Genomic DNA, 57,671 nt, shown 5'->3' with positions numbered 1-57,671 from the left:
TTGATGCAACAGGCAAGCCCATTGAGATCGGTAACTACGGCGGCGTTATCAATCTTACAGGCGCAGGCGGTGGCTGGGGCCTTTCAAGACCTACACTGGAGTCTATTATCAGATATAACACAGATGGATCTTATTATCCCAACGTTATCAAGTCCTTTGAGCACAACGATGACTTCACAGAGTGGGTATTCCACTTAAGAGAAGGCATGAAGTGGTCAGACGGTGAGGACTTTAACGCAGACGATATCACATTCTGGTACTACATGTGCCATCTTACCAACTACGACGGCAAGAAGAGCTGGGCAGCTCTTAAAGAGACCGTTGATGGTGAGGATGCATGGGCTAAGCTTACTAAGAACGATGATTACACAGTAACCTGGACCTTTGTAAATCCTAAATATCCCGCAGACTTCATCGAGAACGGTGACTTCAAGTGGTGCTGGGCTCCCGAGCATTATCTCCATGATCTCATTCCCGACACAGAGGAAATTCCTTATGTAGAGAATGAATATTATGAGTCCACAGGACTTTCCGAGGAAGATGTCCTTGCAAATGCTCAGAAGAAGAACATCGATGCAGCTACAGTTAAGGATCTTGGTAAGGCTGTATCCTATAACTTCTGGAATACATCAGGACTTCCTACACTTAACTCCTTTGTACTTTCAACAGTACCCGGCAACAGCTCCAAGGACGACACACTGTGCATCATGGATCGCAACCCTTACTTCTGGAAGGTTGATGCAATGGGCAATCAGCTTCCTTATGTAGATGCACTTCACTTTAACACAACCTCCGAGGATGGACAGGATCTTCTTATGTTCCGTTCAGGAGAGATCGATATCATCACCATTGCAATGCAGGATATTGCAGCAACCCTTGCTGATCTTGGAGATCAGGCTTCACTTCGTGAGTGGGGAACCACTGACTGGGGTGCTTACCAGATCACCTTTAACTACACAAACACAGACAAGAACTATGCAGAGCTTTTTGCTAACAAGGACTTCAGAGAGGCAATGTCCATCTGCGTAGACAGATCACAGGTATCTGAGCTTCTTACAGACGGATTCCTTGAGCCCGGCCAGGCAGCTCCTGCTGAGGGCAACGTTGGCTACAGCGAAGAGTGGTCTAAGAAGTGGACAGAGTATGATGTAGATAAGGCTAAATCATTGCTTGAGGGCTGCGGCCTTGTAATGGGATCAGATGGCTTCTACGATTTCGCAGACGGCTCAGATCTCATGATCACCTTCCTTGCATACGACGGTGGCGCAGATGATTCTTATCCTGTATTCGAGCAGTACTACAAGGCCGTAGGTATCAACTGTGCACTTAAGGATCTTGAGGTATCAGCATTCGATACACAGATCGATAACAACGACTGGATTGCAGTTATGGGACCTCACACACCAATCGGCGGCGCATCACTTAAGGACAGAGCAGCACCGTTCGTTCCTATCGCACAGGCAGCTGAGTGGTATGGTGAGTACGGCACATATTACAGCACAAACGGCGCACAGGGCGTTGAGCCTACAGGCGATATGGTCAAGCTCGTTGAGCTCTATGACAAGTGGCGTCTGACTCCCGATGAGGCAGAGAGAGATAAGTATCAGGAAGAGATCTTCAAGATCCATGAAGAGAATCTCTGGTCAATCGGTTATCTTAAGGCTGAGAATTCTTACGAGCTTATCAGCAACAAGATTAAGAACTATGCTGACAACCTTGTATGGGCTGACTGCTATCAGTACGCTAACATGGCACATTACGAAGTAATGTTCAAGGCAGAGTAAAATTTTTTCCGGATTCGGATCAATCAAGTAATAAGTTGGGGGCGTGAAGTAAGTTCCACGTCCCCATTTAAATGAGAAGGGAAGATTTCAATGGGAGAGGCGATAAAGAATTTTTTCAAGAAGGACCTTGTTCAGTACATCGTTAAGCGTGTGCTGATGTTTATCCCTACTTTGATACTGATTTCTATATTGGTTTTCTTTGTTATTCAGCTGCCACCCGGGGATTACGTGTCAGCTCACATTGCAGCACTTGCAACTGAAGGAGAACTTGTAGATGCGGATTACGCCGCATCAATGCGTGCGGACTATGGTCTGGATCTGCCTGTCTGGCAGCAGTATCTTAAGTGGGTCAAAGATATCATTTGGACACCTACGGATTCCGCATACTACAGACTGTACCATTCACATCATAACTGGAAATACTCTTTTGCCTATGGTCGTGATGTCTGGAGCGTTGTTAATGACAGGCTCGGACTTACCATAGGAGTAACAGCGATAATCATGCTGTTCCAATATCTTGTTTCTATTCCAATTGCGGTATATGCCAGCACCCATCAGTATTCCGTGGGAGATTACATATCTGCCATCATCGGATTTTTGGGAACGGCCATACCGAACTTTATTCTGGCTATTGTGCTGATGTACATTTCCTATAAATGGACAGGCAATGCCAACGTTGGTCTGTTTACACAGGAAATGCTGCAAAACGGCATTCACTTATACAATTTCGGTGATTTCTTAAAGAGAATGATCATCCCCATCATAGTAATCGGTACCAGCGGAACCTGCGGTATCATCCGTTCCGTTCGTGCCCAGATGCTTGATGAAGTTGCCCAGCAGTACACACTTACAGCAAGAGCTAAGGGCGTATCTGAGGGAAAAATAATTATGAAGTACTGCTTCAGAGCAGCCATCAACCCTACAGTATCAGGTCTTGGCGGAGTTCTCTCAAGCCTGTTCTCAGGTTCAACTGTTACTGCTCTCGTACTTAACATGCAGATTCAGGGCCCTGTTCTGTACAAGGCTCTTCAGTCCCAGGACATGTATCTTGCGGGCGCCATCGTTATGATCCAGGCTGTACTGGTTGTTATCGGTGTTCTTTTCTCCGATATCGCACTGGCATTCCTTGATCCAAGAATCCGTTACTCAGGAGGTGGAAGATAATGGCAAAAAAGAAAAAGACAAAAGAAGATTATTATCTTGCCTCCCAGTGGACACTGATGGCAAGAAAGCTTAGAAGACATAAGCTTGCAAGAGTATCCCTTTTTATACTGGCAATTCTGTATCTTGGAGCGCTGTTTGCAGACTTTTTGGCACCCTATTCTCTGGATGAGTTCGACGGACTCTACAGAAATTCAGCTCCAACCGCTATCTATACAATATTTGAGGGCGAGCATGTAGGTCCTCACGTATACAAGCTTGATAAAGCAATCGACAAAAAGACCTTTGAAGTTCAGCTTGAGCCGGACCTTTCCGAGTATTACAAGATCGAATGGTTCGTTCACGGCTGCGAATACAAAATCCTGGGACTTATCCCCTGTGACCTGCATCTCTTCGGAGTGGGGCAGGGATCCAACGGAGGTACGGGAGCCAAAGTATTCCTCTTTGGTGCGGACTCCCTTGGGCGAGACATATTCTCAAGAGTCCTGCTGGGAGCAAGGATATCACTGTCGATTCCCTTCGCCAGCGCCATCATCAGTTTTTTCCTTGGCGTAGCGATCGGATCCATATCAGGATACTTCGGCGGAGTTATCGATATCGTGATCCAGCGTATCATCGAGGTTATCGGAGCAGTTCCCCAGATTCCTCTCTGGATGGCACTTTCAGCAGCTATCCCTGCGGGAATCTCAACAATTAAGATGTATTTCTACATGACCATTATCCTGTCCTTCATCAACTGGACCGGAATGGCAAGAGTAGTTCGTGGCAAAATGCTTTCCTTAAAAAATGAGGACTATGTTATGGCGGCAAGGCTGTCAGGTGTATCCACCTGGAGCATTATCTGGAAGCACCTGGTACCCGGCTTTATGAGTTACCTTATCGTATCTCTTACACTGGGAATTCCCGGATCCATCGTAGGTGAGACATCAATGTCCTACCTTGGCCTGGGTATCAAGTCACCTGCCACCAGCTGGGGCGTACTTCTTCAGGAAGCAAGCTCAGTTACTGACGTAGCGGCTAACCCCCACAAACTGATTCCAATTATTTTCGTAACAATTACGGTTCTTGCGTTTAACTTCCTCGGAGACGGAATGAGAGACGCGGCAGATCCTTACAAGTAATCAGGAGGGATTTATGGAAAAAGACAACATTATAGAAGTAAAGGACCTCCATGTTGATATCAAGATGCTGGACGGAACCCTTACTCCCGTAAGAGGAGTTAATTTCGAGATAAAAAGAGGCGAAACACTGGGCCTTGTAGGCGAGTCCGGTTGCGGTAAGTCAATCACCTGTAAGTCAATTCTGGCCATCAACGACCGCAAGTGCATCCCCAGCGGACAGATCATGTTCAGAAACGAGGATGACACCGAGGTGGATATCCTTAAGATGGACCCCAAGGGAAAAGAGATCAGAAACGTCCGCGGCAAGCAGATCTCCATGATCTTCCAGGAGCCCATGGTAGCTTTTTCTCCTATGTACACCATAGGAAACCAGATTAACGAATGTACACTTCTTCATATCACCAAGGATAAGAAGAAGGCAAAAGAGATATCATTAGAGGTTATGAGAAAGGTTGGTATCGCCAATGTTGAAAAGCGTTACAACCAGTATCCTCATGAGTTCTCCGGCGGTATGTTGCAGAGAGCCCTGATCGCTATGGCTCTTGTATGTAACCCCAAGCTTCTGATTGCGGATGAGCCCACAACAGCTCTCGATGTTACAATCCAGGCACAGATCCTGGAGCTTATGAAGGAGCTTCAGAAAGAATTCAACATGGCAATCCTGTTCATCACCCACGACCTGGGCGTTGTTGCAAGAATGTGCGACAGAGTTGCCGTTATGTACCTTGGAAAGGTTGTTGAGACCGGTGATTCCAAGACAATTTATGCCAATCCACAGCATCCTTACACAAGGGGACTTATCGGATCTGTTCACAAGATTGGCGGTAAGAAGGAGGACAGACTCTTCTCAATCGAGGGTACTGTGCCTCTTGCCATGAATCTTCCTGAGCAGTGCGGATTCTATGACAGATGTGATGCCAGAATAGAGGGCCTTTGTGATAAGGCTGAGCCTGAGCTTGTTGAGATCGAGCCCGGACACAAGATTGCCTGCTTTGCCTGCAACAACCCTGCCTGTGCAGCCCACAGAGCTGAGGTAGAGGCAAGAATCAAGGCTAAGGAAGGAGGAAATTAACGTGGAGAATAATGCAATACTTGAAGTAAAAAATGTTCACAAGCGTTTTACCTCCAAGAATGTAGTAGTTAAGGCTGTTACCGATGTCTCTTTTTCCGTTGAGAAAGGACAGACCATCGGTATCGTAGGTGAGTCGGGCTGTGGCAAGACAACCCTGGGCCGCTGCATCGTAAGAGCCTATGAGGCTTCCGAGGGCGAGGTTTACTATAGAACCGAGGCCGGTGAGGAAGTTGACTTTTTAAAGATCGATAAAAAGAAAATGAAGGAGATCCGCAAGGAGATCCAGATGATCTTCCAGGATCCATATTCTTCACTGGATCCCCGAATGACTGTACTTGATATTATCAAGGAACCCCTGAAGGCAAACTATCCCAAGATGTCCAAGGCAGAGATGGATAAAAAGGCAACAGAGATGGCCGTTAAGGTCGGACTTAACCCATCATATCTTATGAGATATCCACATGCTTTCTCCGGTGGTCAGAGACAGCGTATCGGAATCGCAAGGGCGCTGGTTCTTAATCCCAGGATCATTGTGTGTGATGAGGCGGTTTCGGCTCTGGACGTGTCCATTCAGGCCCAGGTAATCAACCTGTTAAAAGACCTTCAGAAGGAATTCGGTCTTACGTATTTGTTCATTTCCCACGATCTGTCGGTGGTTGAGCACATTTCCGACAGAGTTGGTGTTATGTACCTTGGTAAGATGGTGGAATACGGAGAGACAGAGCAGATATTTGCTCATCCCAAGCACCCTTACACTGAGGCGCTGATGTCTGCTGTGCCGGTTGCTGATCCCACCTTCCGGCAGGAGAGAATTCCCCTTAAGGGCGAGATTCCCAATCCCGCCAATCCGCCCAGCGGCTGCTATTTCCACACCCGCTGTAGGTATTGCCGGCAGAAATGTAAAGAAGTCGCACCTGAATATAAGGAGATTGAGCCCGGACACTTCGTGGCTTGCCACTATGCTAAGGAGCTTAATCTGCGCGGATTTGAATACACTGAATAAGACCTTAACCTGAGACTTTATCAAAGCCGCTTTCTATTATGGGAGGCGGCTTCTGTGTATCGGAAGGATCGCAGTTCGTGAAAAATCTGCGTTGGCCCAAATCTACAAGAGATAAGGAAGGGAGATATGGAAGAGAGAGAATATGTACTGCGTCATGCCCCAATTATATATATGGACGAAAAGGAACCTTTCAGTATAAAGAGGGTGGGGTATGAGGTGTATGAAGAGGATGGCGCTGTCAGCAGATCCTTCAATCGCAAGTTTGATTTTTTGAACTACAAAGGGGCGGTTAAGGTTATCGAATACGCTTATTATTTGGACTATGACATTCAGCATCTCTACGACCTTGAGCATATCTGGATATATCTGGATGAAAAGGATAACCTGGTGGGAGCGGAAGGCAGCTACCATGGCAGGTTTCTCAGAGCTACGCTGCCGGAATTTACCAGTGTGTACAAGAAGGATGAGATGGATGAGGAATATCTTGTACATGATGGAACGATGGCGAGGGTGATATATCCTGACGGCAGCAGGCTCATCATGTACTCTCAGCCGGGAAAGCATGCGATGCTGGCTAGTCCCAGGCTCATGCATCTTTATCCGGAACTATTCGAAGCCTGCACAAGGCTTGCGGGAATCAGTGGACTGGATGCGCCTGAGGAATATCTTAAGGACATTCATATCACTGAGGAAGAGAACAGGAAGGTTGTAGAGTATATAAAAGAGAATTTTGTGTTTGAACCCTCAATGAGATTCGAGGAAAACGAGATAAAGCATGAGGATTATATCCCTTTAGCGGAGCTTAAGAGGGAGATCCCGGGGTATATAAAGAAACAGCTGGAGGACATTGAGGTTACGCCAAGAAGCATGAATACAAGACAGTGTATTGTTAGAGAAGACTAAGATCAGAAGACTATAAGCAGGATATCATATTCAGATACTTAGACAGGAGACTAGATGCCGGATTACATTACAAGAATAAGTGGTCTTATAGAGAAAAAGAATGCCCTTGGAAAGCAGATTTTTTCTGATGTTATGCCTATTGATAAGGTCATGACAAAGGAAGGAATAAGGTTTACCGAGATTCCCTACGACAGTAGAGAGACCATATTTGAGGAGCCAAAGGACTGGGAGGAATTTAAGGCGGGAGGCGCTTGGGGTAAGCCTGATACCCACTTTTGCTTTAAGCTTAAGGTCCGGATCCCGGAGATATATCGGGGAAAAGAGGTGCTTTTTTTCCTGTCCACCGGAGCTGATGATATCTGGAATACGGATAACCCTCAGATGCTTCTATACATAGATGGCATAAGGCGCTGCGGCATGGATATGAACCACAACAGCGTTGTCATCTATGAAAAAGAGGATTGGGAAAAGGGTCGTGACAGGGCTGTTGATATTGGAATCTATGCCTATTCCAACCTGGCAGAAAATGAGAATCTCCTGAATATGGAGCTGGCAGCCGGAAATGAGGCGGTGACCAGGGCCTATTTTGACGTACTGGTACTGCTGGAGGCGGCGGAGGCGCTTCTTGGTATCAGGAAAGAAGAGGAACTTCCGGAGGCGTTTTCGGCTGAAGTTCTTGAAGAAAAGATAGATGACCGATTTAGATTTTCCAAGAAGGAAATATTGGATGAGCTGATAGCAGGTCTTGAAGAAGCTTTTCGAATTCTTGGAATGGCCGGGGCTTTTGACGAGGCAGTGATAACAGAGAAGACTGATATCTTAGATGAGCTGGCGATCAAGGCCTCGGAGTATCTAAGGAAGAACCTCTACGGCAGAGATTATCTTCCTGTGACGGTGGCAAGTACCGGTCATACCCATATCGACGTGGCCTGGAAGTGGGAGCTTTGCCAGACCCGTGAAAAGGCCATCAGGAGCTACGCCACAGTGATGGAGCTGATGAAGCGATACCCCGAGTACCGTTTCATGATGAGTACTCCCCAGCTCTATGAATATATCAGAGAGGATGAGCCTGAGCTGTTTGAAGAGATTAAGGAGAAGGTGAAGGAGGGCAGGTTTGAGCCAGAGGGAGCCATGTGGCTTGAGGCGGATTGTAACCTGACTTCAGGGGAATCGCTGGTTCGACAGATACTTTACGGAAAACGGTATTTTAAAGGAGCCTTTGGAATAGACAGCGATATCCTGTGGCTTCCTGATGTTTTCGGATACAGTGCTGCAATGCCTCAGATTCTTAAAAAGAGCGGAGTCAGAGCCTTTGTCACCACCAAGCTTGCCTGGAATGATACAAATAGACTTCCCCATGACTTTTTTTACTGGGAAGGAATTGATGGGACTAAGATTCCCACCTATCTCATAACAACCTGTGACTATCCCCTGGCGGACAAGGCCATGAAGACCGGCGGCCTTCTGGAGTACACCTACAACGGAAGACAGAACCCGTCGCAGATCCTTGGAACTTACAGGGCTTTCAGGGAAAAAGAGCTGACCGATGAGCTTCTTACTGTTTACGGGTTTGGAGACGGCGGAGGCGGCCCCACCTGGGAGATGCTGGAGATGGACAGGCGCCTTGAAATGGGAGTGCCCGGGTGCCCGAGAACAGAGCTCAAAAGTGTTACAGCCTTTTTTGATGATCTTCTGAAAAAGCTTAAGAAGCCTGAGAAAATTCCTAAGATATCCGGAGAGCTTTACCTCGAATACCATCGGGGAACCTACACCTCCATGGCAAAAAACAAGCGCTACAACAGGCAGCTGGAGTATCTGCTTAAGGAGGCTGAGCTTATTTGCAGCTACGGACTTTTGGCAGGAAGGATCAGATATCCTGAGAACGACCTCTATGAGATATGGAAGGTTCTGATGCTCAATCAGTTCCATGACATTCTGCCGGGTTCCTCTATAAAAGGAGTCTATGAGGATTCCTGGGAACAGTATGAGGATGCCATCAGCGATTGCAAGGGAATTATCCGCTTTGCCTACGAGCAGGCGACAGGCTTTGACTGCGAATTTGACGAGGATTTTGACGAGGATTATGAGGCGGACTTTGAGGCTGATGCTGAAGATGGGCCTGTGGAAGCCCTTAAGCAGGGGCAGAAAACTGAACTGGAGACGCCTTTTTATAAAGTTGTTTTTGATGAGAACGGAGAAATCGAGTCTCTGTTTGATAAAGAGCTTGGCAGGGAGATCAGGGATCTGTCCCAGCCGCCCCTCAACAGGCTGATGGCCTTTGAGGATAAGCCCAAGGATTATGATGCCTGGAACATAGATGCGGATTTTGAAAAGACCAGCTGGAACATCACGGATCTTCAGTATATTGAGCTGCCGGAGGTTCCGAAGGAGGACGCTGAGGATTTTGATGTGGCTGCCTATGTAAATATTGAAAGGAACTTCAGAAAATCCGTTATTGGTCAGAACATCATTTTTTACAAGCATTCAAAGCGAATTGATTTCGAGACCGATGTTGACTGGCATGAGCACCAGACCCTTCTCAAGGCCGCATTCCCGGTGGAAGTGGAGGCTTCCAATCTGGACTGCGATATCCAATTTGGCAATCTTCGAAGGAAGATAAAGAGAGATACCAGCATAGAAAAAGCGAAATTTGAGTGCTGTGCCCACCGTTGGATAGATATGACGGCGGACACCGGTGAATATGGAGTCGCCATCCTGAATGACTGCAAGTATGGCTATGATGCAAAAGAGAAGCTCATGAGACTAACCCTTATCAAATCAGGTATCTTCCCTAATCCGGATGCGGACCAGGGAGTGCATCTTTTCACATATTCGCTGCTTCCACACAGAGGCGATTTCAGGGAAGGCCTTGTTATAGAGCAGGCAGAAGAGCTTAACGCAGAGAGTATTGGATTTTTACCTTTCCTGCAGGAGAGTATGGCCAAGGATCTGGCAAAGCTCCGGGAGGGCATCATAGACCTGGGTGATGAGAAAGGTGTCTATGTAAGCGCCATCAAGAAGGCAGAGGATACCGGCGCCATCATCATCCGCCTATACGAAGCCCACGGCCGTAGCCATGAAGTGAAGGCACAGCTCTTTAAGGATTTTGAAAAGGTGGAGATTCGTAACGTCCGGGCCTGCAACCTACTGGAAAAAACAAGCCGGGTAGAGCAGGACTTTGACAGGAACACCGGAATACTATCTTTTGCTATAGCACCCTATGAGATCAAGACCTACAGCATTACCTTCTGGTGACAGGCACTTCACCCCGCGAAAGTGACAGGCACTTTAGCAGATGAAAGTGACAGGCACTAAGCAAAAAATGCAATATTTAGGTGAACATAACATAAAAACCGCGTAGATAATGCCGTAATTTGACCCTAAAATGGGATTAAAAGTGGAGGAATCATGAGTAAGGAAACCAAATTTTTATCCATCGCAATAGGACTTTTGCAGGGACAGCTACGGGAAAAAGGGCAGTCCGATCCTATTGTGGATGGGATGGATGCCGAGAGGCTTGTAAACTTCATAAGATATGCCAAGGTAGTATGCCCCGGCGGCAAGGCAAGGACCAATGAGGTTGACTATCCTGCCCCCAATAAAAGGAACAGATTTCACCGAAACGGAATCCCTGAGAATTGCACAGAGCTTGGAGATGTGTTCATAGAGACCACCTGTAAAGGACTGGGAACACCTGCCCAGGTCAAATTCTTCAAACTTCTTGAGGGAGAAAACTTCGAGAATTTCGACAGGGTTAACGGCAAGATAACCATGATAAGGGATATCACCGGCTTTGACGGAACGCTCCACAGATATCTGCCGGAAGGCTGCTATTTCATCGAAGTATCCAAGGGCAGTGAATATGAGATCATCACAGACTCTATCGAGGTGAAAAAAGAAACCCTTGAGAAGAGATACTATGAGCTAAACCGCTTCATAGACCTTGAAAAAATGGGATGGATAGCCGGAGACAACCATCATCACAGCATATATTCCAGCCCCGCCTTTGGCGGAGATGATGACGTTGTTGAATCCCCGCAGGATATCGCCAATTCCATGATGGCCATGGGCCTTGGCTACGGAGCCCTGTCAGACCACCACAATATCCTTGGTCACAAGGCATGGCAGGCTTTAAAAAGAGAGGACTTCCTTCCCGTAATATCCAAAGAGATCTCCACCTCCAACGGCCACGTAATGGCTATGGGAGTTGACACAGATGTTATCTACAACATACCGGAGCAGAAGGACAGAACCGATGAGTACCTGCGCTCCGAGTTTGTAAGGATTACAAATATCATCAAGGACAAGGGCGGCCTTGCTCAGATCAATCACCCAAGAGATCTGCAGAGAGCAATCTCCTGGAATCCTGCATTTAACGATATGCTGGACATCTTCGAGACCATGGAGATATGGAACGGCTCCAATCCCATGTTACCGGGAAGTACCAACGATCTGGCAAGAAACCTGTGGCATGAGTGCATGAAGAAGGGCCTTTTCCTTCCTGCCACCACCGGAAGCGATACCCACAACATCTGCGCCGATGATTATCATGTTCTGTATGATGAGATCCTTGATACAAGAGACCTGATACAGCTAAACACGCAGGAACTCTCAAGTAAATATCCCGAAGAGGTCAAGGTATACACGCTGATCTGCGAGAGCCTCCTTCCAATATTGGAAAAATGGGCTGAGACCAACCTTACCAGCGGCGGCGTCAGAACCTATGTGAATATAGGAATAGGCAGTGAACATGGCAAAGCACGGACTCCGCAGAAGGTCATGGACGCCCTTCGCTGCGGCCACAGTTTTTTGACCAACGGACCTATTCTTCTTACAACAGTTAATGGTAAGCGCCCCGGAGAAAAACTTGGGGATGAAGATAAAGAAGATAACAAACTTGATATAAGAATTAAGCTATATTCCAACAGACCCTTGAGCAAGCTTCAGATCTGCACCGAGAACGGAGTAGTTAAAGAGATCATTCTCAAGGCAACCGAGGAAAACGGCCATTACGATTACAGCTGCAGTCTTACAGAGAATCCCCTGGAATATCCCCACGACCACTACATTTACTTTGTGGCCATGGATGATTGCACCAATATGGGCATCACCAATCCGGTGTGCGTGTAAAACATAAGCGCCATCAGTTATCACAAAGGATTATTTGTTAAGCACCGCAGACTGGCGATATTCCCTCGGGGACGAGCCGCTGATCCTGTTGAAGATGCGGTTGAACTGAGAAAAGGATGCAAAGCCGCAGTCCGAAGCAATCGCAGAGATCTTGTCATTGGTGGAGACCAGCCTGTACTGGGCATTCTTGATCCTGGTCAGCTGAATGTAGTTGGAAATATTGAAACCCGTAACCTGCTTGAACTCACGAGATAAATAGCTGGGGCTGATAAAAAAGCGCTCAGACAAAGAAGCGAGAGAAATATCATCCTTATAATTGGCATGAATAAAGGAGGAAATCTCGTACATCTTCTGTTCTATGGAGTTGTAGGCCTGATCATTGGTATAGATATTTTTACCCGAGAGCTCGTAGAGCCCGTACAAAAACTCCTGGAACTTGTTGTGGATGTAGAATTCATCCGCTGCATTGCCGTAGTAGTCATGATTTTTGGAAAAACTAAAAAGGTCATTCAGGATATCAATCAGGCGCTGCCTGTCCTCCAGCTCAAGGCGGAGAATCGGAACCTCAGTATGGAAGGGCTTAAGGATCTCCTTGTAGGCCTCGGCGGTTTCCGGCTTGTCCAGCGGATACATGAAATCGATGATGACACGCTTACTTGGCTCACCCTTGTAATATACGGATTTGTGCATAACGGAAGGGGCCAGCAGAACCATATCGCCCATATGAATATTGTAGGGAGTACCCTCAATGAGATGGGTTGCATTTGGGGCAAGAAGCAGCATGACCTCGTAGTAGGGGTGGAGATGCTGGAATTCCATGTTGATGGAATAGTCCCTTTTATCATAATCAATGTAATAAAAAATATTGTTGGCTATGTTGTTGATGATTATATAGTGGTTGTCTTCGTAGTAGACACTGTCATTGATCAGCATTGGTTCACCATAAACGAAATTTGAATAATTAGTTTCACAGTAAAAGTATAAAGGAAATAGAAAGAGGTAGCAAATGAAAGTCGAGAGAGAAAAAATCCTGAAGACCCTGGAGGTACTGGCAGACAGTTTTCAGAAATTCCTGTACGAGGATGATGAGAAATTTCTTGAAAACATGAAGACCAAGAGCCTTGCCGGGGACGATATCTCCAGATATCAGCACTGGGAGTGGACCCAGGGCGTGGGACTTTACGGCCTTTTGCAGATGTATGAGGAGACCGGAAACAGGAGCTATCTTGAGACTCTGGAAAAATATTATGAGAAGGAGGTAGGCCTTGGGCTTCCCGCCAAGAATATCAACACAGTGGCGCCCATGCTGACATTGTCTTTCCTTCTTAAGAATTCTGATAACCCGGTGTACAGGGGCGTATGCCATGAGTGGGCTGTTGCCATAATGAACGACTTTGCCAGAACTCAGGAAGGGGGACTGCAGCATCGTACCTCCGACAGCGAGAACACAGAAGAGCTCTGGGATGACACCCTGTTCATGACGGTAATGTTCCTTGCCAGCATGGCAGAAATTGAGGATAACGACGAATGGAGACAGGAGGCAAGATACCAGTTCCTTCTTCATATCAAATATCTGTGCGACAGAAAGACCGGCCTTTTGTTCCACGGCTGGACCTTCCTTGAGCATTGCAACTTCGCTGAGGCCCTCTGGGGAAGAGGAAACAGCTGGTTCACCATCGCAGTTCCTGAATACTTCTCAGTTACAGAAGTTAAGGGGGCTGACAGACGTTTCATCACTGAGGCCCTTAAGGCCCAGGCGGAGGCCCTCGCCAAATACCAGGATGAGAGCGGAATGTGGCACACCCTTGTGGATGATCCCACTTCCTATGTTGAGACTAGTGCCACCTGCGGATTTGCTTACGGAATACTGAAGGCAGTGAGAATGGGACTTATCGATGAGAAGTATAAGGAAGTCGGATTGAAGGCTTTGGAGCCTGTGCTTAACTACATCGATCCCGACGGAACGGTGAATCAGGTGTCCTATGGAACGCCTATGGGTAGGATTACCAAGGACTTCTATAAAGAGATTGAGATCAAGCCCATGCCCTACGGACAGGCCATGGCGATGCTATTCTTGATGGAAGTGTTGAAGGCGTGAGTTGGTGGGCGGTTGCGAGTCAATGGGGACGGTTGTGAGTCAATGGGGACGGTTCTCTGTGACTCACGAAGCGAGTCACAGAGAACCGTCCCCATTGACTCACAACCGTCCAGGAGCACATAAGAGGTAAGTATGTACAGAATAGGAATAGATGTAGGCGGAACCAACATCGCCATGGGCGTGGTGGACTCCGAATTACACATAATAAAAAAGAATTCCATAAAGACCAAAGAAGCATCTGAACCGGAGGCCATGATCGCCGCCATTGCACAGGGCGTAAAAGACCTCATGGCTAAAGCCCGGATCACCGAATCCGAGATAGAATCCATCGGCGTCGGTGTCCCCGGAACCGCAGAGCTTGACACAGGCCGCATCCTCTATGCCAATAACCTCGGCTTTGAGGAAGTTCCTTTTTTGCCAAAGCTAAGAACAGCTCTTGGAGAGCCCCTGGGCAGCAGGACCTTTTTTGACAACGATGCCAATGCTGCGGCCATCGGCGAGTACGTGGCGGGAAAATACAACGTTCCCGTATTTGTCATGGTTACTCTGGGCACCGGAATCGGCGGCGGAATCATCATTGGTGGCAAGGTTCTACGAGGCCTTAACTATGCGGCAGCAGAATTTGGCCATATGTCCATTAACATTGACGGCTGTGACTGTAACTGCGGAAGAAAAGGTTGTTTTGAGGACTACGCTTCAGCAACAGCCCTCACAGAGATGGCTAAGGAAGCGGGAATGCCTGAATATACCGATGGCGAGAGCTTTTTTGCCGCAGTAAAAGATGGAGATGAAACAGCGAATAAAGTTCTGGATGAGTTTGTCTACTACTTATCCGAAGGACTTACCAATCTTATAAATATTCTTCAGCCCGATGTGCTGGTCCTTAGCGGCGGAATCACAAGGGCAGCGGACCTCTTCCTTGATAAGGTAAGGGAGAGAGTATACAGAGATGTTTATTCAAGGAGCAGTGCCAAGAATACTGAGATCCGCATAGCAAGCGGCATTCCGGATGCAGGGGATGTAGGCATCATCGGAGCTGCACTGATCTCAGAGTAAATATCAGAAGCATGAACAAGCAAGAATTTCTGATACGAGCATACATAATTAACATTAAGTGATGTCAGATAAGACAGGAAGGGTATCGATGAAGAATCATTATCAGATAATCTTAACAGACACAGAGGAGCTGGTGTACGAATCCATGCGGGTTCAGATCATGGATGAGAACGACGAGAACTACGGCGCCTTCATGGATCAGGACCACATCCTTGATGCCAAGTACACAATTTACAGAACCGCATCAATGATAGCAGTGTATTGCAACGAGGACAGCTCTTTTCATGAGGACGAAGCGCTCTTTAAGCGCATAATGGCAGGACTTCGCTTTGCAAGGATGATGCAGCACGACAGCGGACTTTTTGACTATGTGACCTGTAATTTTTCCTCAGCGCCGGACACAGCTTTTTGCATAAAAAAGATAATGCCGCATTTCTTCTATCTGAAGGATATCAAGGCCGCTAAGAGAACGGATAAAGAGGATCAGATATTCACTGCTCTTAACGAGATCATAAGAGACGCCGCAAAAGGCATTATGACAGGGGGATTCCATACTCCCAACCACAGATGGGCCATAGCCTCAACTCTTATGGAGTGCTCCAAGATCTACGACAGCAAGGAAATGGCCGATTGCGCAAACAGATATCTGGCAGAGGGCATCGACTGCAACGAAGACGGAGAGTATGCGGAGAAATCAGCCGGAAACTACAACCGCGTCAACAACGATGCCATGATAACCCTGGCTGAGGCCACAGGCGATAAGTCCTACGAGGATCACGTTATCAGAAACCTCCACATGATGCTGCACTACTGGGAGCCCGACGGATCTATTTTTACCGCCAACTCCACCCGTTTTGACAAGGACAGACTGTCCTATCCTACAGATTATTACACAGAGTATGTGCTGATGGCGCAGCGCCATGACATCCCTGAATTCTATGATATGGCCAACACCATCATAGACATTTGTTTAAAAAAGAATCTTCACACCCCGGACTGCCTCATTTTCTTCATGTGGCATCCTGAGTGGAAAAACATAGAACATGAGGGCCTGTACGGCAATCCCGACTACAAGGTCTTTTACCAAAACTCCGGTATCTCAAGAAACAGAACAGGAAGATACACCTACACAGTGATGAGTGGCAAGTCCAATTTCCTCTATTTCCACAACGGAACCATCAAGGTGGAGATGAAGGTTGCGGGGAGCTTTTGCGAGCACAGAGCCTTCAAGGCTGAGAAGATGGTTCAGGAGGGAGAGACACTGCACCTGTCCCAGACCATGCACGGTTGGTATTACCTGCCCTGGAGCCCTGATAAGATCCCTGAGACCAACGACTGGTGGCAGATGGACAATGCAGCCCGCGATAAGAAGATGGGCCCCGACATGGATATCGACGTCTGGGTTAGGGAGAGCAAGGACAACGACGGAATCGACATAAGAGTTAAGACCAGCGGCGTAGAAGGCGCTCCCTGGAGAATCGAGCTCTCCGTTACAGGTGCAACCTTCCTTGAGAACGGACACCTTGCCACAGCTCTTGTGGGCGGAGAAGCCATCACTGTCAAGGATGAGATGGTTGAACTGTCAAACAGTAAGGACACACTCACCATCGGACCTGCCTTTGGAACCCATAGATTCATGGAGGGCAAGGAGGATTCGGAGCTACGAAACGGCGGAGCTTCAACAATTTATTTTACCGACTACACAGGCTTTGACCATATCATATCTATCAGAAATGAGAGGAGCAGGTTCTAGGGAATGAAACACACAGACGTGCGTGATAAAAGAAAAAACGGAGTAGCTTTGGTCAAGGAGTTTACCACGCCTTCTAAGATTGTCACCGGAAGGGGAGCACTTACCAAGGCGCCCGGATATATGGATGGTTTTGGCCAAAAAGCCCTCATCATCAGCGATCAGATAATGGTCAAAATGGGGAAAGTCAGAATCATCACCGATGCGCTGTCCAAAAAGGGAATAGGCTATACTATATTCCACGATTTTCTTGAAGACCCTACAGAAGCTAAGGCGAAAGCAGCTTATGAGGTCTATAAAAAAGAAGGCTGCGACTTTCTCATCGGTATCGGCACAGGAGCCGCCCTTGATCTGATGAAGGCAGTAGCTGTTCTTGACGGCTGCGGCGGAGAACTTGCGGATCACGTGGGAGAAGAGATAACAGGTATCAGGACCAAAATGGCTGCAATCCCTACTGCTTCGGGGACAGGCGCAGAGGCTACAGCTTTTACATATATTACAGCTGCCGATGCCACAGAGCCGATCTTCCTTAGGGGACAGGAGTTAATGCCGGATGTTGCCATCATAGATCCTGAGCTTACTACCACTTTGCCCGTCAAGGCTACGGCTGTTTTCGGGCTTAACGCACTGATTCTGGCAATAGAGGCTTATATATCTAAGAATTCACAGCCTATTACCGATACACTGGCACTTTCTGCAATCAGGAGGATATTCCGCTATCTTCCGCTTGCTTATCATGACGGAGAAAATGAGGTTGCCAGAAACCAGATGTCAATTGCAGCGCTGGAGGCCGGAGTAGCCTATAACAGCACAGGAGCTGCCCTTATCAGCGCAATGAGTAGACCTGTTACAGGAATCTTTCATGTGCCAATGGGAATGGCTGAAGCGATGCTGGCGCATCTATGCCTTGAATATGTCAAGGACGGAGCTAAGGACAGATTCGCAGAGATGGCAAGAGCCACAGGAGCAGCCACGGAAGGCGATAATGACGATGGGGCAGCAGAGCTCTTTTTGTCCCAGATAAAAAAGATCTGCAGAGTCTGCCAGATTCCAACAGCCGCGGAATCTGGAATTTCGAAGGACGACTTTTTTGCCAAGATAGATGAGATGGCAGAGATTGCAGTAAAAAGCGGAGGGCCTGCCAACACAATACGAGAGCCTGATTCAGAAGTGCTGAAGAATCTATATATGAAATTATATGAGTGAGTGTGGACGGTTGCGAGTCACATCTCAACCATAGAATTTCGGAGGTAACAATGAAAATATATCGAGCGCATGACTACAAGGATATGAGCAGAAAGGCGGCCAACATCATCTCCGCCCAGATCATCATGAAACCCACCTGCGTACTGGGCCTGGCCACAGGCTCATCCCCCATAGGAATCTATGAGCAGCTGGTGGATTGGTACCGCAAGGACGATCTGGACTTCTCCAGAGTTAAGACCGTGAACCTCGACGAATACAGAGGCCTGTCCGCAGACAACGATCAGAGCTATCGCTACTTCATGGACAAATACCTCTTTTCCAAGGTAAATATCAAAAATAAGAATATCCACATCCCCGATGGAAGCAACGAAGATGCGGAGGATGAATGCCGCAAATATGAGGAACTGATTGACAGCATGAACGGCATCGATCTGCAGCTCCTGGGCCTTGGCCCCAACGGCCACATCGGCTTCAACGAGCCCGCAGACTGCTTTACAAGAAGAACGCACCTCGTAGACCTTACAGAGAGCACCATCGAAGCCAACAAGCGCTTTTTCGAGGATGCCTCACAGGTTCCGCGCCAGGCTTACACCATGGGCATCGGCACCATCATGAAGGCCAGGAAGATCCTGATGGTGGTGGAGGGTGAGAAAAAGGCTGAGATACTTAAGAAGGCCCTCACCGAAGAAGTAACACCCTGGGTGCCTGCGTCAATATTGCAGCTCCATCCTGATTTCACGCTGGTTGCTGACGATGCAGCGCTGAGTTTGATGAACATATAGTCGTACAAGCAATTTAAGAAAAACACATAGTCGTATACCAAATTAAGATATGATCATTTGATTGCAATAGCGTGAATATGGTGTTATCATTTCATTAACACATTAAAAATGATCAAGATACTTCAATGGGAGCGGCATGGGGATAAATAACTTATGGTAACTGACCATAGATTTCTAAATTAGGAAGTCTATGGTTTTTTATATACAAAAATAGACAAATGATGGGGGACGTGTATATGAAAAAGAGGTTCTTGACGAGAGAGATGAATACAGCAAGGAATATCTGTTAAGCGATGGCTCAAGAGCTGTATTTTATTATGCTGAACCTGTGCACTATGAAGATGTGGATGGTTCCTGGAAAGAGATTGATAATAGCCTTAGTGTAACCAAAGAGGGCTACGAGATGCAGATAATGCATCTTAGTGTTGATGGAGAAGAAATAGTAACTACACCAACGCATCCGTTCTATGTAAAAGATAAAGGCTTTATTAACGCAGGGAATCTTAAAGTCGGAGAAATCTTGGTTGATTCGGAAGGCAATGAATTGCATCTAAGGATTAAACGATGGGAACAGTTGCAGTATGTGGTGCCGGTTTATAATTTTGCAGTTGAGGATTATCATACATATTTTGTGGGATATGAAAAAGTTTTTGTGCATAATATGTGCTCTTTGGATTCTGCAAAAGTCTATTTCAAGAAAAGCGATATAAAAATGGTTGATGATGCTGCTCGACAGGTTGGAGTGGACAGGGATTTATTCAGAACTTATATTCACGAATTAAAGCATTCTCTTAGTATGAAAGCGAGTCAGAATTTTACATATCAGCAGCTGTTAGAACTAGCAGAAGAAATGTTGGAGAATTAATGAAGGAGGTATTGATGATAAGTGGAGATATTGTATTTAAAATAGTTGACAATGTCGAAATAAAGGTTGATACAATTAATGGCATTGATCCTACAAAATTGGTGAAAAGAGGAGAAATAAAGAAATTTGGACGTGAATCTAAAAATCTGTGGAGTCATGTGGAACATTTCAATAATAATAATGAGTTTGAATTGCATTTTTTAGAAATGTTAACAAAATTATGTGAGAATCCTGAGAATGTTCATCAGCTAATGGAAACGTATGAATATGTAGGGATTACAATTTATATTAGATCAGATTATGGACAAATAGGATGGGAGTTTTCGCCTGAAATGATTTCTATGATAGCAGCCTTGGGGTGTGAAGTGTCTATTGATATATTATCTGGTGGAATGGTATTGGATAATTAGATTATTATTCTCAGCTTAAAAATATAATTGAATTTTGAAGTTGACTTATTCAAAAAATATCAATATTTGACTAATAATGCTAATAAGATAAGTTATGTACCAGGAACCAATGCTTTTCATGGGAAAGACTGTGAACTTCGACGATTACATAGGGCTGTCAAAAGATGATGCGCATTGAGCCTGATTATTGTGCAATTCAAGGAAACGACTTAATGGAATTCAACATAAGAATAGAGCCCGAAGAGACCAGAACCAACTTGCCCGGGGCGCTGGCTTTCAATATGCTAAAAAAGTGGCTCGATAAAAACGGTATTACATACAAAATACTGTCTCTCAGAGATACTCGATGATTGGGAGCATGGTTGCACCTATCTTGGACGAGACATAATTGACTATGTAGTGTGCGTGGATTCCCATATGAACAGCGAAGATCTTACACAGGTAGCGGAAAAGATGCATTACATGACTGAAAAAGAAATTTGAGTGTTATTTTGCCATTTTAGTGGTATTATAGTTCCGAGAATTTGTTTATAATTTCTTTAGATTTTGTTCAGAAATTAATTAGAGGTACATGATGGAAACAATAACACTTTACGAGAATTTATCCGTAGTTCTTGGCGTTCTCGGATTTATATTCCTTTTAGCTGCAGTATTTTTATTCTTTTTCCTGGATGTAGGTCACTACATCGCAGTACTAACCGGTTCAGAAGCCAAAAAGGGTGTCGGAATGATCAGACAGGCCGCTACAGCCGGACAGGTTCAGGCAGATGTACAGATGATGCGATCAACCGGCGCCGTAATTTCCTGGAACAATACTTCAGGATCGCTCAACATGCAGCCCGTAAGAAATACCGGCCGCATGATGCCGGGTATGAACCCGCAAGGCAACAATAACATGACAGTCCTTATGACTGACAGCAGTGACGAGACACAACTTTTGATGGAATAAAGAGAGGTCTTACAGATCTCTCTTTTTTTTTTGGATGTTATTCGTCCGATTTCAAGTGTCATTCGTCAGAAAAGAGGCACAAGCAAAAGTTTTTTTGGTATATATAATTGGTCAATTTTATGAAATGAGGTATTCATAATGCCGGAGGACAATCGCCAGCAACTTATGGCAGTCTCGAAGAGGCTGTTAGAAATATTGGCGGCAATGGAGGCAATTCGGAAGGCATCATAGTAACAGGAGTATCTGATAAGAATGATACCGCTACAGGTGTCGGACATAAGTCAGATGCGGATCCAAGTCTCAATGATCCAAGAAAGTATATAGAATCTAGAATGTGATCATATAAAAGGAATAATACAATGGCAAATAAATTAAAACAGCTTATAATTCTAGCTACAATAATTCCAATGCTACTTATGGTGGGTTGCACTTCGAACGTAGACAGGGAGGCGCAAAATAACGAAGAGGAAACGTATCCTGAGAGAACGCGTGATACTGTCTATGTTAATCAGTTCGGGGTCAATGACGATTCAAGTAACCTTTTTTGCTATGATGTATCGCTTGATGACAGGATGCATATTTCATTGCAGACCTATAATTTAACTACCGGTGAAATAAATGAAGTGTTTAAAGTTGATGATCTGGAAAAAGAACATATTACAAAGATAAAGCGTAGCGGTGAAGTAGTGTCGTTTCAGGTTGATGGCGATAATTTAATGACTTATTATGAGTACAATTTACTGACGGGAACTATTGAGAAAATAAAAGAGGAATCACCGATAATAAACGATAATCCTCTGGTTTCGGAAGCCACTGTGGACGCAGGTGAATACGGCTTAATTACGTTTAAAAAGGCTTTTAAAGATAATGCCTTCAGTTATTCGTTTGATGGAGAAAACTATATCGAAATCCCGGATTTTGCAGATAAGGATTTTCATACTTCGGGAGTGTTCAGCAGTGACCTTACTTATGCCGATGGAAAAGTATATGGGGTTTTCAGAGCAGTACATGGAAAAATTGCTATTTCAGATCCTATTTTTCAAACTTGCGGGGGCGTAATTAAAGAAGTATTTTTCTCCTTTGATCCTTCGACCTGCGAATTTGTGAAGCTCTACGAGACAGCAAATGGTTATTCCAGAATTGTAGGCTACTGCGATGGCGGTATCTATGTCTACAAAAACGGCAATCTTTCCAAAGTTAATCTTGCCTCCAAAGAATTAGAAAGCATCTGTGATATTGATGTTAAAGATGTAACTTTCAGCTGTATCGGAGATAAGCTGATAATACTTGACCAAAAGAAAGAAGAAGTAATAAAAGTTGTAGATATGAAGTAAGGCTGTGTCACATCTATAGTCTCTAATAATAACAGTGATGTTCTCGCAAAATTCGCTGGAAAATGCACTATATGACTGAAGAATTATTGGAATAAAGATTGACATTACACAGCTTAGATTTCCTGAGGGAAGGATGGACCGCGAGGCGGAGGGCACAGGCAGCGTAGGGATAGAAATATTCGCCTGTGATGGAGCGTATAGATTTATGAAATGCCATGTAATCTAAGCGAAGGAGCGGTGAATATTTCTATCCCTACGCTGCCTGTGCCCTCCGCCTCCGGGTCCAACCCCCCGAAATCTAAGCGTCCGGGTATCCAAACATTTACAGCTCTTCAGCGCGGACTATTACGGGGCGGGAGCAGCTTACTTCCAGGTTGCCGTTTCGCTGGCGGATCTCATCCATCATGGCCTTGGTGCTGGCTTTCTGACGAAGTGAGATTTTGTAGGTCAGCTTGTACAGGCTTCCCATGCCGGAAGTTTTTACTTCTTCAAGATCCGCTTTTGTCGTAAATCTTTCAAATATATCATCAAAAACTCCTTCAAAATCAAGGCTTTCGGGGATTGTGATCTTAAGGGTCTTTTCCTCGGAAGCTTTATTATTGAGGGAAAGACTGGAGAGAATCAGATTGGCAACAGTGATGATCACTGCAAATATCGCTGCAATACCAATGTAACCCATTCCTGTAGCAAGACCAACGGCCATAGCAAGGAAGATGCTGGTTATCTCTTTGCCGGAACCGGGGGCGGATCGGAACCTTACCAGCGAGAAGGCTCCCGCTACTGCGATGCCGGCTCCTATGTTGCCGTTTACAAGCATTATTACTACCTGAACAATTGCAGGAAGAAGTGCCAGTGTTACGATGTAGCTCTTGGAGTAATTATTTTTTAGCGTATACATAAATGCTATAAAACAGCCGATGAGAATTGAGCATATAGTTGCTGTTACAAAACCGGCCCCTGTGATCGTGCCGCTTTCCATTATGCTTCCGAAAATAAAATCTGTAGTCATTGTATATTTACCGTATCCTTTCTTTTAACTTAAGTTCACACAGCCCTGGGAAATGCTGCGATCTTGTTCTCAGGTTCAGTGGTGGCAGCAGTGCTGCTATACATGTAGTCCAAGTACCCTCTGCCATATTTGGAAAAACTGGTCTGTCTGATATTAAGTTCATCCAGTATCCTTGCAATTTCCATGGACATCGCCCCTGCGATCTTGAGCTCCATCAGGTGCTGCCCGGGAAGAAGAAGGTCTTTTCCCACGTTTCCTTTAGTCAGTGAGAGGTCTGTGGTTCGCCATCTGATGTTTGTGTCAAAGGTGATGCGAAGTTCAGGATCTTCTATTCCGGCCATTGCTATGCGGTCATAGGAGATTGCCATGGCGGGCCGGATTCCTTTGTAATACTGTAGAAAATAGTCGATCTCCTTAGAAATCTGGCTTTCTTGGGCAGGTTTTTGACCTTCCGTAAGATAAGCCATGGCCTCTTTGTAGGGCATATTGATCCTTCTTTTGTAGACTATGCCTTTGTATTTTTTCTTGATCTCGATAAAAGCGTTGGTATTATCCGATGCAACTTTGTAGGTGCGAAGCCTTAGCTTTTCTTTGTAGACGGGCTTTTCCAGAGAGCGCTCAATGAGCCTATAGTCAGGAGTGTCAAAGTAGATATTGAGGATTGAGGTCTCGCCGTAGCTGTCGATGGCTGCGATGGGCTCTAGCCTCTTCATAAGCTCTCTGTACTGCATCTCGTCCAGAAGATATTTGGTCTCTATTCGTTCAAAAACTTCTTTAAATCCTGTCATGGTTAGTTTCCTTTATTTCCCTTGGTTCCACGGTTTCCTTTATTGTCGGTATTATTTTGCTGATTTTCTGAGTCATTCGATCTTTCGGGCATGTTACTTGGGTCAAAATTCTCAGGCATGTTGCCCTTTTCAAATCCCTCAGGCATATTGCTGGGATCGAAGTTCTCAGGCCTCTGGGATGAATCGTCGTTTCCTGACTGGTCACCATTTGGACCACCCTGTCCGCCTCTGCCGCCAAATCCGCCTTGTCCGCCGGGGCCACCGCCCGGTCCTCCAAAGGTCATGGAGTTGGTGATTTCTGTAACCTCTTCGCCGTTAACTGTGACTGTGCCGCCGTTTATCTGAGCCTCGCCGTCGAAATCAAAGGCAAACTGTGCAGTGATATCCACTGTGCCGCCATTGATGTAGAGATTGCCGTTAGCATCAAGGGCGTCGGTGTCGCCGGAACCCATATTGACCGTAAGCTCTCCGCCGTTTATCTCTATTACGACGTTGTACTGACTGCTCTTATTTGATGCGTTGATACCATCGTCACTGGCTTCAATGCTGATTTTTCCATCGTTTATCTGTACGAAGGTGGCTTCAAGTCCCTCAGAAGCTGATATTTCAAAGGTTCCACCATCCATCATCAGAACAGTGGTTGCCTGGATGCCGTCATCGGAGGCTGTAATATCAAAGGTGCCTCCTGAGATATAGATATAACCAAGGGAATCGTCATCTGAATTTTCACTGTGGAGAGCATCTTTTTTAGCATTTATGGTAAAAGAGCCATCGCTTATCCTTATGGAATCCTTAGCTTCAATGGCATCCTCTTCGGAAGTGATATAGTAGGTGCCTCCGGTGAACTTCACGTCGTCTTTTCCTGAGATGCCGTTGGCTGTTGATGTGATGGTAAGTGTTCCTGTTCCGTTAAATACCACATCGTCCTTGGAATAGATCACTGCGTCTGTGTTGTTGTCGCCGTCTGCGGTGAAGGCTCCTGTAACGGTAAGAGTATTTTCGGAATCCGTAGTTGTTATAAACACCTTGTCTGCAGCCTTTACATAGATCGCAGGACTGTCTGCATTTGTTATTGAAACTCCGTCCAGCACCAGCTGAACTTTGGCTGAATCCGCATCAACGATTATGGAGCTGTCTGTTGCCGTTCCCCGGATCACATATACGCCTTCGCTGTCTATCGCTACATCTTTACCACTCTCTAATGTGATATAGGTGGCATCTGTAAGGTCAGCTTCCTGCTCAAGATCCCTATCACTGAACATTTCCTCGGAATTAAGAAGCCCGGAGGTTGCTGTCACAGCATCGCCGCTTGAAAGGTATTCTGTAGATCTGTTCTCGCCCTGAGTTCGCTCTTCGGGGGAAGCCTGGTCACCTGAACCTGCGTTGTCCTGAGATTCTTTTGTATCAGTTGAAACTGTCACGCTATCGGTAGATCCCGAAGTACTTGCTCCGCAGCCGCCTACAACCAGCGCAGTGCTAAGGAACAATATTGCCAGAAATCTATTTTTTCTCTTCATGATTGTTTTCTCGCTTTCTTTGAAGTGTATTTTTGTTATCTGATGATGCCATTCTATTAGCGCTACCTAAAACAAACCTAAAGAAAAAAATAAAGAAAGTATAAATAAAAGGCACTTTTTTGCTGAAAAGGCTATGTTGGTTTAAGTGAGGATGCGATATAATTGGTGCACTACTGCATCTGAATGGATGAAAAAAGTTTGGGAGGAAACCTATGAGTAAGTATGAAACGCTGTCCGCGGAGGATATAGCCAAGAGATATAGGATTTTCAGAGTCCTGAGGCATATAGCCACAGCAGTATTTGTTCTTTTTGTGGCACTTGATCTGTTTGTGATTATATTTTCATTAGTAAATGGAATTGAACTGACCTTTGCTCTTGAGTACTTAGGCAACACTGCAAAAGCCGGAGTTTTGATCATATTCTGTATGCTGTGGTTTGGGATAAGAGACATGGCTCAAAGAGCCGGAATGTCCAAGATAGGATGGGCCTACGGCGATTATGAAAAGAGTAAGCAGCTGTACACAATCCTGGGTGATAAAATAAAGAACAGAAAACTCAGGAACTATTTCAGATACATGAAGGCCAGAGCCTGTGCAGCCCTAAAGGAATATGACGAAGTCGTGACACTTTTGAATCAGCAGGGAGACAAGCATATTGCAGCAGGTTCCAAGTATAACGAGTATCTTCTACTTGAAGACGCTCATTTCCGCACCAACAATTATGCAGAATTTGAAAATGTACACTCCAAATCCATCGAGGCAGCGGGGAAACTTGGCGACAAGAAATACTACAAATGGCTCATCGAATGCAATAATAAATTATATGATGCAAGAAAAGCCTTCATCGATAAGGACTACGAGAACTCCAAAAAACTCTACGATGAAACCCTGCAGATCCTGCGTCAGAAAGAATATGGCTCATTAAACGCCGACATAGCACTCACAAGCTACGAAGCCGCCAAAGTCTCCTTCGAACTTGGCGATACAGACGACGCCTACCACAAAGCCCGCACCGCCGTAGAACTCGGCAAAACCGGCTGGTTCGCTAAGGAAGCCGCAGAAATGCTGGAGAAAATTAAGCCCGAGAAGTCATAATGCTTCTAAGACAATATGAAGATATTTAATTAAACATTGAAGTAAATAAAGAAGAGAATTTTAGAGAATACTAAAAGGATCATAGACTAATACATCATTTCACCAATGAGGATAGTTCTAATTGATGCACGCAAAAAAATGCACCATTAAGAACCGTCCCCATTGGTGAATTTTTTGTTCCAACGCGCAGCAAATCCGGAGGCAGGGGGCATGGAGGTGGCAGGCAGATAGAAATATTCGCCTGTGAAAGAGCGTATAGATTCATGAGCATTTCAAAAAGGTCCCGACGGGTCTGTTCGCAGCTCATTTGTCTGACGTCCGGCCAGATACCATCCGGGAAACCATATTAGTATAATCCGGACGGAGTTTATGAGTTGCAGACCCGTCGGGGCCTTTTTAAAATGCCATGTAATCTAAGCGAAAGAGGGGCGAATATTTCTATCTGCCTGCCACCTCCACGCCCCCGGTCTCTGGGTTAGCGTCCGGGAAACCAATAATCAATTCGGATCATTCGACTCCAGGTGACGCTCCTCGAGGAGTTGTTCCATGAGGAGGAGGTGATCTTTGTCCATTACGGGGTTGCTCTTGGGAAGGGATTTGCGGTAGGCTGACGGAGTTATCTTCTTTTCCTGCCGAAATGCCTTGGAGAACACCAGCGGATCCGTATATCCGCAGGATAGAGCAATCGACTCGATAGGCAGCTGCGTCAGCTGCAGAAGCTCAGTGGCCTTCGATATGCGATAGCTCGTCAGATACTGCTGAGGCGAGATGCCAAGAGTTTTTTCAAATAATGTATATAAGTAGCTGCGGTTGATGCAGACATAGTTTGCGATGTCCGTAACCTTGATGGGGTTGCAGTAGTTGCTGCGAACGAAGGCCTGGGCCTTGGATACATAATAATTGGCACTACCGGAATCGCTTCTTTGAGTAACACTGATACCGCTGGCTATTACTGATAAAAACAGCGACAGAAGTCCGTTTCTTCTAAGGGAATCCTCTACCGAGAAGGTGTTGTGATCCATCATATCTTTTACCAGATCATAGATGGCGTTGCCGGCGCTACTCTTAAATACCGGCTGTTGCAGGGAGAGCCCCAGCTGCGAAACAATATCCTGCGCTCTTTTTCCACCAAATCCAACCCATACGTAGGTCCAGGGATCCTTTTCATCGGAAACATAGTAGGCAAGCTCATCCGGCACAATAAGAAACCCGTAGTCCTTCTCCAAAGGATAGGTCTCTCCTCCTATATTAAAGCTTCCCTTGCCACTCATTATGAAATGTATCATGAAATGGGGCTTCAACGCAGGGCCGAAACTGTGGCCCGGAAGTGTCTGCGAAATACCGCAGCAATATACGTAAAGATCGTCGGATTCTTCGGTGTTAAATAGCAACTTATAGGCTTTTTCCATTGAATAACCTCTGATAAACTGATAATCAGTGAAACTGTCTTAAAACCACATTTAATATGATAGCATAAAAACACAGATTTCATTGTTATTTTGAAACGAATGCTGTAAAATTGTGAAATGTAAAAGTGTAATTATTTTGGAGGAAGAAGTGGATAAACAGACACAGGACCTGATTGATGCAGGTAATGATATTTTAAAAAGTGTGTCCAGCGCCATAGACAGGAATGACTACAGTACGCTGGCCGCAGACATCAGCAGGACTCTTAAAACAGTTAGTATAGAGAAGAGAACAACTTACGCAAGCAGGAACTACAGCCAGGTACGCAGAAACAACTACACCTACGTGAACAGGGCACCTCAGGTTAAGAGAGTCAACTATCCGTTTTTGCAGAAGAGAGTCAGCAGATACAGCGGACTGGGACAGCTTATCGCAGGAGCCACAGTGGGACTTGCAGTAGTTTTTCCCACCTTTGCAGCAATGATCGCAGCGAATCTTATACCCGGAATTGCTATCAGCGGAGCTTTTCTTGTAGCATGTACCTTCATTTCATGCAGAGGAATCAGAAAGCTTCAGATGTCCAAGAAGCTCTATCAATACGGTAACATTCTTAAGGAAGCTGAATATTTCAAGATCAGTGATCTTGCCAAGGTCACCCTCAAGACTGATGAAGAGGTTCTTAAGGATATCAAGGCACTTATTAAAGAGGGATATGTACCAAGGGCCAAGCTTGATTCTTCCGAGACCACCTGTATGATCACAGACAACGCATATCAGATGTACCTCGGAGCCGAGCAGGACAGACTTGCCCGTGAGCAGAAGGAACAGAACAAGCAGAAGGCTGAGGTTACCCGCAGCAAGAACCTTTCCAAGGATCAGGCAATTATCGCTGAGGGCGAGGAATATGTTAAGTTCGTCAGAGAGATCAATGACGTTATTCCTGATACAGACGAAATGTCCAACAAGCTGTACCGCCTTGAGAATATCATGAACAGGATCTTTGCACAGGTTGAGAAGGATCCCGACAGTGCGGAAGAGCTTCACAAGCTGATGAACTATTATCTCCCCACCACCAAGAAGCTTCTTACGGCTTATGTAGAGCTGGACAAACAGCCTGATGTGGGCGAGAACATCACCAAGACCAAGAAAGAGATCGACGCAGCAATGGATACCATCAATGAGGCTTTTGAGAACCTTCTTGACAGCCTTTTCCAGGATATGGCGTGGGATATTTCTTCGGATATTTCCGTTATGAAGTCAATGATGGCTCAGGACGGACTTACTACTGAGGGGCAGGGAGTTGCAGCCCAGATGCAGATGAAACAGTAAACAATATTAGTTTAAATAAATGTATGAATCGGAGGAGAAAGTAATGGCAGATCTTGAATTCGGAGCAGCACCCGCTGCACCTACATTATCATTTGGAGCAGAGGCAGCCGAGGCAGTAGCTGAGGCACCTAAGGCAGAGGCACCCAAGGACAACGGCAACATCGCTCTGGAGGCACAGCTCACACCTGAAGAGCTCAAGCAGGTTGAGGATTTCAGCAAGCAGATTGATATCAACAACAGCACAGGAATTATGAACTTCGGTGTTGGAACACAGAAGAAGCTCGCTGATTTCTCAGAGAAGGCTATCGACAATGTTAAGACCAAGGACATGGGCGAAGTTGGAGACATGATCACAGGCCTTGTTACTCAGCTTAAGAGCTTCGAAATCGATGAGGATGAGAAGGGTCTTAAGGCTCTTTTCAAAAAGAGTGCAAACAGAGTCGAGGCTATGAAGGCTAAATATGCCAAGGTTGAGACCAATGTTCAGACCATCAGCAACGAGCTGGAGAGACATCAGGTTACCCTTATGAAGGACGTTGAGCTTCTCGACAGAATGTATGACCTTAACCTCAACTACTACAAGGAACTGTCAATGTACATCCTTGCCGGTAAGAAGAGACTTGAAGAGGAGCGCACCACAACACTTGTAGAGCTTCAGAAGAAGGCTGCTGAGTCAGGACTTCCTGAGGATGCTGAGAAGGCTAAGGACTTCGCAAGTAAGTGCGACAGATTTGAGAAAAAGATCTACGACCTTGAGCTTACAAGAACCATTGCAATGCAGACAGGTCCTCAGATCCGTATGGTACAGAGCTCAGACACAGTAATGGCTGAGAAGATCCAGTCAACCATCGTTAACACAATTCCTCTTTGGAAGAACCAGATGGTTATCGCAATCGGTATCGAGCACGCTACACAGGCAGCTCAGGCCGAGAGAGAGGTTAATGATATGACCAACAAGCTTCTTCGCAAGAACGCTGATGCTCTTAAGGTTGCTACAATCGAGAGCGCCAAGGAAGCTGAGAGAGGAATCGTTGATATCGAGACCCTCAAGCACACCAATGAGACACTTATCACAACCCTTGATGAAGTACTCAAGATCCAGACAGAAGGTAAGACCAAGAGACGTGAGGCCGAGGCTGAGCTTTCACAGATCGAGTCACAGCTTAGAGACAAGCTCCTTGAGGCTGCTAAGACACAGAACCAGTAATACGGGGATTATAAGAATAAACGGAAGGCGGTATGAGAATTATCTCATACCGCCTTTTTTGATCAAGAAAATTAACATTATGACTGATTATTCAAACAAAGTGATATTTATGGGAAGGTGTATAATATGGTATATATAAAGCAAGATAACAAATAAAAATAATTTGGAGTTAAACATAACAACACATAACATTAGGAGGGTATTGTGATCGATCAGAGCATGAAGCAGGCCGTACTTGACGGATTTAAGGCGCAGTTTGGCGAGAAAGAGGGCGTTAAGGCATACTTTGCACCGGGACGTGTGAATCTCATCGGTGAGCATACGGATTACAACGGAGGACATGTTTTTCCCTGTGCACTGACAATCGGAACTTATGGCGCCGCAGCTAAGAGAGAGGACAGAACAATCAGACTGTTTTCCATGAATCTGGACAGGTTCGGGGTATATGAGGTTTCTCTTGATGATATCGAGACCCCTTCACCCAAGGCAGGATGGACCAATTATCCCCTGGGAGTTGTATGGGCCTTTGCCAAAAGAGGAATGAAGCTTGATAAGGGCTTCGATATGGTTATCAACGGAAATATCCCCAACGGTTCGGGACTTTCTTCATCAGCTTCACTGGAGGTTCTCACAGGATTTATCTTAAGAGATCTGTATGGCTTTGAAGTATCCAATCAGGACATTGCTCTTATCGGACAGTACTCAGAGAATAACTACAACGGCTGTAACTGCGGTATCATGGACCAGTTTGCTTCCGCTATGGGCAAAGAGAATAACGCTATCTTCCTTGATACAGCAGATCTTTCATTTGAATATGCTCCGATCAAGCTTGAGGGCGCCAAGATTGTTATCGCCAACACCAACAAGAAGCACAAACTCACAGATTCCCAGTACAACGCAAGACGCAGCATGTGCGAGGAGGCTCTTGCAATTCTTCAGAAGAGCCTTGATATCAAAGGACTTGGCGATCTTTCAATCGAAGAATTTGAGGCCAACAAGCATCTTTTGACAGACCCTGATATGCAGAAGAAGGCTAAGCACGCCGTATACGAGAATCAGCGCACAATTGAAGCGGTTAAGGCTCTTAAGGACGGAGACATTGAGCACTTCGGCAAGCTTATGAGACAGTCCCATGAGTCCCTTCGTGATGACTACGATGTTACCGGCATCGAGCTTGATACCCTTGCTGAGGAAGCCTGGAAGATTCCCGGAGTTATCGGATCCAGAATGACAGGTGGCGGCTTCGGCGGCTGCACAGTTTCTATCGTAAAAGACGAGGCAATTGAGAATTTCAAGAAGACTGTAGGCGAGGAGTATCGTAGGAAGATTGGCTACGATGCAACCTTCTACACAGTCGAGATCGGTAACGGACCTCAGGTAATCTAAGAAAAAAGTGCGCCGTGAGTCAATGGGGACGGCGCACTTTTGGCAATAAGAAAGGAAGAAAAAATGAAGATTCAGGAAGCTATAAATAATCTTGCTGCCTACGCTCTTAAAACAGGTCTTATAGAAAAAGAAGACATCATCTACACCATCAATTCTCTGCTGATTCGGCTGGGAATTGATGCTGCGGAGTTTGACAAAGCAGATATAATCGCCATTGCGGACAAGATCCCGGCAAACGGCATCGAGGACGGAACATACCTTGAGGAAGTCCTTAAGGTTCTTGACGACTATGCTGCAGAAAACGGTCTTATCGAAAATAACAGCGTTGTCTACAGAGATCTATTCGATACTAAACTCATGGGCGAAGTAACTGAGAGGCCAAGTGCAGTGATTAAGCGCTTCAATGAGCTGTACAAAGAAAGCCCGGAGAAGGCTACGGATTACTATTACAATTTTTCCAAGAATACAGATTACATCAGAAGATATCGTATCTCCAAGGATATGAAGTGGATCGCACCCACGGAGTACGGGGATCTTGATATCACCATCAACCTCTCCAAGCCTGAGAAGGACCCCAAGGCCATCGCTGCAGCAAGAAACGCCAAGCAGTCAGGCTATCCCAAGTGTCAGCTGTGCTGGGAAAATGAGGGCTATTCGGGAAGAGTCGACCATCCCGCCAGGGAGAATCACAGGATCATCCCCGTAACCATCAATGGAAGCGATTGGGGATTCCAGTATTCACCTTATGTATACTACAACGAGCACTGCATCGTGTTTAACTCGCAGCATATTCCCATGAAGATTGAGCATGACACATTCTGCAAGCTCTTTGACTTTGTTAAGCAGTTCCCCCACTATTTCGTGGGATCAAATGCTGATCTTCCGATCGTTGGAGGCTCAATCCTTAGCCACGACCATTTCCAGGGCGGACATTACACCTTTGCCATGGCGAAAGCACCTGTGGAAAAAGAGTTTGCGGTTAAGGGCTTCGAGGATGTTAAGGCCGGAATTGTAAAGTGGCCCATGTCTGTTATCAGACTTTCCGGCCCGGATACACAGAGAATCATTGCCCTTGCGGATGTGATCCTTGAGAAGTGGAGAGGCTATAGCGATGAAGCCGCATTTATTTTCGCTGAGACCGACGGTACTCCTCACAATACCATCACTCCCATAGCCAGAAAAAGAGGCGATAACTACGAGCTGGATCTGGTGCTTAGAAATAACATCACCACCGACGAGCATCCTCTTGGAGTTTATCATCCCCATGCAGAGCTTCATCATATAAAAAAGGAAAATATCGGTCTTATCGAAGTAATGGGACTTGCGGTTCTGCCGGCAAGACTTAAGGGTGAGATGGCTGATCTGAAAGAAGCAATTCTTACGGGAAAAGATCTTAGGGCCGATGAAGTGCTGGAAAAGCACGCTGATTGGGTAGATGCCTTCAGCAAGAAGTATGACAAAATAGATCAAGATAATATTGACGAGATTGTCCGGAATGAAATCGGTGAAGTGTTCATGCATGTCCTTGAAGATGCCGGAGTTTATAAGAGAACCCCGGAGGGACAGGCGGCATTTATGAGATTTGTAGAGAGTATATAATGAGCTAAATGGTGGTTGTGAGTCAATGGGGACGGTTCTTGCTGACTCACGAAGCGAGTCAGCAAGAACCGTCCCCATTGACTCACAACCACCCCATTCATTCAGGCTGCGGTTCAACTCCCTCGGCTGCCAGCATATTCAGTATCTGATTGCGGCTGAGGGCATTTAAGTTCTTGGCTATAGGAAGGAGACCTTCAAGCTTTTCCTTTATCCTGGCTTCGTTGTAGCCAAGCTTGGTCTTGTACATATCTATAAGAAGTCTGTAGGTTGCAGAGATGTCTGTTCTTGTTTTGACAGCAAATTCCAGAACATGACAGGCATCCTCGAAGCGGCCTGCGTTGTAGAGGGCTTCGCCCCATTTCTGCAGTGATACCACAAGGGCTGTATAGTTCTGATCATACTGTGAAAGAGCAGTGATATTGGCTGTTCCGTATTCCAGTTTGAGATCTGTGTTGGTAATTCCTGTAAAATTCACGATCTTTTCGTCTTTGAGAGCAAGAACTTCCTCTTCTGCAGCTTCAAGCGTTGCGTTGTCCTCAGCTGTTCCGAAGGGAAGAAGGTCAACAGGGATGTGAATGTACTCAAGGGCATCCAGACTTTTTTTTCTGACATTATTGGATTCACGTTCTCTGTCCCAGAAATTTTGTTCTTTTTGTTCAAACTTTCTGGAGGTCCTTCTCATGCCGATTGCAGCGAATACGCACATCAGTATGAAGCTTGCTAAAATGGGGAATTTCATCTATAATATCCTTTCAGTAAAATCATGGATTCTCTTTTTACATAATAGCACAGAGGAAGCATTATGAAAAAATTTTTTGGCGGAGCGGTTCTTGTGATACTGCTGACATTCCTATTGCCGGGAGTGTGCTCACAGGCAGCTGATTCAAGGACTATCGCAAACGGTGTTTATATCGGAACCGTGGATGTTTCAGGCATGACAGTGAGTGAAGCTCAGGCTGCCGTTGACAGCAGAGTCCAGCAGCTAAGGGACAGAGAGCTTGTGCTTGAAGCTTCAGCGGATCAATCCATAACAATTACAGGCGCAGATCTTGGTATCGCCTGGGACAACAGGTTTGTTGCGAACCAGGCTTATCAGCTCGGACATCAGGGCAATATCGTTCAGAGATACAAGGCGTTGAAGGACCTTGAGAAGTCCAATCAGGTCTACGAGCTCAAGCTTTCCTATAACAATGAGGCTCTGCAGGAAGTACTGGGAAGATGCAGCGAGAGCTTTAATAAAGAGAAGGTTAACTTCACCTTATCCAGAACCGAAGAGGGATTCAATATATCAGACGGTCAGATCGGTTACCTGGTCGATACAGATGAATCCGCCAATGTTATCAAAAATGTTATCAGCAGCGAGTGGAGCGAAGATGCAGAGCATATTCAGCTCTCCGTAAAAGAGGACAAGCCACTCGGAAGCCATGAAGAACTTGCCATGGTCAAGGATGTCCTTGGTACCTTCACCACCAGCTATAAAACCTCGGGTTCAGCCAGAAGTGCCAATGTTGCCAACGGCTGCTCACTTTTAAACGGAACAACGATCTATCCCGGGGAGGAACTTTCAGTACTTGATAAGATTACTCCTTTTACTGAGGCCAACGGATATTTTCCCGCAGGCTCATACCTCAACGGACTTGTGGTTGAGAGTGTTGGTGGCGGTATCTGCCAGGTTTCAACAACGCTTTACAACGCAGTTCTCTTGGCAGAGCTTGAAGTTACAGAGCGTCATAACCACTCTATGATCGTCAACTATGTTTCACCTTCCGCAGATGCGGCTATTGCCGAGTCCGGAGGTAAGAACTTCAGATTTGTTAATAATACGGAACATCCTATTTATATAGACGGATACACAACGCCGGATAAGCACATTACCTTCACTGTGTACGGAGTTGAGACAAGACCTGCCAGCCATCAGGTATCTTATGAGAGTGAGGTTCTTGAGACGATTCCAGCTTCCGCCGATGATTTCAGATTTGACGGATCACAGGGCGTTGGCTATGTGGGCGTTCAGTCAGCTCACGTCGGCTATAAGGCACAGCTCTGGAAGGTTGTTAAGGAAGACGGTGTTGTAACAGAGAAGACTGTGGTAAACAGCAGCACCTACAAGATGGTGCCCAGAATCGTGACTATCGGAACCGCAGGCGCTGATGATGGTGCAATGGCACAGCTTAACACAGCGGTAGCAACAGGCGATGTCAACACGGTCAAGGCTGTGGCAGGTGCAATCCTCGGAGCAAGACAGGCCGCAGGCACAGAGAATGCAGCAGCCGCCAATCAGGCAGCCCAGGATGCAGTGAACGCCGCCAACGCACAGCTTGCCGCCCAGGCAGCAGCCGCTCAGGCAGCAGCCGCTCAGGCTGAGGCACCGTCAGAGGACCTGGAGTCAGTTAACAGCAACGGGTAATCATTACCTGATAAACGAGTGATCTTGATATGAGAATCGGAAAAATAACAGAGAACGCTTTGAAACGCTCAGTTTTGAAGCCATTGAAGACAGAATACAAAAAGAATGCGAGCGCAGCTGTAGGGACAGACTGCGCTTTTTCTTCAAATAGACGGGTTTTTTCCGCCACAAGCCCCATGGCGGCGGATGCGACGGATGCCGGCTTCTATGCGGTAACCAAGGCAATTAACAGTATTGTGTGCCAGGGAATCACACCGGATCATGTGACAGTTTCGGTGCTGCTTGATCCCGATTCAGAGGAGCAGACACTTAAGAAAATAGTAGCAGACTGTCTTGAAGCCTGCAAAGAAGCAGGTGTACCCTACGCCGGCGGTCACACAGAGGTTACAACTGCAGTGAACAGACCGGTTATTACCGCAACCTGCGTAGGCTATGCGGAAGGCGCTTCAGATGAGGAGAAGACCTTTTTTGAAGCTAAGGGTAAGGCCGGACAGGCCATTGTCATCAGCAAGTGGGCAGGCCTTGAGGGCACAGCCATGTTGGCAAAGGATCGCTATGACGAGCTTATAACCAGATACCCTGCTCCCTTTATTGACGGCGCTGTCAGATTTAAGGAAATGGTAAATATCGGCAGAGAGGCTGCAGTCGCGATGAAGGCCGGAGCCTTGAGTATCCATGACGCTTCAAACGGCGGTATTTTTGCCGCACTCTGGGAGCTGTCAGGTAGAGCAGGCTGCGGTCTGAAAGTGGATTTAAAGGCAATTCCCATCAGACAGGAAACAATTGAGATCTGCGAATTCTTTGAGATCAATCCATATCAGCTATTGTCAGGAGGCGCACTTCTTTTTACCGCAGATGACGGTGAGAGGCTTGCAGATGCCCTCAGGGAAGAAGGAATTCCCGCGGCAGTGGTGGGTTTTTTGCAGGAAGGAAACGACAAGATCATTGTAAATAATGACGAGACCAGGTTCCTTGACATGCCTCAGACTGACGAAATACACAAGGTTTTGGGCTGAGGGAAATTGCCGCTTTAGTAATGTACTAAAGTATAGTAAGATTAAAAGAAAGTAGCGTAGACGAGTGTTTAAATAGGAGATTATTAATGGGGACAAGAGAAGAAATCCTTAAAGTTATTGAGAAAAACAGCCGCATCGAAATCAAGGAGCTTGCGGTTTTGATCGGAGCAGAGGAGATCACTGTGGCTAATGAGCTTAAAGCCATGGAGGAAGAGGGCGTTATCTGCGGCTTCAACACAATGATCGACTGGTCCAAGACTGATATCGAGAGAGTAGATGCACTTATCGAGGTTAAGGTTACTCCCACAAGAGGCCTTGGCTTTGACAGCATCGCTGAGAGAATCTATAAATATCCCGAGGTGACCAGTGTTTATCTTATGAGCGGCGGCTTTGACCTTATGGTAATCGTTGAGGGCAAGAGTCTTCAGGAGGTTGCGGGTTTTGTTAACAACAAGCTGGCAGTTCTTGATACCGTTCAGAGCACAGCCACCCATTTCATCCTTAAGAAATACAAGGACCACGGAACAATACTGGCTAAGCAGTACGAAGATACAAGGGAGATGATGTCATTATGAGAAATCCCATAGGAAGTAAAGTTGTAGACATCAAGCCCTCGGGTATCAGGAAGTTTTTTGACATAGTTCATGAGACAGAGGGGGCTATTTCGCTTGGTGTCGGCGAGCCGGACTTCGATACGCCCTGGCACATAAGAGACGAGGGCATTTATTCATTGGAGAAGGGCAGAACCTTCTACACCTCCAATTCAGGACTTATTGAGCTTAGAAAAGAGGTTTCGAATTATATTAAGAGAACTCAGGGAATCGACTATGATCCTATGAGCGAGGTGTTCATCACTGTTGGTGGATCCGAGGCAATCGACCTGGCTTTCCGCGCAATGATAGATCCCGGGGATGAGGTTCTTATCCCGCAGCCCAGCTACGTATCCTACGAGCCCTGTGCTATTTTGGCAGATGCCAAGCCCGTTATTATTGAGTTAAAAGAGGAAAATGAATTCCGTCTGACCGCTGAGGAGGTTCTGGAGAAGGTAACGGACAAGACCAAGATTCTTGTACTGCCTTTCCCCAACAATCCCACAGGTGCCATCATGGAAAAAGAGGACCTGGAGAAAATCGCCAAGGTTGTCATCGAAAAGGACCTCTATGTTTTGTCAGATGAGATATACGGAGAGCTTTCCTACAAGAGTAAGCACGTATCCATCGCATCCCTTCCGGGAATGAGAGAGAGAACTATTCTCATCAACGGTTTTTCCAAGGCCTATGCCATGACCGGCTGGAGACTTGGCTACGCCTGCGGACCGGAAGTTATCATGAAGCAGATGGTCAAGATCCATCAGTACGCCATCATGTGCGCTCCCACCACCAGCCAGTATGCTGCGGTAGAGGCACTTAAGAACGGCGACGAGGATGTTAAGGTTATGCGCGAGGAGTACAACAGGAGAAGAAGATATCTTCTGAATGAGTTCAAGAGACTTGGTCTTCCCTGCTTTGAGCCTTACGGAGCATTCTACGTATTTCCCTGCATCAAGAAGTTCGGTATGAGCAGCGACGAATTCTGCACCAGACTCCTTCAGGAAGAGAAACTGGCGGTAGTTCCCGGCAGTGCCTTCGGCGACTGCGGTGAGGGCTACATCCGTATCTCCTACGCCTACTCCCTTGAGAACCTCAAGACAGCAATGGGACGACTGGAGAGATTTATTTCTAAATTTTAATGATAGAGCCACTAAGGGGCCTGTCCCCATCAACAAATTGTGAACTTCACATACTGGCGGAGTTCATTGTTGTTCACAGTTTGTTAATGGGGACAGGCCCCTTTATTGCTGTTTTTGTGGTAATCAACACTGTTAATTGGAAATAATTGTGGTTTTACATCCCATAGTGTTGTATTATTCTCTAGCTATAAGACGCTTATGAGCGTTATAAGCTAAGGAGATACGGAATGAAGAACAGGATTATCGCCCTTTTACTGTGCATGAGCATGGCAGGAACAGCAATGGGCTGTGGGGCAAAGGGGAATGATGACAGAAATAATGAGGCAGAAGCCAAAGAGGCAGTGGAGGAGTTGATTTCACAACTTGGTTCCGGGCAGGAGTCCTCGCAGGAAGCTGATAACGTGGTGGAGGCAGATGCTGAAGATACTACGGGAACAGTGGCTTCGACTGATCTTGGCGAGGTATATGTTACAAGATATTCTGCTGGCAGTGAATTGTTCATGTGTGACAGCGATGAGTTCTACAAGAACCTTATGCTGACCAGTATTGATGCAAAGCTTGCTCTAGCTGAAAAAGGCGAATATATCGGATTTCAGAGTGAAGTGTGGAACGAGAAGATAGAAGGAACCATCGCTTCACTCAAGGAATCGGGGAAGCTTAGCGATTCCGATAAGGAAAAACTGGATGAGATAGAGGCACAGTGGTCTGATTTCGATACAAGATACCGTAAGCTCTGGGGAGAATTGTACGATGCAGACGGATACATACACGGAAGTATGTACCGTGAGATGGAAACAGATGTCGCCGCCTGCAAGTACGAGCTGTTCGAAGGAGCACTGATGGCTCTTGAGTATGAGGTTACAGGAAGCAACAAGCTTACACTTAGTGTCCTTTCGGAGGATAGTGACCTTAGTAGCGTACAAGACTATGATTTTGAGGACGTCTCTGTGTGCATGGAGGCAGGTTCTGATTTCATGGAGATGGTCGAGGAGACAGGACTTCTGACCATGGGTGAGCATGAATGGCGTAATATTGCAGCTGACAGTGCCAAGATCATGAAGGAGATTGGCTCTGAAGAGTCCGATGGAAGCCCTTATGTAGTTAATTACGTTCGCCTTACCAAACTTATGAATGAGCTTGAGGAGAGCGTATCAGGTAACTCAGACAAAGCCTTGGCCCTTAGGGAACATCGTTTTAAACTGCTGGCCATTGAAATGCTTAATCTGCAGGCTCTCATGTTAAGAGATGTTGAGGGATTGGCTGATGGCGATGTCATGAATGCAGGATTTGTTGATGAAGCAAAGGAATGCTATCACATTGGCATTCAGAGGCCTTACGAGGTTGAAGGAGAGTATTATCATTTCTTTGACTGCTTCTTTGCTGATGGCACCTACACGGGCGTTTTTTACCCATCTAAAAAAGATGATGTCAGCTCCGACAGATATGTTAATAGCGGCTGCGACTTTAGCTGCGAATATATAGACGTTACCTTTGATGGTCACGAGGACATCGTGATATCTTTGGGAGCTGCGGGGAACTGCTTAGTACATTGTGCTTATGTCTATGACAATGGCGAATTTACATATGTGAAGTCATTCGAGAACATACCTGACTATAGAATAGATGAGGAAGCACAGTGCATTACCGGTATGGGCTATGACGGCAGTGAGCATAGCTACATTTATGACAATGGAGAATTTGTGGAGAAATAATATGGCTGAAGAAAAGAAAACACATAAGAAATCCAAGAAGAAAAAACGACATATTTTCAGGAATATTATCCTTTTCATGATCGTATTTGTATTATGGTTTGAGATTCCTGTTACGGAGGAGATTCATATTGATGACGGCGGCAATGAACAAGAGCAGCCTGCCCGCTTTGCATTGGTGACAGATCTTCATTCCTGTTATTACGGAAAAAACCAGAAGACTCTTGTAAAGATGCTTAAGAAGGGAAAGGCAGATGCAGTGCTGCTGTCCGGAGATATTTTTGACAACAAGTTTGGCGATAAGAATGCCAAGATATTTCTGGAGCAGATTGCTGATTCATATCCATGCTTTTACGTTGCGGGTAATCATGAGTTCTGGAGTGACAGCATGGATGAGTGGAAGGAATATCTGCGGGGCATAGGCGTTACTGTTCTTGAAGGCAACTTCGAAACCATCGAGATCAAGGGGAAAACCTATGAAATATGCGGCGTTGATGATCCTACCTACATGTCAGATGATGAATGGAGAGCTCAGCTGGACGGTGCATATTCAGGATCAGATAATTACAAGATCCTCTTATCTCACAGACCGGAGAGGGTAGATTTCTATGATGACTACAATTTTGACCTTGTGGTCTGCGGACACGCCCACGGAGGACAGTGGATAAATCCTTTTATCGGCCTTGGAACCTTGGCTCCGGATCAGGGATATTGGCCTAAATATGTGGACGGTCTCTACACCCTCAGTAACGGAACCAATATGGTAGTCAGCAGAGGCCTTTGCCGCGAGAGGATGCCCTACCCCAGATTTTTTAATCATCCGGAGATTGTGATGATTGAAATATAGGAACTTGCATATTTTTTATATTAGTAGTAGAATGTGTGCAATATGTAATAAAGGCTGTGACGAAGACAGTAACAGGTAAGGGAAAGCTCCAGAGAGCTGCCGGAAGGTGCGAGGCAGTGCAAGTAACTACCAGGTGAAAATCACTTCTGAGCTGCGGGATTGAAGGTAATATCAGTAGATTCCGACGTTGGCTTTGGCGTTAACGAAGCGCGTATTCAACCGCAGTTTTGCGGCGCGTATGTGTAAACAGGTGGTACAACGAAGTATATTATTAGCCTCGTCCTTTTTACAAGGGACGGGGCTTTTTATATTTGCGTGTGATGAAAGGAGAGAGTATGTATAACAAAGTCGAAACTGACATGAATTTTGTCGGCAGAGAAAAACAGATTGAAGAGTTCTGGAAAAAAGAAAACATATTCCAGAAGAGTGTGGACACAAGAAGCAAGGGTGAGATGTATATGTTCTATGACGGACCCCCTACAGCTAACGGTAAGCCCCACATCGGACACGTGCTTACCCGTGCCATCAAGGATATGATTCCTCGTTACAGAACAATGAAGGGTTATACAGTTCCCCGTAAGGCAGGCTGGGACACACACGGTCTTCCTGTTGAGCTTGAGGTTGAGAAGCTTCTTGGCCTTGACGGCAAGGAGCAGATCGAAGAGTACGGTATGGAGCCTTTCATCAAAAAATGTAAGGAATCCGTATGGAAATACAAGGGAATGTGGGAGGATTTCTCCGGCACAGTAGGTTTCTGGGCTGATATGGAGCACCCCTACATCACCTATGATGACAATTTCATTGAGTCCGAGTGGTGGGCTCTTAACGAGATCTGGAAAAAGGGTCTTCTCTACAAGGGCTTCAAGGTAGTTCCTTACTGCCCTCGCTGTGGTACCCCTCTTTCATCTCACGAGGTAGCACAGGGCTACAAGGTTCTTAAGGAGCGCACAGCTGTTGTTCGCTTCAAGGTTAAGGGCGAGGATGCATATTTCCTTGCATGGACAACCACACCCTGGACACTTCCTTCAAACATCGGCCTCTGCGTAAACCCTGACGAGAAGTACGTTAAGGTTAAGGCAGCAGACGGCTATACATATTACCTTGCAGAGGCTCTGGCTGATACAGTTCTTGGCTCTCTGGCAAAAGAGGAAGGTCAGAAGGCCTACGAGGTTCTTGAAACCTACGTTGGAACAGACCTTGAGTATAAGGAATATGAGCCTCTTTACCAGTGCGCAGCTGACGAGGCTGAGAAGCAGCACAAGAAGTGCTTCTTCATCTACTGCGACAACTATGTAACTATGTCAGACGGTACCGGTATCGTACATATCGCTCCCGCCTTCGGTGAAGACGACGCAAGAGTTGGTCGTAAGTACGACGCTCCTCTTGTACAGATGGTTGACGGCGAAGGCCGCCTTAAGCCTGAGACTCCTTTTGCAGGCTACAGATGTAAGCCCACTCAGAAGGAAATCGATGAGGGGGCAGTAAGTGCCGATCCTGAGGTACTTAAGGACCTCGACAGCAGAAGCCTTCTCTTCTCTGCACCTAAGATGGAGCACGATTATCCTCACTGCTGGAGATGTTCAACACCTCTTATCTACTATGCTCGTTCATCATGGTTCATCAAGGTTACAGAGGTAAAGGACGATCTTATCCGCAATAACAAAGAGATCAACTGGGTTCCCGAGTCAATCGGTAAGGGACGTTTCGGCGACTGGCTTGAGAACATCCAGGATTGGGGTATCTCCCGTGACAGATACTGGGGAACACCTCTTAATATCTGGGAGTGCGATGACTGCGGTCACCAGCTTTCAGTAGGTTCCAGAAAAGAGCTGGCTGAGCTTTCAGGAGACCCGTCCGCTGAGACCACAGAGCTTCATAGGCCCTATATCGATCAGTTCGAGATCACCTGCCCTAAGTGCGGTAAGAAGATGCACAGGGTAAAAGAGGTTATCGACTGCTGGTTTGATTCAGGAGCAATGCCTTTTGCACAGCTCCACTATCCATTTGAGAACAAGGAGCTCTTCGAGAAGCAGTTCCCCGCTGAGTTCATCTCAGAGGCTGTAGACCAGACAAGAGGATGGTTCTACTCACTTCACGCAGAGGCTACACTTCTTTTCAACAAGCCTGCATTTAAGAACGTTATCGTTCTTGGTCTTGTTCAGGATGAGAACGGACAGAAGATGAGTAAGTCAAAGGGCAACGCTGTTGATCCCTTCGACGCTCTTGAGAAATACGGCGCAGATGCCATCAGATGGTATTTCTACACCAACTCAGCACCCTGGCTTCCTTCAAGATTCTCAGGAGATGCTGTTATGGAAGGACAGCGCAAGTTCCTTGGTACACTGTGGAACACCTACGCATTCTTCACACTGTATGCTAATATCGACGGATTCGATGCAGCTAACTACAAGCTGGAGCTTGATAAGCTCACCGTTATGGACAAGTGGCTTCTTAGTAAGCTTAACAGCTGCGTAAAAGCTGTAGATGAGAACCTTAATAACTATAGAATTCCTGAGGCTGGTAAGGCTCTTGACAACTTTGTCGACGAGATGTCCAACTGGTATGTACGCCGCAGCCGTGAGAGATTCTGGGCTAAGGGAATGGAGCAGGACAAGATTTCTGCTTACATGACACTTTACACAGCTCTTGTTACAGTATCCAAGGTAGCTGCTCCCATGGTTCCTTTCATGACAGAGCAGATCTACCAGAACCTTGTAAGAAAGAGCTTTGCAGATGCACCTGAATCAATCCACCTTTGCGACTTCCCTGCAGTAGATGAGTCTCTCATCGACGCTAAGCTTGAGAAGGACATGGAGGAAGTTCTTGATATCGTAGTTCTTGGACGTGCCGGCAGAAATGCAGCCAACATCAAGAACCGTCAGCCTATCGGACAGATGTATGTTAAGGCTGAGCAGACAGTAGGTGAGTTCTACACAGATATCATCAGAGAAGAGCTCAATGTTAAGAATGTTGCCTTCACAGATGACGTTCGCGACTTTACAAGCTACACCTTCAAGCCACAGCTTAAGACCTTGGGACCTAAGTATGGTAAGAACATCGGAGCAATCAAGGCTTACCTTGAAACTCTCGACGGAAATGCAACCATGGATGAGCTAGGCACTAACGGCTCCATCAAGTTCAATGTCAACGACGTTGACGTAGAGCTTGTCAAGGAGGATCTCCTTATCGAGATGGCTCAGAAGGAAGGCTTCATTTCTCAGGAGAACTGGGGAATCACAGTGGTTCTTGATACCAACCTTTCAGAGGAGCTTATCAAGGAAGGTTTCGTCCTTGAGGTTATCAGTAAGGTTCAGACCATGCGTAAGGATTCAGGCTTCGAAGTAATGGATCACATCAAGGTTTCACTTAACGGTAACGACAAGCTTGCTGAGATTGTTAAGGCCAACGAGAGCAGCATCTCCACCAAGGTCCTTGCAAACGAGGTGGTATACGGATCTGACGTTGCTAACGCAAAAGAGTGGGATATCAACGGCGAGAAGGTTACTATCGGCGTTGAGAAGGTTTAATTATCTGAAGACATAAGATAAATATTTAGGGGCTGACTTTTTCAAAAAAGTCAGCTCTCTTTATTTTGTGAATTAACAGGTTTTAACTGACCGTTTCCGAGGCTTATTTATTCGGATGCATCAATTACAATTGGCAGTAGTTGATAAAAAAATTATCGGGGTAAAAAAAGTAATGAAAAAGAGAATAAGTTTTTTAACAGCTGTTTTGGCAGCATCTATGCTGGCCGGTTGCGGGGCGGTACCGGTGACAGAAACTGAGCCTGAAGCTGAGAAGTCAGATCTTAGAGAGCTCTTGGAGGAGACTACTTCAGATAAGGCTTCTTCAGATGATACTACTTCGAAGGAAGAGTTGACAGCACCGGTTCGAAATGAAGAGACGTCATACGCTTATGACATTATGGTGAAGACAGCAAGACCTTTTGAGGGTTATGAGGAAACAGGAACAAGGACTGCCGAAGAAAAAACGGATAATGCCTATGCCATGGCAAGAGAAGAGGGCGAAGGAGACTTTGCCAAGTACATGGATGGATATGCAGAATCCTCATTAAACGGTAAGCTTTCCCTCTATCGCAGAAAATCCGGGGATGAAAAGTTCATCTATGAGATTCAGGAAAGTGGCGAGACTGTCATCACAACTCCTGAATTTGATAATTCCATCTATTCTTATCACTATTTTCAGGTGGCTGATATGGACCGTGATGGAACAGAGGAAATACTGGTGGCTGACTATATACCCACTACAGCAATAATGGCAGTTGGACAGTTTTATGTTTATAAGAAATCAGGAGAGACCTGGGATCTTTTTGCCGGAAACAGCTGCGACGGGCAGGGAAATATTGAAACCCTTCTGGAGGGACGATCAGAATACCAGGATGCCCGCATTGACGATGTGGAACTGATGGAGGATGGCCTGAGAGTTATCACTGACAAAGGAACCAAGATAGATGCTGTGTTTTATGGTGAGGAATATGAGCTTATGATCACAGAGCGTCAGGAAGGTGAGAGTGATGCTCCCGAGAGTGAGAGTGCCATGACTCCCAGGACATTTTTTGCCGAATGCATGGGAACTTATTCCTATGAGGGATGTACTCTTGACGGATCAGATGGCATCCTGGTCATCGAAGAGGGCGATTACTCCTTCATAGAATTCAGCGATTATATCGGAGGAGATGATTGGAATTACCGTTTTGAGGCCAATGACTCCAACTGCAAAGAGATAAAGGGAAACAAGGCATATGTTGAGTATCCTGAGATGGTATATGCCGATGATACAGCCATTTTTTCCTATTACATATTTGAGAAGACAGATGAAGGCATAAATGTATACTTCAGTAAGAACTCTTTTGATGAAGCAGAGCTTATATACTCAGCTGTAAAATGATCAAGGGTAATGTCATTCGTCCCATTTCGAAGTCGTTTCGTCAGAAAATAGTCGGTAGAAGAAATAAAAGTGATAAAATTATCTGGCTGTGATCAGAGTATAGATTAATTATCACAGCTGAAAGAGAGAAAAAAGAATGTCGCAGTTTAGTATTAAGCCTGAAAGCGTAGGAAACAATGTGCAGACTTTCAGGTCAGCAGCAGAAACAATCAGAAAATGCTCAACGGAGTTAGAAGAAATCAAGGAAAATCTTGATCCAAGTTTAATGGAGGTGGCTCCTGCTCTGACGGCGGTGGCGTCATGGTAGTTGAAGCTGCCAATTCCAAGAAAGGAATGAAATACCGTTCTTTGGATGAGTGGAGAGGTGAGGAGCTTCTTTTTGCCAAGGTGGTTAAGAACTAATAATTTGGGATAAATGAGGATTTGATTATGAAAAAAAAGTTAATGGCAGTAATGAGCATGGCGCTGGTTCTTGCTTGCACCGCTTGTGCGGAGACAAACACAGCTGGCAGTGTGCCGGTTGATAACGAGGAACAGGTAAGCGCAGAACAGATTATTGCGGAGTTACCTCAGGAAACGTCGGATGAGGCAGCTAAGGCTGAGAGCAGCGAAGGAGATAATGATACAGATAGTTTGAAAGCTGAGCAGACTCCATCCGGGTATGAGCTTGTGGGAGAGGCACTTTCCGAGGAGGAGTTGACAGAAATCTCTGAGAAGATTTCATCTGCAGAGTACAATGGTTTTTTAACAACTGCCTATGAGACGGCTGAAGATATAGATTGGACTAGGGTTTTGTACTGCGGAGCCGATATCGGAGCGATTAATGAGGCAAGCGATGAGGAAGTTGCTGCTTATCTGGAAACAGCAGGTACTGAGGAGTACGGTGATATCCTTTCCATCAAGAGAGCGGATCTGGAGGCATATGTTCAAAAGCATACGAAGACAGATTATAAGTCTGCAAAAAATCCTTATAAAGGGACCTATGTTGAGGCCTACGATACCTATTATGTTCAGCGCTCAGAAGGTTATCTCTATAACTACAAATGCCTGGAGGGAGCAAAAGACGGCCCGGTGTATACGGTAATTGTTGAGAACACCGAATATGGAAGCTATGACAAGAGATCTGAGTTTTGCTTTGAGAAAGAAGGAGATACTCTTGTAGTAAGATCCAACAGAATCCTGTGGGAAGAGCAGGCAAAGAGCCGGTTCGATGTGGCTTTTACACAGTATGTCGATAGCAAATGCGAGATATATTGCTATGAGAACGGATATGTGCTCCTTGTAGTTGATGGTAATTCCAAGGATCACGTCTTTGCAGAATATGATTCTAAGCGCATGGAAGTTAAAGATGTGGCAAGCTTTGATGTAAACGGCGATGGATATGAAGATCTGGTACTTATCGGAAGTGCAGATAACTGTGATCATGTAAATATATTTAAGTATGATGAAAAAAGAGTCGGCTTATTCCCTGATGAGGAATGTGATCTTGAGATAGATGGCAAGCTGGGCACTTCAATTGATATGGATTCCGTAAAGGCCTTAATCGAGACGTAAATCTGACGAATCTGTAATCTGATATTGAAGAAAATGTGGAGAAGTATGTATGAAAAAGAAGTTTATTGCACTTATGATGGTTGGTGCTATTTTGACCGGTTGCGGTCAAAGTGAGACTGTCGCAGATAATCAGCAGAGCGTACAGGAAAGCACCGCAGCAGAGTTAAATAGCCAGGTAGAGGTAGATAGAAGTGCTGAGGCAAATAGCAATGTAGGGCCAGACCGCTTCGGACGTTTTTCCAAGGTGATGGATAATGAAGAGCCCTTCTTTTGTTTCGGGTGGGCAGATGAGGAGATGACCCTTGAGGAGTACGGGATAAGCATTATGGCGGAAGGAATCCCTGAGATCAAGGAATATACCTTTGTTGATCTTGACGGTGAGAACGGAGAGGAGCTGATTCTCTATTGTCCTCAGGGAGGTAGCAACTTCCTCATACTTACGGAAGTAGACGGTAAGTTCTATGGTACAAGCAGGGGCTACCGATGCTTCGAGGAACTTCAGAAGGACGGCAAATACCTGGGAAATGGCGGTATTGGAGACAACTACTATTACACCATGAAGATTGGTAAAGATGGCGTTACTGAAAACATGTTTGCTGAGCAGCATACAGAGTGGCCTGAGGAAGGTGAACATATCGACAATCTGGTTGTTAACGGAGAACCTGTTGATGATCTTCAGGGGTGGCTTGATCAAAATTACTCAGATCCGGCTGAGTGGATAGCATACTAATAAGCTGCAGAATCAGAACCTGTTACCTCTGATTCTGCAGCTTTTTTACCGGTGTTTAGAGTTTACGCTAATTTTATAAATTGGTGTACGGTTTTGCGGTAAAATAGTTACATACATATTATACTGAGCCATAAAAGGACTTGATTTTTGTGCGAAAAGTGCGTATATCATAGTATTAACCAGAACCGGTCAATATTATTTCAGATAATACGCGGGTTTATGGCATAAGTGAGGAGGCAACATGAAGAAAAAACAGCTATCTTTTGACAAAGACCTATTCAAACGAAGTGTGCAGTACAATGTAAAGACTCTGTACCGTAAGACCATGGAAGAGGCAACGCCCCAGCAGCTCTATCAGGCAGCAGCCTACGCCATCAAGGACGCCATTGTCGACCACTGGATGACAACCCAGAAGGCAGCGGCAGAGCAGGATCCCAAGATTGTGTACTACATGTCAATGGAATTCCTTATGGGAAGGGCATTTGGTAACAACCTCATCAATCTTCAGGCTTACAAGCCGGTAAAAGAGGCTCTTGATGAGCTGGGAATCGATGTTAACCTCATAGAGGATCAGGAGCCGGATCCGGCCCTTGGAAACGGTGGTCTCGGAAGACTTGCCGCTTGTTTCCTGGATTCTCTTTCTACCCTGGGATACCTGGCCTATGGCTGCGGTATCCGCTATAAATACGGTATGTTCCGTCAGGTTATTCAGGATGGTTATCAGGTTGAGGCACCGGATACCTGGCTTGAGAACGGCAATCCTTTTGAACTTAGAAGAAATGAGTACGCCAAAGAGGTTAAATTCGGCGGCTACGTAAATGTTTATACAGATGATTACGGCAGAACAATATTCAAGCAGGAGGGATATCAGGTTGTAAGAGCAGTTCCCTACGATCTGCCGGTTATCGGATATGGAAACGGCGTTGTTAATACCCTTAGAATCTGGGACGCCGAGCCTGTACAGTGCTTCCAGCTTGACTCTTTTGACAAGGGTGATTATCAGAAGGCTGTTGAGCAGGAGAATCTTGCCAGCCAGCTGTGTGAGGTTCTGTACCCCAATGACAACCATATTGCAGGAAAAGAGCTGAGACTTAAACAGCAGTACTTCTTTATCTCAGCTTCAGTTCAGACTGCGGTTAAGAGATATCTTAAGAACCACGAGGATATCAGAAGATTTTACGAAAAGGCTGTATTCCAGCTCAACGATACGCACCCTACTGTGGCAGTTGCAGAGCTGATGCGAGTTCTCATGGATGAGTATTATCTTTCATGGGATGATGCGTGGAATGTCACTGTGAATACCTGCTGCTACACCAACCATACAATTATGTCGGAGGCTCTTGAGAAATGGCCTATGGATCTGTTCCAGAGACTTCTTCCGAGAATTTTCCAGATTGTGGATGAGATCAACAGAAGATTCGTGGATCAGATCATGCGCCAGTATTCAGGCAGCGCAGGAATCGATGTTCAGGCCAAGATCCGCAGCATGGCTATACTTTACGACAATCAGGTTAAGATGGCTCACCTTGCCATAGTAGGCGGACATTCCGTTAACGGTGTAGCAAGGCTCCATACCGAGATCCTTAAAAAGAGAGAGCTTAAGGATTTCTACGAGATGATGCCGGAGAAGTTCAACAATAAGACCAACGGAATCACCCAGAGAAGATTCCTTATGCACGCCAACCCGCTTCTGGCTGATTGGGTAACGGACAAGATCGGAGATGACTGGATCACTGACCTGTCTCAGATGGACAAGCTCAAAGCCTATGCAACCGACAAAAAGGCTCTTGCGCAGTTTATGGATATCAAGCTCAAAAACAAGGAACGTCTTGCGGCATATATCCTTGAGCATAACGGAGTTAAGGTTGATCCTAAGTCAATTTTTGATGTACAGGTTAAGAGACTTCATGAGTATAAGAGACAGCTCCTGAATATCCTGACAGTTATGTACAAGTATCATGACATTAAGACTCATCCCAGCAAAGATTTTTATCCGAAGACCTATATCTTCGGTGCCAAGGCGGCTGCGGGATATCTTACAGCCAAGCTTACCATCAAGCTTATCAACTCGGTTGCGGATGTTATCAATAACGATAAGGATATCAAGGGCAAGATCAAGGTAGTATTCATCGAGGATTACAGAGTATCCAACGCAGAGCTTATCTTCGCTGCAGCAGATGTCTCCGAACAGATATCCACTGCAAGTAAGGAAGCTTCCGGAACAGGTAACATGAAGATGATGCTTAACGGCGCAGTTACCTTGGGGACTCTTGACGGAGCTAATGTTGAGATTGTTAATGAGGTTGGAGAGGAGAACGCCTTTATCTTCGGTCTGACTTCACAGGAAGTTATGGATTATGAGAAGAACGGCGGCTACAACCCTCAGGATATTTATCACTCTGATCCAAACGTCAAGGTTGCTCTGGATATGCTTGTAGATGGCACCTTCTCCAAGGACAGAGAGCTGTTCAGACCTCTGTACAACAGCCTTCTTACAGGCATTGGCGGAAACAAAGCGGATCAGTACTTTATTCTGAAGGATTTCGAGTCTTATCTTGAGGCTCAGAACCGCATTTCCGATGCTTATGCAGACAAGAAGCGCTGGGCTAAGATGGCATTTCTCAACACAGCAAGCTGTGGCAAGTTCTCATCCGACAGAACCATTCAGGAATATGTTGATGAGGTTTGGCATCTGGATAAATTGCAGATTGAAGTTAAATAAAAACTATTGGGTCAGGTTTTAATACCTGGCCCTTGTTGTTATTATTAAACGGCCATACGAATGCCAAATAATGATAAAACATCAAATTCTTATGACTTTCTTAAGATTTGTTTAAGACTTTCTTAAGATTTGGCCAAAACTATTTACAACATACTATATTGGTGCTAATCTTTCCTCATTGAAAGCAACGTATAGTTCTACTCCCAACCGGGAGTGATCCACGAGTGCGGACGATGTGTCTAATTCATCGTTATACAATCTTGCATTCGGGATATCTTTCATTCAACCACTGAATGTGCAGGGCAGATCCTTGCTTACCTATCACCTACACCCGTCTTGCATGTTCTTTTTGTAGACATTCTGTCTATGAGTCTATTCTCTCTGCATGTTCAGTGGATTGTCTTCATAATTAGAAAGGAAATAAATCTGAAATGAGTACGGAAATTAATATGATATTGTCGTCGAATACCCCTATTACCTTTGATTCCAAGAAACTGCCAACCAACACCAGCTACAACGAACTACCGGACTATTTTTCGGTAACTATTCTGTCTTATGATCCCTTTGGCGCAGGTGATATGTATTATGAAGTACGCTCGGTTATAACGACTCACCCGAAGATAGAGTATATGGACGGAATAATGCGCATTTTTCTCTACTGTAAAGGTAAGAATAATCTGTCAGAAAGAAAAGAATATGGAGAAAGACTACAGGAGGTGCTAGAATATATAGTAGATGGGGCTGTGCGAGAGAATCCAAGCCGTATTGTGACACAGATGAATGATATTGTTACCGAAACTAAGGAAAGAGCGGAGGTTACAGAGAGATATATGCAGAAGTGGGATGAACTTGAGCACATAAAGAGGGATCTTCGGAGTGCGATGGCGGATGATGTCAGGCGGGAGGTTATTGAGGAAGTAAGGCAGGAAGTAACGGAGGAAGTGACTGCGAAAGCTTATAAAAAGAGTGCCAAAGAGCTCATTGACTATGGACGTTTACTAGGGGACTCCGAGGAAAACATTCGGAAACGAATTGTTGAAAAATATGATTTTGATGATAAAACCATAGAAGAATTGCTTGTTCGATAATTGTACCTGTTGGTTTGATATGAGAAATTTGTATAGAGGGAGGGTGCTATGGAAGAAGTATATCAGACTGCGGAGAGCATACTGAGATATATAGTTGAGTTTTCGACGCTGCTTCTGGAGTTTGCCGGAATATGTATTCTTGTTCACACCGGTGTAAAAAGTTTTATCCTGTGGATCAAGAAAAATGATGCCATTCGCCTGGAGCTTGCTCAGGGCATAGCACTTGCTCTGGAATTCAAACTTGGAGGAGAGGTCCTTAGAACCGTAGTTGTCCGTGACTGGGCAGAACTGGGAATCCTCGGAGCCATCATAACTCTCCGGGCTGTTCTTACCTTCCTGATTCATTGGGAAATCAAGAATGAGAAGAAAGCACTGGAACCCGATATCAAAGAATGAAGTTGAGGCTGTTACGATGCTGTAGCAGCCTTTTTTATGCGATTATGGCGGGGACTGTGATAGAATAGCATAGAATATTAGGAAAGAAGGAAAAGAGATGATAGTTTATCATATTAGTCAGACACTGAAAGAAGGGGACGCAATGGTTCGGGACCATCAGAGGTGCATGGAACTTAGCAGGCCCTTTATTCAGGCGTTGGAGTATGACAAATCTTGTTTTTATGGAATGGTGCTGAATGCGAAGTATATGTTCGCGGTGCTTAAAAGGTTTGGATTAAGAGAATGGTCTGATTATGCCAAGTGGGCTACTGAAGGTCTGTTCGAGTATGTCAGACAGACTGAATTTCCTGATTGCATCAGCAGGTTGAACTGTAATTACTTTTATACGGATCTTGCAGACAGTAAAAAACTCTATGGGATGGACTGGGGCGAAGAAACCGAAGAAGAGCGCAGCAAGGTGCATCTGTTTGAGGTTGAAGTCGATGAGAACAGAATCGAAAAGAGAGATATGTCTATCTATGATGAAGCCTATGACGCCATGAGCGCCAGACAGGATATAGAAAAGGCCCTTGAATGTGCAAGGAAGTATTATACAGGCGAACATGGAGATGAGCCTATATGGGAATATTTATATGCAGGAGATGCTGTTGCAGGAAGGAATATAACAGAAGTGCTAGGGGAATAAGGTGGTATATGTCAAGAAATTGGGGGGTTATGAAGGCAGTTAATGGGATACTTTCCAATGAATATATTCTGAGACAAACATACGCCACCCTTGACAGCACAAAGAATAATTGCTGCGTCAGATACACTGACGGCGAGGAACTCAGGAACAATCTCGTGCAGATTGTTATTTTATGGATGGAGAATCAACAGTGGTACGCTAATGTGATTGGCAAATGATCGTTGCTTAGGAGTAACACTTGAAAAATGATTAAGAGAATGAAGGAGTGTATACTTTGCTGAGATATAACACTTGTATGTTTTTTGCTATTCATGAGGAGTGTCAATTATAGATAGTGCAACACTTGTAGAAGAATCAGAAAAATATAGGAGTGTTAATTGAGTCCTATATTTCCGAAAATAGCTAAGTTTTGGCACTTGAAAAAGCAGTTCTTAGCTGATTGAGTGTTTGATACAGAATAAGGCACAAATATAAGACACTTGAAAAAACATTTGGGAAGCTAAGAAGTGTATGGTAGGAGAAATGGCAATAAAAAATATTAAGCCAGCAAAAGGGATTGTGTGAACGCAGAGCACGAGAGGCAAGTAAGTGTAAGTAGTGGCTTCCAAGGAGGGGACGGCAAATAAAATAGAGCAGATAAATTCATCGATTTCGGTTCTGCAAAGATGAGACCTATGAAGTAGGAGTGCCTTATGCACGAGTACTTCATGTTCAGGGCTCTTCGGAGCGTTTAGAACCGTGAGATGAATTTATCTGCTCTATTTTATTACAACGTCCCTGGTCTCCCGGGAAACCACTAATTACTTGTTCTCGTGCTCAAGAGAAGCTTTGATGAAGCCGGAGAAGAGCGGGTGAGGCCTATTAGGACGAGACTTAAGCTCCGGATGAGCCTGCGTTGCCATATGGAATGAATTGGAGGGCAGCTCGATCATCTCTACAATACGTCCGTCAGGTGACAGTCCGCAGAGCTTCATGCCGTTCTGTACAAGAACAGCGCGGTAATCATTGTTAACCTCGTATCTGTGGCGGTGACGCTCTGTGATATTCTCTGAACCAAAGAGCTCGAAGGCCTTGGACTCCTTATCAAGAACGCAAGGATATGAACCAAGTCTTAAGGTTCCGCCGATATCCTCAACACCGTTCTGATCCGGTAAAAGAGCGATCATTGGATGCTGGGTATTTGGATCAAATTCGATTGAGTGAGCATCTGTGTAGCCCACAACGTCTCTTGCGAATTCTACGATTGCAAGCTGCATTCCAAGGCAAAGGCCAAGGAAAGGAAGATTGTTCTCGCGGGCATATTTGATGGAAGTGATCATACCTTCGATTCCGCGGTCGCCGAAACCACCGGGAACAATGAGACCGTCAACATCGGAGAGAATCTCCGCAACGTTGTCTTCATTAACCTCTTCGGAATCAACCCACTTGATATCAACTGCGGTCTGATTGGAGATACCGCCGTGCTTAAGAGCTTCTACAACTGAGATATAAGCGTCGTGAAGCTGTGTATACTTTCCTACAAGAGCAACTCTTACTTCGTGCTTCAGGGAATACAGAGTGTCAACCATTGCCTTCCAGTCTGTAAGATCGGGCTCTGGACAATCCAGATTCAGGCACTCGCAGGCAACCTGAGCAAGGTGCTCTTTTTCCATTGCAAGAGGAGCTTCATATAAGTATTCAAGATCAAGGTTGTTAAGAACGTGACTGCTGGGAACGTTACAGAAAAGAGCAATCTTGTCCTTGGTATCCTGCTCAAGTTCAATCTCACTTCTGCAGACGATGACATCGGGCTGAAGTCCCATTCCCTGCATGGTCTTAACTGCTGACTGTGTGGGTTTGGTCTTGATCTCCTGTGAGCAGCGAAGGTAAGGAATAAGGGAAACAAGGATAAGCATTGCATTCTCATGTCCTACTTCATGCTGGAACTGACGGATTGCCTCAAGGAAAGGCTGTGACTCAATATCTCCCACGGTTCCACCAACCTCAATGATGGCAATGCGGGTCTCGTCATCGGTAAAGTTTCTGTAGAATTTGCCCTTTATCTCGTTGGTGATGTGAGGGATAACCTGTACGGTGCGTCCGCCGTAGTCGCCGCGACGCTCCTTCTGAAGAACGGACCAGTAAATCTTACCGGTTGTAACGTTAGAGTTTTTATCAAGATTCTCGTCAATAAATCTTTCGTAGTGTCCAAGGTCAAGGTCAGTTTCAGTACCATCTTCGGTCACGAATACTTCTCCGTGCTGAACAGGGTTCATGGTTCCGGGGTCAATGTTGATATAGGGATCAAACTTCTGCATCGTCACCTTGTAGCCTCTTGCCTTAAGAAGTCTTCCAAGGGATGCGGCAGTGATGCCCTTTCCCAATCCGGACACAACTCCACCTGTAACAAAGATATACTTGACAGCCATTTTCTTTTTTCCTCCTGATTATTGACGAGATAATTGTTAATAGAAATAGAAATTATGAATCAAAACAAAGACATATTATATTATTTATGCTTCGGAAAATCTACCGTAAACTGTAAATTTATTAATAAATCTTTTATAATAAAAAGGTGATGTATAGTTGAAATATTTAATTGCACGCGATATAATAGCGTAACTTAAAATATATGATGAGTAGAAATATATAAGTTTAATGCGTCAAAACCTACGTAGACATCATACCACATAACGTATTATATTATACAGTAGTATTTAGCGAGGAATGGAAAGAAAAAATGGATAATAAAAACAATCAAAGGAACAACAATCCCTTAGGGGACGGTTCAGGATCACCAAGAAGACAGAATCTGATCCTTCTCTTAGTGGCAGCGCTTATCACAATGCTGCTTATGACTTATTTCCTGAGAGCTTTCTCAGAAAATACCAGCAAAGAAATCACCTACTCCAAGTTCATAGAGTATGCGGAAGGCGGTTATGTAGACCATATCGTCATTGAGTCCGACAGGATCAATATCACCATGAAGAGCGTGGAGGAGATCAAGAAGCTCAATAAGGAGAATGGCAAACCTGAGAACTACGCTCTGGATGAGACAGAGCTTGGTGAGAATGCAGAGGAATACGGAAGAATATCCATCTGGAATCTCGGAAATGTCAACAGTACTAAGTATACAGGCCGTGCCGAGAGTGACTCAGATCTGACACAGCGAATGATAGAGGCGAAGGTCACCGTCAGTAGCGAAGTTCCCGACAATTCAGGTGTTATCATCAACTTCATCTTATTATATGTAGCACCTATCCTTGTGATGTGGTTCATCCTGTCCATGATTTTCAGAAAGATGGGCAAGGGCGGTGGTCCTTTGAGCGTCGGTAAGAGTAACGCCAAGGTTTATGTGCAGAAAGAGACCGGAGTTACCTTCAAGGATGTAGCAGGTGAGGACGAGGCAAAAGAGTCTCTGGTGGAGGTTGTAGACTTCCTTCATAACCCTGCCAAGTATGCCAAGATCGGCGCCAAGCTTCCCAAGGGAGCACTTCTTGTGGGACCTCCCGGAACAGGTAAGACACTTCTTGCAAAAGCAGTTGCGGGTGAAGCCCATGTACCTTTTTACTCACTGGCAGGCTCTGATTTCATCGAGCTCTATGTCGGTGTAGGTGCCAGCCGTGTAAGAGACCTTTTCAGCGAGGCCAGCAAAAATGCGCCTTGTATCATTTTCATAGACGAGATAGATGCCATCGGAAGAAGCCGTGACAACAAGTACGGCGGCGGAAACGAAGAGCGTGAGCAGACACTTAACCAGCTCCTGTCTGAGATGGATGGCTTCGATTCCTCCAAGGGCGTGCTTATTCTTGGAGCTACCAACAGACCTGAGATCCTTGATAAGGCCCTTCTTCGTCCCGGCCGTTTCGACAGGCGTATCGTCGTTGATAAGCCCGATCTCAAGGGAAGAGAGGACATCCTCAAGGTTCATTCCAAGGATG

The 57,671-nt window shown here is 45.6% G+C and carries 46 protein-coding genes and 1 other annotated feature (2 of these 47 cut by a window edge); of the genes, 39 read left to right on the top strand and 7 right to left on the bottom strand.

Features of this window, described 5'->3' with window-relative positions; translation table 11 throughout:
• The 8 genes from G588_RS0106795 to G588_RS0106760 form a co-directional block, all read left to right on the top strand.
• On the top strand, window positions 1-1,784 hold the 3' portion of the coding sequence (locus G588_RS0106795; RefSeq protein ID WP_022778011.1) for an ABC transporter substrate-binding protein. 307 nt of this gene lie to the left of the window's left edge; only the last 1,784 of its 2,091 coding nucleotides appear in the window; its start codon lies beyond the left edge, outside the window; its stop codon occupies window positions 1,782-1,784.
• A gap of 90 nt (window positions 1,785-1,874) precedes the next feature.
• Window positions 1,875-2,948, top strand: a complete 1,074-nt coding sequence (locus G588_RS0106790) for an ABC transporter permease (RefSeq protein ID WP_022778010.1) — start codon at window positions 1,875-1,877, stop codon at window positions 2,946-2,948.
• Window positions 2,948-4,066 carry an ABC transporter permease gene (locus G588_RS0106785; protein ID WP_022778009.1) on the top strand — a complete coding sequence of 373 codons (1,119 nt, stop codon included), beginning with the start codon at window positions 2,948-2,950 and terminating at the stop codon, window positions 4,064-4,066. The genes G588_RS0106790 and G588_RS0106785 overlap by 1 nt, the downstream gene beginning before the upstream one ends.
• Before the next feature lie 13 nt (window positions 4,067-4,079).
• Window positions 4,080-5,138, top strand: a complete 1,059-nt coding sequence (locus G588_RS19470; RefSeq protein ID WP_022778008.1) for an ABC transporter ATP-binding protein — start codon at window positions 4,080-4,082, stop codon at window positions 5,136-5,138.
• 1 nt (window position 5,139) lies between these two features.
• The gene (locus G588_RS0106775; protein WP_022778007.1) at window positions 5,140-6,141 is read left to right on the top strand and encodes an ABC transporter ATP-binding protein; all 1,002 of its coding nucleotides are present in this window, start codon (window positions 5,140-5,142) and stop codon (window positions 6,139-6,141) included.
• Between the two features lie 171 nt (window positions 6,142-6,312).
• The gene (locus G588_RS21380; protein ID WP_196804957.1) at window positions 6,313-7,044 is read left to right on the top strand and encodes a hypothetical protein; all 732 of its coding nucleotides are present in this window, start codon (window positions 6,313-6,315) and stop codon (window positions 7,042-7,044) included.
• Between the two features lie 54 nt (window positions 7,045-7,098).
• Entirely contained in the window at window positions 7,099-10,299 is a 3,201-nt protein-coding gene (locus G588_RS0106765; protein WP_022778005.1) for an alpha-mannosidase, read from the top strand.
• A gap of 153 nt (window positions 10,300-10,452) precedes the next feature.
• Complete coding sequence (locus G588_RS0106760) at window positions 10,453-12,174, top strand: CehA/McbA family metallohydrolase (protein WP_022778004.1); 1,722 nt, start codon at window positions 10,453-10,455, stop codon at window positions 12,172-12,174.
• A 30-nt stretch (window positions 12,175-12,204) separates the two neighbouring features.
• On the opposite strand, the gene G588_RS0106755 is transcribed toward G588_RS0106760, so the two are convergent.
• A complete protein-coding gene (locus tag G588_RS0106755) occupies window positions 12,205-13,107 on the bottom strand; it encodes a helix-turn-helix domain-containing protein (protein ID WP_022778003.1) in 903 nt (300 codons plus the stop codon).
• Between the two features lie 73 nt (window positions 13,108-13,180).
• On the opposite strand from G588_RS0106755, the gene bglB reads away from it, so the two are divergent.
• From bglB to G588_RS0106700, 9 genes are all read left to right on the top strand, one after another.
• Complete coding sequence (gene bglB / locus G588_RS0106750; RefSeq protein ID WP_022778002.1) at window positions 13,181-14,272, top strand: beta-galactosidase BglB; 1,092 nt, start codon at window positions 13,181-13,183, stop codon at window positions 14,270-14,272.
• A gap of 132 nt (window positions 14,273-14,404) precedes the next feature.
• A complete protein-coding gene (locus G588_RS0106745; RefSeq protein ID WP_022778001.1) occupies window positions 14,405-15,328 on the top strand; it encodes an ROK family protein in 924 nt (307 codons plus the stop codon).
• An 88-nt stretch (window positions 15,329-15,416) separates the two neighbouring features.
• Window positions 15,417-17,081, top strand: a complete 1,665-nt coding sequence (locus tag G588_RS0106740) for a hypothetical protein (RefSeq protein ID WP_022778000.1) — start codon at window positions 15,417-15,419, stop codon at window positions 17,079-17,081.
• A 3-nt stretch (window positions 17,082-17,084) separates the two neighbouring features.
• Window positions 17,085-18,284, top strand: coding sequence for an iron-containing alcohol dehydrogenase (locus G588_RS0106735; RefSeq protein ID WP_022777999.1), 1,200 nt, complete (start codon window positions 17,085-17,087; stop codon window positions 18,282-18,284).
• Between the two features lie 50 nt (window positions 18,285-18,334).
• The gene (gene nagB, locus G588_RS0106730) at window positions 18,335-19,066 is read left to right on the top strand and encodes a glucosamine-6-phosphate deaminase (RefSeq protein ID WP_022777998.1); all 732 of its coding nucleotides are present in this window, start codon (window positions 18,335-18,337) and stop codon (window positions 19,064-19,066) included.
• A 328-nt stretch (window positions 19,067-19,394) separates the two neighbouring features.
• The gene (locus G588_RS21375) at window positions 19,395-19,931 is read left to right on the top strand and encodes a polymorphic toxin-type HINT domain-containing protein (RefSeq protein ID WP_196804956.1); all 537 of its coding nucleotides are present in this window, start codon (window positions 19,395-19,397) and stop codon (window positions 19,929-19,931) included.
• Window positions 19,931-20,341 carry a DUF4279 domain-containing protein gene (locus G588_RS0106720; protein WP_022777996.1) on the top strand — a complete coding sequence of 137 codons (411 nt, stop codon included), beginning with the start codon at window positions 19,931-19,933 and terminating at the stop codon, window positions 20,339-20,341. Before G588_RS21375 ends, G588_RS0106720 begins: the two co-directional genes overlap by 1 nt.
• Before the next feature lie 574 nt (window positions 20,342-20,915).
• Window positions 20,916-21,290 carry a hypothetical protein gene (locus G588_RS0106710; protein WP_022777994.1) on the top strand — a complete coding sequence of 125 codons (375 nt, stop codon included), beginning with the start codon at window positions 20,916-20,918 and terminating at the stop codon, window positions 21,288-21,290.
• Between the two features lie 359 nt (window positions 21,291-21,649).
• Entirely contained in the window at window positions 21,650-22,624 is a 975-nt protein-coding gene (locus G588_RS0106700) for a hypothetical protein (RefSeq protein ID WP_022777992.1), read from the top strand.
• Window positions 22,625-22,946: 322 nt separating this feature from the next.
• Here the strand turns inward: G588_RS0106700 and G588_RS0106695 are convergent, their stop codons facing one another.
• From G588_RS0106695 to G588_RS19455, 3 genes are read right to left on the bottom strand one after another with little or no spacing between them, the layout of a single operon-like run.
• The gene (locus G588_RS0106695; RefSeq protein WP_022777991.1) at window positions 22,947-23,633 is read right to left on the bottom strand and encodes a DUF4956 domain-containing protein; all 687 of its coding nucleotides are present in this window, start codon (window positions 23,631-23,633) and stop codon (window positions 22,947-22,949) included.
• Window positions 23,634-23,668: 35 nt separating this feature from the next.
• Window positions 23,669-24,421 carry a polyphosphate polymerase domain-containing protein gene (locus tag G588_RS0106690; protein ID WP_022777990.1) on the bottom strand — a complete coding sequence of 251 codons (753 nt, stop codon included), beginning with the start codon at window positions 24,419-24,421 and terminating at the stop codon, window positions 23,669-23,671.
• 2 nt (window positions 24,422-24,423) lie between these two features.
• Window positions 24,424-25,938, bottom strand: a complete 1,515-nt coding sequence (locus G588_RS19455) for a carbohydrate-binding domain-containing protein (RefSeq protein ID WP_022777989.1) — start codon at window positions 25,936-25,938, stop codon at window positions 24,424-24,426.
• A 212-nt stretch (window positions 25,939-26,150) separates the two neighbouring features.
• Between G588_RS19455 and G588_RS0106680 the strand changes: the two genes are divergently transcribed.
• Entirely contained in the window at window positions 26,151-27,032 is an 882-nt protein-coding gene (locus tag G588_RS0106680) for a hypothetical protein (protein WP_022777988.1), read from the top strand.
• Window positions 27,033-27,529: 497 nt separating this feature from the next.
• Here G588_RS0106680 and G588_RS0106675 read toward each other — a convergent pair whose 3' ends face one another.
• A complete protein-coding gene (locus G588_RS0106675; protein ID WP_022777987.1) occupies window positions 27,530-28,441 on the bottom strand; it encodes an AraC family transcriptional regulator in 912 nt (303 codons plus the stop codon).
• Window positions 28,442-28,589: 148 nt separating this feature from the next.
• On the opposite strand from G588_RS0106675, the gene G588_RS21370 reads away from it, so the two are divergent.
• From G588_RS21370 to galT, 4 genes are all read left to right on the top strand, one after another.
• The gene (locus tag G588_RS21370; protein ID WP_022777986.1) at window positions 28,590-29,768 is read left to right on the top strand and encodes a 5-bromo-4-chloroindolyl phosphate hydrolysis family protein; all 1,179 of its coding nucleotides are present in this window, start codon (window positions 28,590-28,592) and stop codon (window positions 29,766-29,768) included.
• Window positions 29,769-29,811: 43 nt separating this feature from the next.
• The gene (locus G588_RS0106665; RefSeq protein WP_022777985.1) at window positions 29,812-30,975 is read left to right on the top strand and encodes a toxic anion resistance protein; all 1,164 of its coding nucleotides are present in this window, start codon (window positions 29,812-29,814) and stop codon (window positions 30,973-30,975) included.
• Between the two features lie 219 nt (window positions 30,976-31,194).
• Window positions 31,195-32,361, top strand: a complete 1,167-nt coding sequence (locus tag G588_RS0106660) for a galactokinase (RefSeq protein ID WP_026668629.1) — start codon at window positions 31,195-31,197, stop codon at window positions 32,359-32,361.
• Window positions 32,362-32,424: 63 nt separating this feature from the next.
• A complete protein-coding gene (gene galT / locus G588_RS0106655; RefSeq protein ID WP_022777983.1) occupies window positions 32,425-33,960 on the top strand; it encodes a UDP-glucose--hexose-1-phosphate uridylyltransferase in 1,536 nt (511 codons plus the stop codon).
• 97 nt (window positions 33,961-34,057) lie between these two features.
• Here galT and G588_RS0106650 read toward each other — a convergent pair whose 3' ends face one another.
• Window positions 34,058-34,699 carry a hypothetical protein gene (locus G588_RS0106650; RefSeq protein WP_022777982.1) on the bottom strand — a complete coding sequence of 214 codons (642 nt, stop codon included), beginning with the start codon at window positions 34,697-34,699 and terminating at the stop codon, window positions 34,058-34,060.
• Between the two features lie 63 nt (window positions 34,700-34,762).
• Between G588_RS0106650 and G588_RS0106645 the strand changes: the two genes are divergently transcribed.
• The 16 genes from G588_RS0106645 to G588_RS0106565 all read left to right on the top strand — a co-directional run bounded on the left by G588_RS0106645 (window position 34,763) and on the right by G588_RS0106565 (window position 53,969).
• Window positions 34,763-36,367, top strand: a complete 1,605-nt coding sequence (locus G588_RS0106645) for a VanW family protein (RefSeq protein ID WP_022777981.1) — start codon at window positions 34,763-34,765, stop codon at window positions 36,365-36,367.
• A gap of 83 nt (window positions 36,368-36,450) precedes the next feature.
• A complete protein-coding gene (locus G588_RS0106640; RefSeq protein ID WP_196804955.1) occupies window positions 36,451-37,383 on the top strand; it encodes an AIR synthase related protein in 933 nt (310 codons plus the stop codon).
• Window positions 37,384-37,469: 86 nt separating this feature from the next.
• The gene (locus G588_RS0106635) at window positions 37,470-37,958 is read left to right on the top strand and encodes an Lrp/AsnC family transcriptional regulator (RefSeq protein WP_022777979.1); all 489 of its coding nucleotides are present in this window, start codon (window positions 37,470-37,472) and stop codon (window positions 37,956-37,958) included.
• Complete coding sequence (locus G588_RS0106630) at window positions 37,955-39,112, top strand: aminotransferase class I/II-fold pyridoxal phosphate-dependent enzyme (protein ID WP_022777978.1); 1,158 nt, start codon at window positions 37,955-37,957, stop codon at window positions 39,110-39,112. Before G588_RS0106635 ends, G588_RS0106630 begins: the two co-directional genes overlap by 4 nt.
• A 227-nt stretch (window positions 39,113-39,339) precedes the next feature.
• Window positions 39,340-40,824, top strand: coding sequence for an XAC2610-related protein (locus G588_RS0106625; protein ID WP_022777977.1), 1,485 nt, complete (start codon window positions 39,340-39,342; stop codon window positions 40,822-40,824).
• Window position 40,825: 1 nt separating this feature from the next.
• Window positions 40,826-41,668, top strand: a complete 843-nt coding sequence (locus G588_RS0106620; protein ID WP_022777976.1) for a metallophosphoesterase — start codon at window positions 40,826-40,828, stop codon at window positions 41,666-41,668.
• 47 nt (window positions 41,669-41,715) lie between these two features.
• Window positions 41,716-41,956 (top strand) — a binding site (T-box leader).
• Window positions 41,957-42,003: 47 nt separating this feature from the next.
• The gene (gene ileS / locus G588_RS0106615) at window positions 42,004-45,195 is read left to right on the top strand and encodes an isoleucine--tRNA ligase (protein WP_022777975.1); all 3,192 of its coding nucleotides are present in this window, start codon (window positions 42,004-42,006) and stop codon (window positions 45,193-45,195) included.
• 172 nt (window positions 45,196-45,367) lie between these two features.
• Window positions 45,368-46,576 (top strand): LptM family lipoprotein, encoded by a 1,209-nt coding sequence (locus G588_RS0106610; RefSeq protein ID WP_022777974.1) that lies wholly within the window; start codon window positions 45,368-45,370, stop codon window positions 46,574-46,576.
• 136 nt (window positions 46,577-46,712) lie between these two features.
• Window positions 46,713-46,883 (top strand): hypothetical protein, encoded by a 171-nt coding sequence (locus tag G588_RS22440; protein ID WP_022777973.1) that lies wholly within the window; start codon window positions 46,713-46,715, stop codon window positions 46,881-46,883.
• A gap of 122 nt (window positions 46,884-47,005) precedes the next feature.
• The gene (locus tag G588_RS0106595) at window positions 47,006-48,130 is read left to right on the top strand and encodes a hypothetical protein (RefSeq protein WP_022777971.1); all 1,125 of its coding nucleotides are present in this window, start codon (window positions 47,006-47,008) and stop codon (window positions 48,128-48,130) included.
• Between the two features lie 49 nt (window positions 48,131-48,179).
• Complete coding sequence (locus G588_RS0106590; RefSeq protein ID WP_022777970.1) at window positions 48,180-48,860, top strand: hypothetical protein; 681 nt, start codon at window positions 48,180-48,182, stop codon at window positions 48,858-48,860.
• Window positions 48,861-49,101: 241 nt separating this feature from the next.
• The gene (locus tag G588_RS0106585) at window positions 49,102-51,582 is read left to right on the top strand and encodes a glycogen/starch/alpha-glucan phosphorylase (RefSeq protein WP_022777969.1); all 2,481 of its coding nucleotides are present in this window, start codon (window positions 49,102-49,104) and stop codon (window positions 51,580-51,582) included.
• A 431-nt stretch (window positions 51,583-52,013) separates the two neighbouring features.
• Window positions 52,014-52,670, top strand: a complete 657-nt coding sequence (locus tag G588_RS0106580; protein ID WP_022777968.1) for a hypothetical protein — start codon at window positions 52,014-52,016, stop codon at window positions 52,668-52,670.
• A 48-nt stretch (window positions 52,671-52,718) separates the two neighbouring features.
• Window positions 52,719-53,066 (top strand): DUF1622 domain-containing protein, encoded by a 348-nt coding sequence (locus tag G588_RS0106575; protein WP_022777967.1) that lies wholly within the window; start codon window positions 52,719-52,721, stop codon window positions 53,064-53,066.
• A gap of 97 nt (window positions 53,067-53,163) precedes the next feature.
• On the top strand, window positions 53,164-53,751 hold the full coding sequence (locus tag G588_RS0106570) for a hypothetical protein (RefSeq protein WP_155830756.1): 588 nt from the start codon (window positions 53,164-53,166) through the stop codon (window positions 53,749-53,751).
• An 8-nt stretch (window positions 53,752-53,759) separates the two neighbouring features.
• Window positions 53,760-53,969: a hypothetical protein gene (locus tag G588_RS0106565; RefSeq protein ID WP_022777965.1), complete on the top strand. Its 210-nt coding sequence runs from the start codon at window positions 53,760-53,762 to the stop codon at window positions 53,967-53,969.
• Between the two features lie 582 nt (window positions 53,970-54,551).
• On the opposite strand, the gene G588_RS0106560 is transcribed toward G588_RS0106565, so the two are convergent.
• Window positions 54,552-56,159: a CTP synthase gene (locus G588_RS0106560; protein WP_022777964.1), complete on the bottom strand. Its 1,608-nt coding sequence runs from the start codon at window positions 56,157-56,159 to the stop codon at window positions 54,552-54,554.
• Window positions 56,160-56,470: 311 nt separating this feature from the next.
• Between G588_RS0106560 and ftsH the strand changes: the two genes are divergently transcribed.
• Window positions 56,471-57,671, top strand: partial view of an ATP-dependent zinc metalloprotease FtsH gene (gene ftsH / locus G588_RS0106555; protein ID WP_022777963.1) — the 5' portion only. 1,103 nt of this gene lie beyond the right edge of the window; the window shows 1,201 of its 2,304 coding nt (coding positions 1-1,201); the start codon lies at window positions 56,471-56,473; the stop codon falls past the right edge of the window.

This window comes from Butyrivibrio sp. AE3009, from assembly GCF_000420845.1.
In the GTDB taxonomy this organism is placed as follows: Bacteria; Bacillota; Clostridia; order Lachnospirales; family Lachnospiraceae; genus Butyrivibrio.
Note: the sequence above shows the minus strand (reverse complement) of the source record. Positions and strands in the feature narration are given on the sequence as shown.

What these genes read in the sequence shown, in the direction of transcription:
- G588_RS0106790 (WP_022778010.1), top strand. Translation starts at nt 1,875, where the DNA reads ATGGGAGAGGCGATAAAGAATTTTTTCAAGAAGGACCTTGTTCAGTAC.
- G588_RS0106785 (WP_022778009.1), top strand. Translation starts at nt 2,948, where the DNA reads ATGGCAAAAAAGAAAAAGACAAAAGAAGATTATTATCTTGCCTCCCAG.
- G588_RS19470 (WP_022778008.1), top strand. Translation starts at nt 4,080, where the DNA reads ATGGAAAAAGACAACATTATAGAAGTAAAGGACCTCCATGTTGATATC.
- G588_RS21380 (WP_196804957.1), top strand. Translation starts at nt 6,313, where the DNA reads ATGGACGAAAAGGAACCTTTCAGTATAAAGAGGGTGGGGTATGAGGTG.
- G588_RS0106765 (WP_022778005.1), top strand. Translation starts at nt 7,099, where the DNA reads ATGCCGGATTACATTACAAGAATAAGTGGTCTTATAGAGAAAAAGAAT.
- G588_RS0106760 (WP_022778004.1), top strand. Translation starts at nt 10,453, where the DNA reads ATGAGTAAGGAAACCAAATTTTTATCCATCGCAATAGGACTTTTGCAG.
- G588_RS0106755 (WP_022778003.1), bottom strand. Translation starts at nt 13,107, where the DNA reads ATGCTGATCAATGACAGTGTCTACTACGAAGACAACCACTATATAATC.
- bglB (WP_022778002.1), top strand. Translation starts at nt 13,181, where the DNA reads ATGAAAGTCGAGAGAGAAAAAATCCTGAAGACCCTGGAGGTACTGGCA.
- G588_RS0106745 (WP_022778001.1), top strand. Translation starts at nt 14,405, where the DNA reads ATGTACAGAATAGGAATAGATGTAGGCGGAACCAACATCGCCATGGGC.
- G588_RS0106740 (WP_022778000.1), top strand. Translation starts at nt 15,417, where the DNA reads ATGAAGAATCATTATCAGATAATCTTAACAGACACAGAGGAGCTGGTG.
- G588_RS0106735 (WP_022777999.1), top strand. Translation starts at nt 17,085, where the DNA reads ATGAAACACACAGACGTGCGTGATAAAAGAAAAAACGGAGTAGCTTTG.
- nagB (WP_022777998.1), top strand. Translation starts at nt 18,335, where the DNA reads ATGAAAATATATCGAGCGCATGACTACAAGGATATGAGCAGAAAGGCG.
- G588_RS0106720 (WP_022777996.1), top strand. Translation starts at nt 19,931, where the DNA reads ATGAAGGAGGTATTGATGATAAGTGGAGATATTGTATTTAAAATAGTT.
- G588_RS0106710 (WP_022777994.1), top strand. Translation starts at nt 20,916, where the DNA reads ATGGAAACAATAACACTTTACGAGAATTTATCCGTAGTTCTTGGCGTT.
- G588_RS0106700 (WP_022777992.1), top strand. Translation starts at nt 21,650, where the DNA reads ATGGCAAATAAATTAAAACAGCTTATAATTCTAGCTACAATAATTCCA.
- G588_RS0106695 (WP_022777991.1), bottom strand. Translation starts at nt 23,633, where the DNA reads ATGACTACAGATTTTATTTTCGGAAGCATAATGGAAAGCGGCACGATC.
- G588_RS0106690 (WP_022777990.1), bottom strand. Translation starts at nt 24,421, where the DNA reads ATGACAGGATTTAAAGAAGTTTTTGAACGAATAGAGACCAAATATCTT.
- G588_RS19455 (WP_022777989.1), bottom strand. Translation starts at nt 25,938, where the DNA reads ATGAAGAGAAAAAATAGATTTCTGGCAATATTGTTCCTTAGCACTGCG.
- G588_RS0106680 (WP_022777988.1), top strand. Translation starts at nt 26,151, where the DNA reads ATGAGTAAGTATGAAACGCTGTCCGCGGAGGATATAGCCAAGAGATAT.
- G588_RS0106675 (WP_022777987.1), bottom strand. Translation starts at nt 28,441, where the DNA reads ATGGAAAAAGCCTATAAGTTGCTATTTAACACCGAAGAATCCGACGAT.
- G588_RS0106665 (WP_022777985.1), top strand. Translation starts at nt 29,812, where the DNA reads ATGGCAGATCTTGAATTCGGAGCAGCACCCGCTGCACCTACATTATCA.
- G588_RS0106660 (WP_026668629.1), top strand. Translation starts at nt 31,195, where the DNA reads ATGAAGCAGGCCGTACTTGACGGATTTAAGGCGCAGTTTGGCGAGAAA.
- galT (WP_022777983.1), top strand. Translation starts at nt 32,425, where the DNA reads ATGAAGATTCAGGAAGCTATAAATAATCTTGCTGCCTACGCTCTTAAA.
- G588_RS0106650 (WP_022777982.1), bottom strand. Translation starts at nt 34,699, where the DNA reads ATGAAATTCCCCATTTTAGCAAGCTTCATACTGATGTGCGTATTCGCT.
- G588_RS0106645 (WP_022777981.1), top strand. Translation starts at nt 34,763, where the DNA reads ATGAAAAAATTTTTTGGCGGAGCGGTTCTTGTGATACTGCTGACATTC.
- G588_RS0106635 (WP_022777979.1), top strand. Translation starts at nt 37,470, where the DNA reads ATGGGGACAAGAGAAGAAATCCTTAAAGTTATTGAGAAAAACAGCCGC.
- G588_RS0106630 (WP_022777978.1), top strand. Translation starts at nt 37,955, where the DNA reads ATGAGAAATCCCATAGGAAGTAAAGTTGTAGACATCAAGCCCTCGGGT.
- G588_RS0106625 (WP_022777977.1), top strand. Translation starts at nt 39,340, where the DNA reads ATGAAGAACAGGATTATCGCCCTTTTACTGTGCATGAGCATGGCAGGA.
- G588_RS0106620 (WP_022777976.1), top strand. Translation starts at nt 40,826, where the DNA reads ATGGCTGAAGAAAAGAAAACACATAAGAAATCCAAGAAGAAAAAACGA.
- ileS (WP_022777975.1), top strand. Translation starts at nt 42,004, where the DNA reads ATGTATAACAAAGTCGAAACTGACATGAATTTTGTCGGCAGAGAAAAA.
- G588_RS0106610 (WP_022777974.1), top strand. Translation starts at nt 45,368, where the DNA reads ATGAAAAAGAGAATAAGTTTTTTAACAGCTGTTTTGGCAGCATCTATG.
- G588_RS22440 (WP_022777973.1), top strand. Translation starts at nt 46,713, where the DNA reads ATGTCGCAGTTTAGTATTAAGCCTGAAAGCGTAGGAAACAATGTGCAG.
- G588_RS0106595 (WP_022777971.1), top strand. Translation starts at nt 47,006, where the DNA reads ATGAAAAAAAAGTTAATGGCAGTAATGAGCATGGCGCTGGTTCTTGCT.
- G588_RS0106590 (WP_022777970.1), top strand. Translation starts at nt 48,180, where the DNA reads ATGAAAAAGAAGTTTATTGCACTTATGATGGTTGGTGCTATTTTGACC.
- G588_RS0106585 (WP_022777969.1), top strand. Translation starts at nt 49,102, where the DNA reads ATGAAGAAAAAACAGCTATCTTTTGACAAAGACCTATTCAAACGAAGT.
- G588_RS0106580 (WP_022777968.1), top strand. Translation starts at nt 52,014, where the DNA reads ATGAGTACGGAAATTAATATGATATTGTCGTCGAATACCCCTATTACC.
- G588_RS0106575 (WP_022777967.1), top strand. Translation starts at nt 52,719, where the DNA reads ATGGAAGAAGTATATCAGACTGCGGAGAGCATACTGAGATATATAGTT.
- G588_RS0106570 (WP_155830756.1), top strand. Translation starts at nt 53,164, where the DNA reads ATGATAGTTTATCATATTAGTCAGACACTGAAAGAAGGGGACGCAATG.
- G588_RS0106565 (WP_022777965.1), top strand. Translation starts at nt 53,760, where the DNA reads ATGTCAAGAAATTGGGGGGTTATGAAGGCAGTTAATGGGATACTTTCC.
- G588_RS0106560 (WP_022777964.1), bottom strand. Translation starts at nt 56,159, where the DNA reads ATGGCTGTCAAGTATATCTTTGTTACAGGTGGAGTTGTGTCCGGATTG.